This window comes from Kitasatospora sp. NPDC048722 (genome assembly GCF_040650235.1).
Lineage (GTDB): Bacteria > Actinomycetota > Actinomycetes > Streptomycetales > Streptomycetaceae > Kitasatospora.
Map to the genome: position 1 here is coordinate 1 of NZ_JBEZGX010000033.1, position 57671 is coordinate 57671.

38 protein-coding genes and 1 pseudogene (1 of these 39 running past the window's edge) are annotated in these 57671 nt (G+C 74.4%); 25 read left to right on the top strand and 14 right to left on the bottom strand.

What is annotated here, in order from left to right:
- The 5 genes from AB0C76_RS23595 to AB0C76_RS23615 all read left to right on the top strand — a co-directional run.
- Positions 1-2192, top strand: a 2192-nt coding sequence (locus tag AB0C76_RS23595) for an amino acid adenylation domain-containing protein (protein WP_359968772.1), incomplete at its 5' end; no start/stop codon positions are given.
- Between the two features lie 45 nt (positions 2193-2237).
- Complete coding sequence (locus AB0C76_RS23600) at positions 2238-2453, top strand: MbtH family NRPS accessory protein (RefSeq protein ID WP_329927692.1); 216 nt, start codon at positions 2238-2240, stop codon at positions 2451-2453.
- The gene (locus tag AB0C76_RS23605) at positions 2450-3535 is read left to right on the top strand and encodes a diiron oxygenase (RefSeq protein ID WP_359968776.1); all 1086 of its coding nucleotides are present in this window, start codon (positions 2450-2452) and stop codon (positions 3533-3535) included. Before AB0C76_RS23600 ends, AB0C76_RS23605 begins: the two co-directional genes overlap by 4 nt.
- A 98-nt stretch (positions 3536-3633) precedes the next feature.
- Positions 3634-4914, top strand: a complete 1281-nt coding sequence (locus tag AB0C76_RS23610; RefSeq protein ID WP_359968779.1) for an MFS transporter — start codon at positions 3634-3636, stop codon at positions 4912-4914.
- A gap of 112 nt (positions 4915-5026) precedes the next feature.
- A complete protein-coding gene (locus tag AB0C76_RS23615; RefSeq protein ID WP_359968782.1) occupies positions 5027-6361 on the top strand; it encodes a condensation domain-containing protein in 1335 nt (444 codons plus the stop codon).
- A gap of 71 nt (positions 6362-6432) precedes the next feature.
- On the opposite strand, the gene AB0C76_RS23620 is transcribed toward AB0C76_RS23615, so the two are convergent.
- Both AB0C76_RS23620 and AB0C76_RS23625 read right to left on the bottom strand, forming a co-directional pair.
- Positions 6433-7866, bottom strand: a complete 1434-nt coding sequence (locus tag AB0C76_RS23620; protein WP_359968785.1) for an aminobutyraldehyde dehydrogenase — start codon at positions 7864-7866, stop codon at positions 6433-6435.
- Positions 7867-7928: 62 nt separating this feature from the next.
- Positions 7929-9173 carry a cytochrome P450 gene (locus AB0C76_RS23625; protein ID WP_359968788.1) on the bottom strand — a complete coding sequence of 415 codons (1245 nt, stop codon included), beginning with the start codon at positions 9171-9173 and terminating at the stop codon, positions 7929-7931.
- Positions 9174-9411: 238 nt separating this feature from the next.
- On the opposite strand from AB0C76_RS23625, the gene AB0C76_RS23630 reads away from it, so the two are divergent.
- From AB0C76_RS23630 to AB0C76_RS23680, 11 genes are all read left to right on the top strand, one after another.
- Positions 9412-10773: a Rieske 2Fe-2S domain-containing protein gene (locus AB0C76_RS23630; protein ID WP_359968791.1), complete on the top strand. Its 1362-nt coding sequence runs from the start codon at positions 9412-9414 to the stop codon at positions 10771-10773.
- On the top strand, positions 10766-11335 hold the full coding sequence (locus tag AB0C76_RS23635; protein ID WP_359968794.1) for an aromatic-ring-hydroxylating dioxygenase subunit beta: 570 nt from the start codon (positions 10766-10768) through the stop codon (positions 11333-11335). Before AB0C76_RS23630 ends, AB0C76_RS23635 begins: the two co-directional genes overlap by 8 nt.
- Before the next feature lie 43 nt (positions 11336-11378).
- Positions 11379-11660: a hypothetical protein gene (locus tag AB0C76_RS23640; RefSeq protein ID WP_359968797.1), complete on the top strand. Its 282-nt coding sequence runs from the start codon at positions 11379-11381 to the stop codon at positions 11658-11660.
- Positions 11657-12526, top strand: a complete 870-nt coding sequence (locus tag AB0C76_RS23645) for an FAD binding domain-containing protein (RefSeq protein WP_359968800.1) — start codon at positions 11657-11659, stop codon at positions 12524-12526. The genes AB0C76_RS23640 and AB0C76_RS23645 overlap by 4 nt, the downstream gene beginning before the upstream one ends.
- A gap of 3 nt (positions 12527-12529) precedes the next feature.
- A complete protein-coding gene (locus tag AB0C76_RS23650) occupies positions 12530-13021 on the top strand; it encodes a (2Fe-2S)-binding protein (RefSeq protein ID WP_359968803.1) in 492 nt (163 codons plus the stop codon).
- Positions 13018-15426 carry a xanthine dehydrogenase family protein molybdopterin-binding subunit gene (locus AB0C76_RS23655; protein ID WP_359968806.1) on the top strand — a complete coding sequence of 803 codons (2409 nt, stop codon included), beginning with the start codon at positions 13018-13020 and terminating at the stop codon, positions 15424-15426. Before AB0C76_RS23650 ends, AB0C76_RS23655 begins: the two co-directional genes overlap by 4 nt.
- A gap of 102 nt (positions 15427-15528) precedes the next feature.
- Positions 15529-17124, top strand: coding sequence for a benzoylformate decarboxylase (mdlC, locus tag AB0C76_RS23660; protein WP_359968809.1), 1596 nt, complete (start codon positions 15529-15531; stop codon positions 17122-17124).
- A gap of 38 nt (positions 17125-17162) precedes the next feature.
- Complete coding sequence (locus AB0C76_RS23665; RefSeq protein ID WP_359968812.1) at positions 17163-17444, top strand: hypothetical protein; 282 nt, start codon at positions 17163-17165, stop codon at positions 17442-17444.
- Complete coding sequence (locus tag AB0C76_RS23670; RefSeq protein ID WP_359968815.1) at positions 17441-23734, top strand: condensation domain-containing protein; 6294 nt, start codon at positions 17441-17443, stop codon at positions 23732-23734. The genes AB0C76_RS23665 and AB0C76_RS23670 overlap by 4 nt, the downstream gene beginning before the upstream one ends.
- The gene (locus AB0C76_RS23675) at positions 23734-24036 is read left to right on the top strand and encodes a phosphopantetheine-binding protein (protein WP_359968818.1); all 303 of its coding nucleotides are present in this window, start codon (positions 23734-23736) and stop codon (positions 24034-24036) included. The genes AB0C76_RS23670 and AB0C76_RS23675 overlap by 1 nt, the downstream gene beginning before the upstream one ends.
- Complete coding sequence (locus tag AB0C76_RS23680) at positions 24033-26372, top strand: amino acid adenylation domain-containing protein (protein ID WP_359968821.1); 2340 nt, start codon at positions 24033-24035, stop codon at positions 26370-26372. Before AB0C76_RS23675 ends, AB0C76_RS23680 begins: the two co-directional genes overlap by 4 nt.
- 65 nt (positions 26373-26437) lie before the next feature.
- On the opposite strand, the gene AB0C76_RS23685 is transcribed toward AB0C76_RS23680, so the two are convergent.
- Positions 26438-28336: a KedN5 family methylcobalamin-dependent radical SAM C-methyltransferase gene (locus AB0C76_RS23685; protein WP_359968824.1), complete on the bottom strand. Its 1899-nt coding sequence runs from the start codon at positions 28334-28336 to the stop codon at positions 26438-26440.
- A gap of 124 nt (positions 28337-28460) precedes the next feature.
- Here AB0C76_RS23685 and AB0C76_RS23690 point away from each other — a divergent pair, with 124 nt between their 5' ends.
- Complete coding sequence (locus tag AB0C76_RS23690; protein ID WP_359968826.1) at positions 28461-29186, top strand: alpha/beta fold hydrolase; 726 nt, start codon at positions 28461-28463, stop codon at positions 29184-29186.
- Positions 29187-29216: 30 nt separating this feature from the next.
- On the opposite strand, the gene AB0C76_RS23695 is transcribed toward AB0C76_RS23690, so the two are convergent.
- From AB0C76_RS23695 to AB0C76_RS23705, 3 genes are read right to left on the bottom strand one after another with little or no spacing between them, the layout of a single operon-like run.
- Entirely contained in the window at positions 29217-30866 is a 1650-nt protein-coding gene (locus AB0C76_RS23695) for an AMP-binding protein (RefSeq protein ID WP_359968829.1), read from the bottom strand.
- Positions 30863-32101, bottom strand: coding sequence for an NAD(P)/FAD-dependent oxidoreductase (locus tag AB0C76_RS23700; RefSeq protein WP_359968832.1), 1239 nt, complete (start codon positions 32099-32101; stop codon positions 30863-30865). The genes AB0C76_RS23695 and AB0C76_RS23700 overlap by 4 nt, the downstream gene beginning before the upstream one ends.
- On the bottom strand, positions 32098-33153 hold the full coding sequence (locus AB0C76_RS23705) for a ParB/RepB/Spo0J family partition protein (RefSeq protein WP_359968835.1): 1056 nt from the start codon (positions 33151-33153) through the stop codon (positions 32098-32100). Before AB0C76_RS23705 ends, AB0C76_RS23700 begins: the two co-directional genes overlap by 4 nt.
- A gap of 836 nt (positions 33154-33989) precedes the next feature.
- Between AB0C76_RS23705 and AB0C76_RS23710 the strand changes: the two genes are divergently transcribed.
- On the top strand, positions 33990-34904 hold the full coding sequence (locus AB0C76_RS23710) for a VOC family protein (protein WP_359968838.1): 915 nt from the start codon (positions 33990-33992) through the stop codon (positions 34902-34904).
- Positions 34905-34968: 64 nt separating this feature from the next.
- Here the strand turns inward: AB0C76_RS23710 and AB0C76_RS23715 are convergent, their stop codons facing one another.
- The 4 genes from AB0C76_RS23715 to AB0C76_RS23730 form a co-directional block, all read right to left on the bottom strand.
- Entirely contained in the window at positions 34969-35742 is a 774-nt protein-coding gene (locus AB0C76_RS23715) for an SDR family oxidoreductase (RefSeq protein WP_359968841.1), read from the bottom strand.
- 340 nt (positions 35743-36082) lie between these two features.
- Complete coding sequence (locus AB0C76_RS23720; RefSeq protein WP_359968843.1) at positions 36083-36622, bottom strand: histidine phosphatase family protein; 540 nt, start codon at positions 36620-36622, stop codon at positions 36083-36085.
- 362 nt (positions 36623-36984) lie between these two features.
- Positions 36985-38691 carry a ricin-type beta-trefoil lectin domain protein gene (locus AB0C76_RS23725; RefSeq protein WP_359968845.1) on the bottom strand — a complete coding sequence of 569 codons (1707 nt, stop codon included), beginning with the start codon at positions 38689-38691 and terminating at the stop codon, positions 36985-36987.
- Between the two features lie 1076 nt (positions 38692-39767).
- Positions 39768-40544, bottom strand: coding sequence for an SDR family oxidoreductase (locus AB0C76_RS23730; protein ID WP_359968848.1), 777 nt, complete (start codon positions 40542-40544; stop codon positions 39768-39770).
- A gap of 181 nt (positions 40545-40725) precedes the next feature.
- On the opposite strand from AB0C76_RS23730, the gene AB0C76_RS23735 reads away from it, so the two are divergent.
- Positions 40726-41574 carry a helix-turn-helix transcriptional regulator gene (locus tag AB0C76_RS23735; protein ID WP_359968851.1) on the top strand — a complete coding sequence of 283 codons (849 nt, stop codon included), beginning with the start codon at positions 40726-40728 and terminating at the stop codon, positions 41572-41574.
- A 241-nt stretch (positions 41575-41815) separates the two neighbouring features.
- Here AB0C76_RS23735 and AB0C76_RS23740 read toward each other — a convergent pair whose 3' ends face one another.
- The gene (locus tag AB0C76_RS23740) at positions 41816-42688 is read right to left on the bottom strand and encodes a LysR family transcriptional regulator (protein WP_359968854.1); all 873 of its coding nucleotides are present in this window, start codon (positions 42686-42688) and stop codon (positions 41816-41818) included.
- A gap of 9 nt (positions 42689-42697) precedes the next feature.
- Between AB0C76_RS23740 and AB0C76_RS23745 the strand changes: the two genes are divergently transcribed.
- The 4 genes from AB0C76_RS23745 (at position 42698) to AB0C76_RS23760 (ending at position 50921) form a co-directional block, all read left to right on the top strand.
- Complete coding sequence (locus AB0C76_RS23745) at positions 42698-42880, top strand: hypothetical protein (protein WP_359968857.1); 183 nt, start codon at positions 42698-42700, stop codon at positions 42878-42880.
- A gap of 483 nt (positions 42881-43363) precedes the next feature.
- Positions 43364-45316, top strand: coding sequence for a trypsin-like serine protease (locus AB0C76_RS23750; protein WP_359968860.1), 1953 nt, complete (start codon positions 43364-43366; stop codon positions 45314-45316).
- 521 nt (positions 45317-45837) lie between these two features.
- The gene (locus AB0C76_RS23755; RefSeq protein WP_359968863.1) at positions 45838-50427 is read left to right on the top strand and encodes a polymorphic toxin-type HINT domain-containing protein; all 4590 of its coding nucleotides are present in this window, start codon (positions 45838-45840) and stop codon (positions 50425-50427) included.
- Positions 50427-50921 (top strand): Imm1 family immunity protein, encoded by a 495-nt coding sequence (locus tag AB0C76_RS23760; RefSeq protein ID WP_359968866.1) that lies wholly within the window; start codon positions 50427-50429, stop codon positions 50919-50921. The genes AB0C76_RS23755 and AB0C76_RS23760 overlap by 1 nt, the downstream gene beginning before the upstream one ends.
- Before the next feature lie 594 nt (positions 50922-51515).
- On the opposite strand, the gene AB0C76_RS23765 is transcribed toward AB0C76_RS23760, so the two are convergent.
- Positions 51516-52139, bottom strand: coding sequence for a hypothetical protein (locus tag AB0C76_RS23765; protein WP_359968869.1), 624 nt, complete (start codon positions 52137-52139; stop codon positions 51516-51518).
- Positions 52140-52315: 176 nt separating this feature from the next.
- Here AB0C76_RS23765 and AB0C76_RS23770 point away from each other — a divergent pair, with 176 nt between their 5' ends.
- Positions 52316-53716, top strand: coding sequence for an amidase family protein (locus AB0C76_RS23770; protein WP_359968871.1), 1401 nt, complete (start codon positions 52316-52318; stop codon positions 53714-53716).
- A pseudogene (locus tag AB0C76_RS23775) lies at positions 53713-53979 on the top strand (cytochrome P450); the annotation flags it as partial. The gene AB0C76_RS23770 and the pseudogene AB0C76_RS23775, both read left to right, overlap by 4 nt.
- 650 nt (positions 53980-54629) lie before the next feature.
- Here the strand turns inward: AB0C76_RS23775 and AB0C76_RS23780 are convergent.
- Together AB0C76_RS23780 and AB0C76_RS23785 are read right to left on the bottom strand one after the other, a co-directional pair.
- Positions 54630-57194, bottom strand: coding sequence for a hypothetical protein (locus AB0C76_RS23780; RefSeq protein WP_359968874.1), 2565 nt, complete (start codon positions 57192-57194; stop codon positions 54630-54632).
- A 273-nt stretch (positions 57195-57467) separates the two neighbouring features.
- Positions 57468-57671, bottom strand: the 3' portion of a protein-coding gene (locus tag AB0C76_RS23785) for a hypothetical protein (RefSeq protein WP_359968877.1). The gene runs 288 nt beyond the window's last position; 204 of the gene's 492 nt are visible here — the last part of the coding sequence; its start codon lies beyond the right edge, outside the window; it ends in the stop codon at positions 57468-57470.

The window sequence follows — 57671 nt, forward strand, 5'->3', positions numbered from 1 at the left end:
ATCCGGGGTATCCGCGTCGGCGGGTGGAGTTCATGCTGGCGGACGCGCGTCCGTCGCTGGTGCTCACGACGTCGGCGCTGGGGATCGACGGGCCGTGCCTGCTGCTGGACGATCCGGCGACGGCGGCGGCCGTGGCGGCGCACGGGAGCGAGGACCTGCCCTGCCGGGTCCACCCGCAGAACGCCGCCTACCTGATCTACACCTCCGGGTCCACCGGTACCCCCAAGGCCGTCCAGGTCCCGCACGCCGGCCTCGCCAACCTGGTGGCCGCGTCCGCGGCGAAGCTGCGCCTCGGTCCGGGGCGCTCGCTGCTCCAGCTGGCCTCGCCGGGCTTCGACGCGGCCGTCTACGAGTGGGCCAACGCGCTGCTGGCCGGAGCGGCGCTGGTGCTGCCGCCAGCCGACGCGCGGTCCGGCGAGCCGCTCGCGCGGGTGCTGGCGGAGCGCGGCGTCACCCACGCCGTGATCACGCCCGCCGTCCTCGCGACGCTGCCCGCGCGGTCGGCGGCGGAACTGGGCGCACTGGCCGTCCTGGTCGTCGCGGGCGAGGCCCTGCCCGGCGAGCTCGTGGCACGGTGGGCACCCGGTCGGGACCTGATCAACGCCTACGGGCCGACCGAGACCACCGTCTGCGCGACCGCCAGCGAGCCGCTGCGGCCGGACGGCGGGGTGCCGATCGGCCGCCCGCTCGACGGCACCCGGGTGTACGCGCTGGACGCCGGGCTGCGGCCGGTTCCGGTGGGCGTGGCCGGCGAACTGTACGTCGCCGGGGCGCAGGTGGCGCGCGGCTACCTCGGCCGCCCCGGGCTGACGGCGTCGCGCTTCCTGCCGGATCCCTTCGCGGGTGCGGGGGAGCGCATGTACCGCACGGGTGATGTGGTGCGGTGGCTGCCGGACGGCCGACTCGCCTTCGTGGGACGGGCGGACGACCAGGTCAAGGTCCGCGGAGTCCGGATCGAGCCGGGCGAGGTGTCGGCGGCGCTGGAGCGCTGCACGGAGGTCTCGGCCGCCGTCGCCGTGGTCCGGGAGGACCGCCCGGGGGACCGGAGGCTCGTCGGCTACGCGGTGGCGCGCGAGGGCGCGGCCGTCACGGGCGCCGACCTGCGCCGCCACCTGGGCACCGTCCTGCCGGAGTACGCCGTCCCGTCGGCCGTCGTCGTGCTGGACGCGCTGCCGCTGACCGGCAACGGCAAGGTGGACCGCCGGGCCCTGCCCGCCCCCGAGGCCGAGGTGCGCGTCACCCGCGCGCCCCGGGGTCCCCGCGAGGAGGCGCTCTGCCGGCTGTTCGCCGAGGCGCTCGGCCTGCCCGGGGTCGGGGTCGAGGACGACTTCTTCCACCTCGGCGGCCACTCCCTGCTGGCCACCCGCCTCGTCACCCGGATCCACGCCGAGCTCGGCGAACGCGCCGAGCTGACCGACCTGTTCCGCGCCCCGAGCCCGGCCGGTCTGGCCGCCCTGCTGGACGGCGGCCCGGCCGCGGACCCCGGGGTGCTGGTGCGGCTCGGCGGCGAGGGCGACCGGCCGCCGCTGTTCTGCGTCCACCCGGTGACCGGCCTCAGCCGCTGCTACACCGGCCTCGCCGACGGGCTGGCGGACCGCCCGGTCTACGGCCTCCAGGCCCGCGGCCTCGACCGCCGCGCCGAGCAGCCCGCGGACCTGGCGGAGATGGTCGGGGACTACGTGGACCGGATCCGCGAGGTGCAGCCGGCCGGCCCCTACCACCTGCTCGGCTGGTCGACCGGCGGGAACATCGCGCACGCCATGGCCTGCGCCCTGCGCGCCGCCGGTGAACAGGTGCGCCTGCTGGCCGTGTTGGACGCCTACCCGGTCGAGAGCGGACACTGGGGCGCGGAACCCGAGGACGTCGACGCGGCTCTCGTCGCCGACCTGCTCGGCCGCGAGGGCGGCGGGTTCGCCCCCGGCGCCACCGCGCTCGACCACCTCGCCGCGACGGCGACCGCCGTCGTCCGGGCGGTGGCGGACGCCCCGACCGGACGGTTCGACGGCCGCTTGCTGCACGTCACCGCGACGCTCGGCCGGCCCGGGGACGCGCCCGGCGCAGAGGCCTGGGCGCCGTACGCGGCCGGCGGGATCGACCGGCACGAGGTCGAGGCCGAGCACTTCGACCTGACCCGCCCCGAACCGCTGGCCGCGGTCGCCCGGTTCGTCGCCGAGGCCCTGGACGGACGCTGAGCCCGTCCCCGCACCCCCGTGATCACCCCACCGAAGGGAAACACCGTGTTCGACAACGACGCCGCCCGCTTCCACGTCGTCCTCAACCACGAGGAGCAGTACTCCGTCTGGCCCGAGGACCAGGAGATCCCGGCCGGCTGGACCGCCGAGGGCACCACCGGCACCCTCGACGAGTGCACCGCGCACATCGACCGGGTCTGGACCGACCTGCGCCCGCTCAGTCTGCGCCGGCTGATGGCGGAGCAGGCCGGGCGGGCGTGACGCCCCCGCCCCGGGACGACCGGCCGCCCCGCCCGGCGGCGCCCCGGCTCCCGACCGCCCTCGCCGGGCTGGCCGACCTCCGGGTCGACACCCCGGTGACCGCCGTCCTCAGCTGGGAGCGCTCCACGGCCGGCTCGGGGCTTGCCCAGCTGTACGAGGGCGCCAAGCTCGCCCAGTGGAACGCCGCGACCGACATCGACTGGTCGCTGGACGTCCCGTTCGGCGAGCCGCTGCCCGCGGGCTCGGCGTACGCGCTGGACTCGCTGCGCGCCTCGCCGATCGGCCGGCGCGGACCCCGCGCCTGGGACGACTTCCGCTGGCAGACGCAGGCCTGGACGGTCTGCCAGTTCCTGCACGGCGAGCAGGCGGCGATGCTCGCGGGCGCCCGGCTGGCCGAGGTGCTGCCGGACGTCGAGGCGAAGCTGTGCGCCGTCAGCCAGGCCGGGGACGAGGCCCGGCACGCGGAGGCGTTCGGGCGCTACGTCGGGGAGCACGTCCCCGAGCCGTACCCGGTGTCGGAGGGGCTGCGGCGGCTGTTCGCGGACGCGCTCGGGGCCACCGAGTGGGACCTCCTCGCACTGGCCGTCCAGTGCCTGGTCGAGCCGCTGGCGCTGGCCGGCTTCCGGCTGGCGGAGGCCACCTTCCACGACCCGCTGATCAAGCAGATCACCGCCCGGGTGGCCCGGGACGAGGCCCGCCACGTCTCCTTCGGGGTGCTGCTGCTGCGCGACGTCGTCCCCGGGCTGTCGGCGGCCGAACTGGCCCGGCGGGAGGAGTTCCTGCTGGCGGCCGTCGAACTCATGCGCCGCCGCTTCCTGCTGGGCGACCTGTGGGAGCGCTTCGAGGTCCCGGCGGCCGAGGGCGCGGCCTTCGCGCTGGCCGACCCCGGCCTGGCCGGCTACCGGCAGATGCTGTTCTCCCGGGTGGTGCCGATGCTCGCCCGGATCGGGCTGCTCACCCCGCGCGTGATGCGCGGCCTGGAGTCGATGGACCTGCTGAGCCGGCTGAGCGCGGACACCGTCGCCCGCGTCCGGCGCGAACGGGCCGCGCTCGGTGAGCCGACCGGTCGTGCGCACGCCTGATCACTTGTCGTCGACGATCCGCCCTGAGTACGGTCGCTGACCGTGTCCGGTCCACCACGGCCGTCGCACCGCGGCGGTCCCCGAACAAGAGGTCCCACATGGCCCAGTCCCCAGACACCGACCCTGCCGAGAAGCCCCAGGGGCTCTGGCGCAACCGCGACTTCGGACTGCTGATCAGTGGTCAGGTGGTCTCGTTCCTGGGGAGCCAGGTCCAGGTCTTCGCGCTGCCGCTGCTGGTGCTCGCCGTCTCCGGCTCGCCGACCCAGGCCGGGCTCGTGATGGGCCTCAGCTCGCTGTCCTGGCTGCTCTTCGGCCCCTTCGCCGGCGCGCTGGCGGACCGCTGGGACCGCAAGACCACGATGATCCTCTGCGACCTGGGCCGCGCCGTGGTGACGGTCAGCGTGCCGCTCGCGATGTGGCTGGACGGCCTCACGGTCGCCCAGCTGTGCGCGGTGGCCGTGCTCAACGGGGTGCTGGAGACGCTCTTCGAGTCGGCCAACTCGGCGGCCCTGCCGAACGTCGTCGGCGCCGGGCAACTGGGTTCGGCGCTCGGCCAGTTCGAGACCGCGACGAACACCGTGCGGATCGGCGGGGGGATGGTCGCCGGTGCGCTGTACTCGCTCGGGCGGGCGGTGCCCTTCGTGGTGGACGCGGTCTCCTTCGTGCTCTCCGCGATCTCGCTGCGCTTCACACGGGCGAAGTTCCAGGAAGAGCGCAGCGAGGAGACCCCCGCCGGCCTGCTGAAGGAGGTCCGGGCCGGCCTCGGCTGGCTGATGGGCCAGCCGCTGATCCGCTTCCTCGCGCTGATCTCGGCGGCGGACGCGATCCGCTACGGCGCCGGCTACCTGGTGATCATCACGCTGGCCGAGCGGATCGGCGCCTCGCCCACCGAGATCGGGTTCGTCTTCACGGGGGCGGCCGTCGGTGCGATGGTGGGGGCGCTGGTCTCCAGCCGGGTCAACGACCGTTTCCCGCTGGGCCGGATCGCCACCGTGACGCTGTGGGTCGAGGCGCTGATGTTCCCGCTCTACGCCGTCGCCCCGAACGCCTGGCTGCTCGGTGCGGTGGCCGCCGCGGAGTCGGTGCTGGCGCCGGTGTACATGGTCGCGCTGTCCAGTTACCGGCTCGCGGCGACCCCGGACCACCTGCGCGGGCGGGTCTCCAGTGCGGTGCAGACCCTCGGCATGAGCGCGATGTCCCTGGGCGCGCTGATCGGCGGAGTCATGATCGACGGCCTCGGCCCGCGCACCACCACGGTCGTCTTCGGCGGCTGGCTGATCCTGCTCGCGGTGCTGACCACCGTCAACCGCGCGGTGCGCCACTCCGCCGGGACCGCCCGGCCGGCCCCGGTCACGGAGGCCGCGCCGGCCCAGTCCTAGGGCCGGTCCTCGAACCCCCGTCCGCCGTGCGACGCCGGGGGGCCGAAGACGGGCCCCAGCCCGGACCCGAGGCGCGTCCGGGCCGCCCCGCCACCACCAGAAGGGCTCACACATGACCGTCCTCAGGACCGTCGACGCCACACCCGGGCAGCGGCTGCTCTGGATGATGGAGCACTACCGCGGCGCCGACACCCCGCTGAACGTCAACGCCTGCTACCGGCTGCGCGGCCCGCTCGACCGCCCCGCGCTGCGCACCGCGCTGGACCGGCTCGTCGAACGGCACGAGGCGCTGCGCACCACCTACGAGTCGGTGCGGCGCAGGCTCGTCCAGCACGTCCACGCCCCCCGGCCGGCCGCGCTGGTCGAGGAGGAGGTCGGGCCGGAACCCGAGGCGCTGGCCGAGGCGATGCTGCGGCACGCCCGGCACCGGCACGACCTGGCCGTCACCCCGCTGCACGCCGCGCTGCTGGCGGTCGGGCCCGAGGAGTCCGTGCTGGTGCTGAACATCCACCACCTGTCCACCGACGGCTGGTCGGGCGGGGTGCTCTCGCAGGAGCTCGGGCGGCTGTACCGGCCCGGCGGCGAGGCGGCGGCGGAACTCGGCAAGGGGGCCTGGCAGTTCGCCGACTTCAGCGAGTGGCAGCGGCAGCGCTACGAGGACGGCGTACTGGCCGGGAGCCAGAAGTACTGGCGCGACACGCTGGCCGGAGCCGAGCCGCCCCGGCTGCCCGGCACGTCGGCGATCCGCGACGGCGTCGGCCAACTGCCCGGTCTGGCCGCCTTCACCCTGGAACCGGAGCTGGTGGCGGGCCTGACGGCGCTGTGCCGCAAGCAGCGCTCGACGATCTTCGTCGCCGCCCTGGCCCTGTTCGCCGGCGTGCTCTACGGCCGGGACGGGCAGCGGGACGTCGCGCTCGCCTCGATGTTCGCCAACCGCACGCGGCCCGAACTGGCCGGCACCGTCGGGTTCCTGTGCAACCTGCTGGTGCTGCGCCTGGACCTGGAACCGCAGGCGGGCTTCCTGGAGGTGCTGCGCTCGACCCGGGACACCGTGCTGGACTCGCTGGCCCACCAGGAGGTCCCGTACCACCTCGTGCCGCAGGGCCGGGGGGAGCGGGGCGAGGGGCTGGAGAACATCCTGTTCCAGGTCGCGGTCGGGCCCGAGTACGCGCTGAAGCTGAGCGGTCTGGAGGTAACCCAGGTCCACCCGCCGGGCGGCATGGCGAGCCGGTTCGACCTGGAGTTCGTGCTGATGCCCACCGAGGACCGGATCGAGGGGCAGGTCTGGTTCGACCGCCGCCGCTTCGACCCGGCCTGGGTCGAGGGCCTGACCGGTGACTTCCGGCGCCTCGCGGCGGCGGCCGTCGCGGAGCCCGGACGGCCGCTGGCGGAGCTCGTCGCCGGGCTCGCCGAGGACGCTGTCCGAGTGCGCGGCGGCGGCAGTTGAACACAGGCGTGACACCGAAGGGGCCCGAGCGTCGAAACGCTCGGGCCCCTTCGGTGTTCCGGCCGGCCGGGCTACTCGCCCAGGTGGTGCATCACGTGCTTCACCCGGGTGTAGGCCTCGAACCCGTACACCGACAGGTCCTTGCCGTACCCGGAGTGCTTGAAGCCGCCGTGCGGCATCTCGCTCGGGAAGCCCAGGTGGGTGTTGACCCAGACGCAGCCGAAGTCCAGCCGCCGGGTGAACCGCATCGCGCGGGCGTGGTCGGTGGTCCACACCGCGGAGGCCAGGCCCTGCTCGACGCCGTTGGCGAGGGCGACCGCCTCGTCCTCGTCGGCGAAGGGCTGCACGGTGATGACCGGCCCGAAGACCTCCTGTTGCACGATCTCGTCGTCCTGGCGGACGTCGGCGACGACCGTCGGCGCGTAGAAGTACCCGGCCTCGCCGACCTGGTGGCCGCCGGTGACGACCCGCGCGTGGGCGGGCAGGCGCCGGACGAAGCCGTCCACCCGGGCCAGCTGGTCGGCGTTGTTGAGCGGCCCGTACAGCGCTCCGGCGTCGTCCGGCGGGCCGGGGCGGGCCGCCTGCGCGGCCTTGGTGAGCGCCACCAGCAGGTCCTCCTGGACCACCCGGTCGACCAGCACCCGGGTCGCGGCCGTGCAGTCCTGGCCGGCGTTGCCGTACGCCCCCTCGACGATCTTCGCGGCGGCGGCCGGGAGGTCGGCGTCGGCGCAGACCACGACCGGGGTCTTGCCGCCCAGCTCCAGGTGGACGCGCTTGAGCCCGGCCGCCGCGTCCCGCGCGACCTCCGTGCCGGCCGCCACCGACCCGGTCAGCGACACCAAGGCCGGGACGGGGTGGCGCACCATGAGCCGCCCGGTGTCCGGGCCGCCGCAGACCACGTTGAGCACCCCGGGCGGCAGCACCTCGGCGGCCAGCTCGGCGAGCAGCAGGGCCGTCTCCGGGGTGGTCTCGGCGGGCTTGAGCACCACGGTGTTGCCCGCGGCCAGGGCGGGTGCGCTCTTGAGCACGGCCATCAGCAGCGGGAAGTTCCACGGCGCGAGCTGCGCGCAGACGCCGACCGGCTCCCGGCGGGTGTAGGAGGTGTGGCCGGGGGAGTACTCGCCCGCGGCCAGGCCCTCCAGCACCCGGGCGGCGCCGGCGAAGAAGCGCAGCTGGTCGACCATCAGCGGGGTCTCGCCGGCCGCCGCCGCGCTGCCGGTGCTGCGGGCCTCGGCGGCGGCGAACTCGTCGAGCCGGCCCGCGAGGGCGTCGGCGATGCGCAGGAGGGCGTCCTGGCGCTCGGCCGGGCTGGTCCAGCGCCACTGCTCGAAGGCGGTGGCGGCGGCCCGCATGGCCCGGTCGACGTCCTGCTCGCCGCTCTCGGGCGCCAGCAGGTACGGGGCGCCGGTGCAGGGGTCGAGCAGCTCGGTGTACGTGCCGTCGGCGGGCCCGGCGGGCCGGCCGTCGACGAAGTTGCTGAGGCGGGGCAGGTGGGGAGGGGTCATCAGCGCTCCTGTGGGTCGGCGGTGGCGGCGGACTCGGCGGATCCGGGGACGGTCGTCGCCGCTCAGGCGCTCACCCGCAGAGACGTGAAGCCGTGGAAGCCGAGGTTGTTGTTCCAGTTGAAGCCGTCCTGCGAGACGCGCAGCGCGGGCCAGCGCCGGTACAGGGTGGCGAGGGCGATCCGGAGCGTCTGGCGCACCAGCGGGTCGCCGAAGCACAGGTGGCGGCCGGCGCCGAAGGTGAGGTGGCGGTTGGGCAGCGGGCGGTCGAGGACGAGCTCGTCGGCCCGGCCGAAGGCGGCGGCGTCGCGGTTGGCGGAGCCGACGTAGAGCATCATCGGGCGGCGGGCCGGCAGCACGATCTCCTGGCCGGCGGCGGTGGTGTAGGCGAAGTCCTCGCGGGCGACCCGGCCGACGAACTGGACCGGGGTGCAGAAGCGCAGCAGCTCCTCGACGGCCGGGCCGACGGTGTCGGCGTCCAGCAGCAGGTCGCGCTCGTGCAGCGGGCGTTCGTCCAGGGCCTGCACGCTGTTGCCGATGAGGTAGCGGATCGAGGCGACCCCGGCGAACAGCAGGAGAGCGGCCTGGGCCACGACGTCCTCGTCGCTGAAGCGGTGGCCGTGGACCTCGGTGGTGCGCAGCGTGTGCAGCAGGCCGTTCTGCTCCTCGGAGAGCTTGGCGCACTCGGGCGAGGCGAGGAACTCGGCGAGCTCGCGGGTGCTGGTGCGGGTGCGGTCGAGGTGCTCGACGGTGACCTTGGTGGAGCCGAAGAGGTAGGCGATGTCGTCGGTCCAGCGGGTCAGTTCGGGGTGCGCCTCGGTGGGCACCCCGAGGACGTCGGCGATGACCATGGCCGGCAGCGGGAAGGCGAAGTCGGTCATCAGGTCGAAGCCGGCCGGGTCGACGGCGTCGAGCAGCCCGTCCACCAGCCGCTGTATCCGGGGCTCCAGCGCCGCGTCCGTGAAGGGGACGTAACTGCGGTTGGCCTGGCGGCGGTTGCGGGTGTGCTCGGCGCCGTCGTGGAAGGCCAGCCAGCGTTCGTAGACGCCGAGCATGTCGGCGTAGTCGGTGCGCTGTTCCTCGGGCAGGAACCAGAGCGGCACGGCCGCCCGGGCGTTGGAGAGCCGCTCGTCCTTCATCAGGGCCAGGCAGTCGGCGTAGCTGAAGAAGAGCCAGGCCCCGCCGAAGATCTTCTCGGACCGGTACGCGGGGTGCTCGGCGCGCATTCGGTCGTAGAAGGAGAAAGGGTCGGGAATGTACTCGAAGTCGTTGTGCGAGAAATCTTCGGCGGCGAGCGCGTGGGTGGCCAAGGAAATTCCTCCGGGCGGGATTCGGGTCGTTGACGGCCTCAGTGGACCAAAGGCGCCGAACGCCTGACAAGGCGTCACCGGTGAACGGTGATCGGGTCATCGCCCGAGGTCAGCGGGGTGTTCGGGCGGCTGCGGTTGGACACTGGCCAGTGCCCGGCGGGACGGCCTAACCTGCGTTTTCGCGTCCCCGCTTTTCCCTGTTGTTTTCCCCGTCCGCCGACCGGCCCGTGGAGTACGGATGGCTGAAGCTCTGCCCTGGCAGGAAGTCCTGCCCGGATATCCGCTGGACCGTCGGGCGTTCTCCGACGACGCGGTCCTCGACCGGGAACTGCGCCGGGTGTTCCGGGAGTCCTGGCAGTTACTGGCGTTCGCGTCGGAACTGCCCGACGCCGGCGACTACCTGGTCCGAAGGCTCGGCAACGACAGCGTGATCGTGGCCCGCGACGAACAGGGCCGCTTCACCGTGCTGCTCAACTCGTGCAGCCACCGCGGCACCCAGCTGTGCCGGGCGACGTTCGGCAACGCCGCGCACTTCCGGTGCAGTTACCACGGCTGGACGTTCGCCAACGACGGCCGCCTGGTGGGCGTGCCCGCGCTGCGCACCAACTACCCGAAGGACTTCCGCAAGGACCGCTACGACCTGCCCCGGGCACGTGTGACCTGCTACCGCGGCTTCGTGTTCGCGACCTGGAGCGAGAGCGCCCCGCCGCTGGAGGAGTACCTGGGCGACGCCCGCTGGTACCTGGACGCGCTGCTCGACCTCGCGGGCGGCGAGTGGGAGGTCTACGGGCCGCCGCAGCGCTCGGTGACGACCGGCAACTGGAAGGTCGTCACCGACAACTTCGCCGGCGACGGCTACCACATGGGCACCACCCACCAGGCCGCGTTCGAGCAGGGCATCTACGGCTCCAGCCTGGCCGACGGCACGCTCGGCAAGGGCGAACTGGAGCTGATCGGGATCAACGTCCCGACACCGCAGGGGCACGCGGTGCGGGCCGGCTACGTCGTCGAGAAGGGCCGGCGCACCCTGCCGGCCAAGGTCGAGGACCCGGCCTACATCGGCTACCCGCGAGAGGTGTGGGAGGCGTTCACCGCCGGGCAGACGCCCGAGCAGGTGCGCTTCAACTCGCACTGCGAGGTCGTGCACGGCGTGCTGTTCCCGAACGCCGCCTTCCTGAGCGTCTCGCACGACCGGGCGATCGGGCGCGAGGACGACCCGCTGACCAAGTACTTCGTGTGGCGCGTGCACAACCCGATCGACGCCCGGCACACCGAGTGCCTCTACTGGACGCTCGTGCCCAAGCGGCACGTGGACGAGGAGTGGAAGCGCCGCTCGTACGCCTTCCAGGCCCGCTCCCAGTCGGCCGGCGGAATCCTCTTCGAGATGGACGACTTCGAGAACTTCGCCCGGATCGACGCGGCGATCGGCGGCACGGTGGCCGACGGCGCCCCGCTCGACCTCTCGCTCGGCCTCGGCCTCGGCGAGCCGGTGCCGGACTTCCCCGGCCCCGGCCGCGCCGAGTACCTGACCCTGTCCGAGCAGAACCAGCGGGCCTTCTACCGCCGCTGGGCCGAGCTGATGGAGGGCGACGATGAGTGAGCCCGCCCGCGCGGACCACCGACCGGCCTACGAGCTCCAGCCGTTCCCGCCGCGCGGGGCCCGCCAGGTCGAACTCGACGCCTCCGCCGGCGCGTTCCTCACCGAGGAGTCGGCCGCTTTGGACGAGGGCCGCCACCAGGACTGGCTGGACCTGCTCGACGAGCGCTTCCTCTACCAGGTGCCCGTCCCGCTGCTGCGCGAGGACCCGGCCCTGCCCCGGCACAGTGACCGGGCGCTGCTGTTCGAGGCGACCAAGCACATCCTCGCGATGAAGCTCGGCCGCACCGGCCTGCGGCACGCGTGGTCCGACCGTCCGGGCGGGGTGACGCGCCATTTCATCAGCGGCGTACGGGTGTTCGCCGCGCCCGAGGCCGACACCTGGCGGGTGGAGTGCAACGTGCTCGCCTCCTGGACCCGGGGCCGGGGCGAGGCCGCCCTCGCCACCGCCGCCCGGCACGACATCGTGCGCTGCCTGCCCGGCGCCGGCTACCGGCTGCTGCGGCGCCGGGTCCTGCTGGACACCGAGGTCGCCACGCACCAGCAACTCTCGATCATCTTCTAGCGCGGGCCGGCACGCGCCGGCACGCGGGAGGCGAGGCAGCGGCATGAACGGGCTGGCCTGGACGGCCGAGGAACGCCGGGAGACCGAACTGTGCCGGATCTGCTGCGAGTCGGCGGCGGTCACGGTGTCGAGCTACCCGACCGGGAACGGGACCCGGCTCAAACTCGTCTCGGAACGCTCCGGCGCGGCCGTCCTGCTGGACGCCACCGTGCTGGACGCCCTGTGCCACCTGACCCCGGAGCGCGCCGCCGACCTGGTCCGCGAGCGCACCGAGGGCGCCGGCCCGGCCGAGGGGGACACCACCGCCGAAGGAGCCGCCGAGTGAAACCCGCACCCTTCGAGTACCGGGCCGCCGGCACGCTCGACGAGGCCCTCGCCCTGCTCGACCCGCCCGGGCGCAGCATCGCCCCGCTGGCCGGCGGGCAGAGCCTCGTGCCGCTGCTCAACCTGCGCCGGGTGCGGCCCGCCGTGGTGCTCGACCTCAACCGGCTGACCGAGCTGGCCGGCGTCGAGGTGACCGACACGGCCGTCCTGGTCGGGGCGATGACCCGGCTGCACGACCTGGAACGGCACGAGGGGCTGCGAGCGGCGCTGCCCGTCGTGCCGCAGACCGCCGCCCGGGTGGCGCACCGGCAGATCCGCCACCGCGCGACCCTCGGCGGCTCGCTCTGCCACGCCGACCCCGCCGCGCAGCTCGCGGCCACCGCGGTCGCGCTCGGGGCGACGCTTCGGCTGCGCCGGGCGGGCGGCGAACGAACCGTGCCCGCCGCGGAGTTCTTCACCGGGCCGCACCGCACGGCTCGGCGCCCCGACGAACTCCTGACCGCCGTCTCCTTCCCCCGCAGGCCCGGCTTCCGCTACCGCTTCGAGGCCGTCACCCGGCGCGGCGGCGCAGGTTTCCCCCTGGTCGGCGTGTGCGTGGGCGTACGGCTGGAGGCCGGTGCGGTGGCGGAGGCCCGCATCGCCGCCTGCGGGGTGGCCGACCGCCCGCTGCGGCTCACCGGGGCCGAACGGGCCCTGGCCGGGTACGGCGCCGCCGCGGCGGACGGTGCACTGGGCGAGATCGCCGACGCGGCCGTCGCCGGGAGCCGCCCGCCCTCCGACCTCCACGGCAGCGCCGAGTTCCGGGGCGACCTGCTGCGCGCGGTCCTGCGCCGGGCCGCCGTCCACCTGCTCACCGAGGGGAGCTAGCCCGTGCCCATTGAACCGACGAGCAGCACACCGATCAGCCTGAGCGTCAACGGCGCCGCGCACACCGCCGAAGCCGAGGACCGCACCCTGCTCAGCGACTTCCTGCGCCACGGGCTCGGCCTCACCGGCACCCACGTGGCCTGCGAGCAGGGCGTGTGCGGCGCCTGCACCGTGCTGGTGGACGGCGAACCGGTGCGCTCCTGCCTGATGCTCGCCCGCCAGGCCGACGGCTGCCGGGTGGAAACGGTCGAGGGGCTCGCCGAGGACGGCCGGCCCGCGCCGCTGCAGCAGGCGATGACCGACGAGCACGGCCTGCAGTGCGGCTTCTGCACGCCCGGCGTGCTGATGGGCCTGACCTACGCTCACCGGGCCGGCCTGAGCGCCGACCAGGCGGTGACCGAGGTGCTGCGCGGGCACCTGTGCCGCTGCACCGGGTACGCGGGCATCCGCGCCGCCGTCGAACGGCACTGGCAGGGCGAGGAGGCGACGGCATGACCGCATCCGACGCCGGGCGTGGGGCCGGTCCCGACGCCGGCCGCATGATCGGGCGCGCCGTCCCGCGCGTGCACGCGCCCCGGCTGGTGCGCGGCCAGGGCCACTTCGTCGACGACATCGACGACGCCGGCGCCCTGCACGCCGTCGTGCTGCGCAGCCGGGTGGCGCACGGCCGGATCACCCGGTTCGACCCGGCGGCGGCGCTGGCCGGCGGCGAGGCGCTGCTGGTGCTCGGCCCGGACGAGATCGAGCGGTTCACCGACCCGATCCCCACCGCCTGGCGGATCCCCGGCCAGCTCACCGGCACCGTGGCGCTCGGCGACCGCACCGTCCGCTACGTCGGCCAGCCGATCGGCCTGGTGGTGGCGCGCAGCCGGGCGCTCGCGGAGGACGTCGCGGAACTGGTCGCCGTCGACATCGACCCGCTGCCCGCCGCGATCGGCCTGGCCGCCGCGCTCGCGCCGGACGCCCCGCGGCTCCACCCGGAGGCCCCCGACAACATCGGCGGGCGGATCCACTTCGGCGACGACCCGGCCGCGCTCGACGCCGTCCTCGCCGCCGCCCCGCACGTGGTGGAGCGCGAGTTCGCGGTGCAGCGGATCAACCACAGCCCGATGGAGCCGCGCGGCCTGCTCGCCGAGTGGATCCCCGCCACCGGGCGGCTCACGGTCCACAGCAGCACCCAGTCCCCGCACGCCGTCCGCCAGGAGCTCGCGACCGCGCTGCGGCTGCGGGTCGACCACGTGCGGGTGGTGACGCCGGACGTCGGCGGGTCCTTCGGCGGCAAGGTCACCCTCTACGTCGACGAGGCGCTGGTCTGCCTGGCCGCGGTCCGGCTCGGCCGCCGGGTCAAGTGGATCGAGGACCGCACCGAGAACCTGAGCTCCTCCTACCAGGGCCGCGGCCAGCGGGCCCGCGCCCGCCTGGCCCTCGACGCGGACGGGCGCTTCCTCGCGCTCGCCGCCGAGATCACCGGGGACCTCGGCGCCTTCGCGATCCAGGCCGGCAGCGGCCCGTTCCAGGTCACCGGGCTCGCCCTGGAGGGCCCGTACCGGTTCCCGCACGCCGGGGCCACCATCACCGCCGTCCACACCAACACCGTGCCGACCGGTGCCTACCGCGGCTACGGCATGCAGGAGGCGGCCTGGATCCGCGAACGGCTGATCGACGAGGCCGCCCGCGAACTCGGCCACGACCCCGTCCGGCTGCGGCTGCACAACCTGCTCGGGCCGGACGAACTCCCCTACACCACGCGCACCGGCCTGACCTACGACAGCGGCGACTACCCCGCCGCGCTGCGCCGCGCCGCCGAACTGGCCCGGGAGCGTGCCCGGGAGTCCACCGGGACGGTGCGCCGAGGGGTCGCGGTGACGGCCAGCGTGGAGATCACCGGCTTCGCCCCCTCCGCGCTGCTGGAACTGTTCCGGATCGACTGGGCCGGCTGGGAGAGCGCCCGGGTGCGGGTCAACCAGGACGGCACCGTCACCGTGTTCGCCGGGGTGATCCCGGTGGGCCAGGGCATCGAGACGACCCTCGCCCAGATCGTCGCGGACCGGCTCGGCGTGCCCCTGGACTGGGTCGCCGTGGAACTCGGCGACACCGCCACCGCTCCCTACTCGGACCTCACCTCGCAGGCCAGCCGCTCGGTCACGCTGGCCGGCGGGGCCCTGGTGCGGGCCGCCGGGCGGATGCGCGAGCGGATGCACGCCCTCGCCGCCGCGCACCTCGGCGCCCCGCCGGACGAAGTGGTGCTGGACGGAGCCCAGTTCCGCTGGCCGGCCGGGAACGCCACGACCGGGTGGTCCGAGGTCGCCGCCCGCGGCTGGCGCGGCTGGGGCCGGCCCGACCCGGACCGCATCCGGCTGGAGGAGAGCGTCGACTTCGACCCGCCCGCCATCACCTACTCCTACAGCGCGCACGGCGCCGCCGTCGCGGTCGACCTGGAGACCGCCGAGGTCACCGTCGAGGACTACTGGACCGTCAACGACAGCGGCGTGCTGGTGAACCCGGCCATCGCCGACGGGCAGATCGTGGGCGGCGTCGTCCAGGGCCTGGGCATCGCCCTGGTCGAGGAGGCCGTGCACGACCCGGCCACCGGACGGCCGCTCGCCACCGGCTTCACCGACTACGTGCTCCCGGTCTGCGCCGACGTCCCGCCGGTCACGGTGGAGCACCGGTGCACCCCGAGCACGGTCATCCCCGGCGGCTTCAAGGGCCTCGGGGAGGGCGGGGTCATCCCCGCCCCGGCCACCGTGGCCGGGGCCGTCGCCGCCGCCGTGCCGCACATCGCCCACCGGCTCACGGCCACGCCGCTCAAGCCGGAACGCATCTGGGCGGCGCTGTCGGAGGCCAAGGAGCTCTCGGAGGCCGGGGAGCTCCCCGGGGCCGGGGACGACCGGGGCTGAGCCCCGAGGACCGTACCGCCGACACCCGCGACGCCCGCGACATCCCCGACACCCGCGACGCCGCGACGCCGCGACATCCCCGACACCGAAGGGACCACCAGCGTGCCAGCCCGTCAGGACGAGCCGACCGGCCGCCCGCCCACCGTCCGCGAGGCCACCTTCGCGCTGCTGCGGAGCCTCGGCATGACCACGGTCTTCGGCAACCCCGGCTCCACCGAGCTGCCGATGTTCCGCGACTTCCCCGCCGACTTCCGCTACGTCCTCGGGCTCCAGGAGTCCGTGGTGCTGGCCATGGCCGACGGCTTCGCCCAGGCCGGCCACCGCCCCGCCGTGGTCAACCTGCACTCCGCCGCCGGCGTCGGCCACGCGATGGGCAGCCTCTTCACCGCCTGGCGCAACCGCACCCCGCTCGTGGTCGTGGCCGGCCAACAGGCCCGCTCGCTGCTCGGCGGGGAGCCGTACCTGCTCAACGACCAGGCGGCCGAACTGCCCAAGCCGTACGTCAAGTGGAGCCGCGAGCCGGCCCGCGCCGAGGACGTCCCGGCCGCCATCGCCCGTGCCTGCTACCTGGCCATGTCGCCGCCCCACGGCCCGACCCTGGTCTCGGTGCCCGCCGACGACTGGGACCGGCCCTGCGAACCCGTCGAACCCCGGACGGTCTCCACCACGCTGCGCGCCGACCCCGAGGCGCTGGAACGCGTCGGCCGCGCCCTGGCCGGCGCCGCCCGCCCCGCGTTCGTGGTGGGCGCCGCCGTCGACCAGGACCGGGCGTTCGCCGAGGTGGTGGAGCTGGCCGAGCGCCACCGCGCAGCCGTCTGGGCCGCGCCGATGTCCTCGCGCTGCGCCTTCCCCGAGACCCACCCGCTCTTCGCGGGCTTCCTGCCCCCGGTGCGCGAGGAGATCGCGGCCCGGCTCACCGGCCACGACCTCGTGCTGTCGCTCGGCGCACCGGTCTTCACCTACCACGTCGCGGGCGGCGGTCCGGTGCTGCCGCCCGGCACCGCGCTCCACCAGCTCACCGACGACCCGGCCACCGCCGCCTGGACCCCGGTCGGCGACGCGCTGCTCACCGGCATCCGCCTCGGCGTGCGCGACCTGCTCGCCTTCGACCCGGCCGTCCCCCGCGAACTCCCGCCCCCGCGGCCCGCACCGGCCCCCGTCCCGGACGGCGACGTCATCACCCAGCCGCTGCTGATGCGCACCCTCGCCGACCTGCGCCCGGCCCGCAGCGTCATCGTCGAGGAGGCCCCGAGCAGCCGCCCGGTGATGTGCGAGCACCTGCCCAACGAGCGGCCCGAAAGCTTCTACACGTGCGCCAGCGGCTCGCTCGGCCACTCGCTGCCGGCCGCCGTCGGCATGGCGCTCGGCCGGCCCGACGAGCGGGTGATCGCGGTGGTCGGCGACGGCTCCGCGATGTACTCGATCCAGGCCCTGTGGTCCGCCGCCGAACTCGGCCTGCCGCTGACCGTCCTGGTCGTGAACAACGGCCGCTACGCCACGGTGGACCGCTTCGCCGACCGCTTCGGGCTCGGCAAGGCCGTCGGCACGCGGATCGGCGGCCTCGACTTCGCCGCGCTCGCCCGCGCCCAGGGCTGCGCGGCCGGCCGGGTCGAGCACCCGGCCCGCCTGGCCCGAGCCCTGCGCACCGCCCTGGCCTCGCCGGGCCCGTACCTGCTCGACGTCCGCGTCGGCGACTGATCCCCGACCCCGTTTTCCTCCGAGAGGGAGAGCACCTCATGACCCAGCGCACCGCGGAAGAGATCCGGCAGGACATCCGCGACATCGTGATCGCCATGGCGCCCGACCAGGGCCTCGCCGACCGGCCCGACCCGGAGCTGGTCGAGGAACTCGGTTACCACTCCCTCGCGTTGCTCGAACTGGCCTTCGCGCTGGAGGACGAGTACGGCCTGCCGGCGATCGACCGCGAGCGCGCCCGGCTCATCCGCCGCCTCAGCGACGTCCAGGACTACGTGGTCGCCGAGCTGGCCCGGGCCGAGGCGAGCGGGGGCGCGGCGTGATCGACGGACGGCTGCGCGCCGTGGCGGACCGCGGGCCCGGACGGGCGGCGCTGGTCTGCGGCGAGCGCCGGATCTCCCACGGCGAACTCGCCGACCGGATCGCCCGGGTGCGCGGCGGACTGCACGCGCTCGGCCTCGGACCGGACGGCCTGCTGCTGCTCGCGCTGCCCAACTGCCCCGAGTTCGTGGTCGGTTACTTCGCCACGGCGGGCATCGGCGCGCGCGTGCTCGCGCTGGACCCGGGGCTGACGGGGGCGGAGTACCGCCGGGTGCTGGCCGAGGGCCGGCCCGACGTCGTGGTCACCACGGCGGCGCTCGCCCCCCGCTGGGCCGAACTCGCCCCGGGCGCCGCCCTGGTGGTCGTCGGCGGCCCGGCACCGGGCGGCCGTTCCTTCGAGGAGCTGATGCGCGCCGACGCGCTGCCCGCCCGTCCGGCCGACCCCGACCGGGCATGGGTGCTCACCTACTCCTCCGGCTCCACCGGCGAGCCCAAGCGGATCTGCCGCAGCCAGGACAACCAGCTGGCCGAGGCCGACCACATCATCGCCAGCGCCGCCGTCACCCCCGACGACGTCCTGCTCTGCCCCGTGCCGCTGTACCACGCGCTCGGCCAGTTCTGCTGCATGATCGTCGCGGTGCTCGCGGGCGCCACCCTCGTCCTGCCCGAACCCGACGGTGCAGCCGAACCGGGCGGGCCCGACCCCGCCGACCTGCTCGCGCTCGTCGCCCGCCACCGCGTCACCGTCCTCCCGTCCGTGCCCTACCTGCTCGGCGCCCTCGCCGACTGGCCCGAGGACCGCCCCGCCGACCTCTCCTCCGTGCGGCTCTGCCTCTCCGGCAGCAACTTCCTGCCGCCCGCCGTCCGGGAGCGCTTCCTCGCCCGGTTCGGCGTCCCCGTCCGCCAGACCTACGGCAGCTCCGAGGCCGGCAGCGTCAGCTGGGACTGCGACCCCGACGGCTTCGTCCCCGAATCGGTCGGCCGCCCCCTGCACGGCGTGCGGGTCGAGGTGCTGGACGAGCACGGCCGCGTCCTGCCGACCGGCAGCACCGGCGAGATCGCCGTCACCAGCCGCTCCGTCATGCTCGGCGAACTCGCCCCCGGCGGCACGCTGCTGCGCCCCGGCCCCGAGCGCTACCTCACCGGCGACCTGGGCCGGCTCGACGAGGACGGCCGCCTCCACCTCACCGGCCGCAAACGGATCCTGGTCGACACGGGCGGGCACAAGGTCAACCCCGTCGAGGTCGAGGAGGTCCTGGAGGCGCACCCGGCGGTGCGCGCGGCGGCCGTGGTGGGCGTCCCCCTGGCCGGCGGCGGCGACCTGCTCGTCGCCGCCGTCGTGCCGGGCGACGACGGCCCGGTCCCCGCCGAGGAGTTGCGCGCGCACTGCCGCGCCCGCCTCGCCGGGCACAAGGTCCCCGCGCGCTTCGAGACCGTCGACGGCCTGCCGCGCACCGAACTCGGCAAGCTCCGCCGGAGCCGCCTGGCCGCCGAGCTCACCGCCCTCGTGGACGCCGGCGCGGACCGCCCGGCCTCCGGGATCTGGCACGAACCCGACCCGGGGCGGCGCGCCCGGCTCATCACCGAACACCTCCGCCGGCGTGTCGCCGACCTGCTGGCCGTCCCGCCCGAGCGGATCGACCCGGCCGCGCCGCTGCACGCCCAGGGCCTCGACTCGCTGGCCGCGCTGCGCCTCAAGATGGCCGTCCAGGACGACCTCCGCCGCACCGTCGGCCTGCCCGAACTCCTCGGCGGCGCCGGCCTCGACACCCTCGCCCACCGCCTCGCCGAGGACACCGCCGGTCCCACCGAAGCACTCGTCGCCCGCGGCCCGGTCGTCGGCGAGTTCCCGCTCTCCCACAACCAGTCCGCGATCTGGCACGCCGACCAGCTCGTCCCGGAGGCCGCCGCCTACAACCAGAGCTTCGCGGCCCGGATCACCTCGCACTGCGACCCCGCGGCCCTGCGCCGCGCCTTCCAGAGCCTCGTCGACCGCCACCCCGCCCTGCGCACCACCTTCGTGCTGCGCGACGGCCGCCCGGTCCAGCGCGTCGCCGAGCACGCGGACGTCGACTTCGCGGTGGTCACCGTCCCCGCCGACTGGCCCGGCCGGACGGAGCAGCTGAGCGCGACGGCGTTCCGCCCCTTCGAGCTCGACCACGAGACGCCGCTGCGCGTCCGGCTCCACCTCGGCGCCGCCGACGGCCCGGTCCTGCTCGTGACGGTGCACCACATCGCCACCGACTTCTGGTCCACCGTCGCCCTCCTGCGCGACCTCGCCGCCGCCCACGCCGCCGACGGCGAGCTGTACCGGCCCGCGCCCCGGCACGGCTACACCGACTACGTCCGCTGGCAGGCCGAGACCCTCGCCGGCCCGGCGGCCGAACGCGACTGGGCGTACTGGCGCGACCTCCTCGCCGACCCGCCGCCGGCCCTCGAACTCCCCGCCGACCGGCCCCGCCCGGTCGTCCAGAGCCAGCGCGGCGCCCTCCACGTCCACGAACTCGACCAGCCGCGCGTCAAGGCCCTGCAGGACTTCGCCCGCCGCCACGGCAGCACGGTCTACACCGTCCTCCTCGCCGCCTTCCAGGGCTACCTCCACGCCTGGACCGGCGAGCGCGACATCGCCGTCGCGACCATCACCACCAACCGGCAGCGCTCCGAATTCGCCGACGTGCTCGGCTACTTCGTCAACCCCGTGGTGTGCCGCACGCAGGTGGATCCGCAGCGCCCGTTCACCGACCTGCTCGCCTCGACGGGCCGTGGGCTGCTGGCGGGCCTGGAACACCAGCAGCTGCCCTTCGCGACGGTCGTGGAACGGCTGGCCGCCGAACACCCCGGCCGCCGACGCGACCGCAGCCGGGCGCCGCTGGTGGAGATCGGCTTCGGCCAGAACAAGGCCCAGGACGGCGGGATGCTCGCCGTGAGCCGCTTCCTCTCCGGGGCCGGCCAGGAACTGCGGCTGGGCTCGCTCGTGCTGGAGTCGCTCCCGCTGCGGCGGCGCGGCGTGGTCTACGACTTCTCCGGCGCGGTCCACGAGTCGGCGGACTCGGTGGCGATCGCCTGGGAGTACAACACCGATCTCTACGAGACGGCCACGGTCGAGCGGTTCGCCGCCCAGTTCGAGGAGTGGGTGGCGCGGCTGCTGGAGCGGCCGGAGCGGCCGCTGGCGGAGCTGGACGCGGGCGGCGGAGCGGTGGCACCGCTCGCCGACCCGGCCGACCCGGCCGACCCGCCGCCCGCGCTGCCGCGGGCGATCGGCGACCTGGCGCGCGCCCACCCCGGGCGGGCCGCTCTGGTGGCGGGCGCCGACACGCTGACGTACGCGCAGGTGTCCGCCCGGGCCGGGGAGCTGGCCGCCCGGATCGCCGCGCTGGGCCTGGCCCCGGGCGCGCGCGTCCTGCTCCGGCTCCCCGGGCGGCCTGCGGACCTGCTGGCCGCCGGGCTGGCGGTGCTGTGGTGCGGCGCGGTCGCCGAGCCGCTCGACACGGCCGCCGAGGTCCGTGGGGCGTGCGCGGACGCGGAGCTGCTGATCACCACGGCGGAGGGCGGCGTCGAACTCGGCGCGCTGCCGCTGCCGGTGCTCTGCCCGGAGGGGCCGGGCGAGGCCGGGCAGGCCGAGCCGCTCCCCGTCGGGCCGGGCGATCCCGCGCTGGTGCTCCGCACGTCCGGCGTGACCGGCGAGCCCAGGGCCGTGGTGCAGCCGCACGGCGCGCTGGCCGCCTGGGCACGGTGGCTCGCCGGGCAGTGCGGGCCGGGTGGCCGCGTCCTGGTGCACGGCGGGCCGGGCGCCGACCAGGTGCTGGCCAGGGCGCTCGCGGCGCTCGCCGCGGGCAGCACCGTGGTGGTCGCCGGTGAGCTGCCCCAGCTCCTCGACGGCGGCGATCGGTTCGACCTCGCCACCGTCACCCCGTCCGAGCTCTCCACGCTCCTCCCCGAGCTCGCCGCGTCCGGCCGCGAGCCGGCCGTGCGTACGCTCCTCGTCACCGGGGAGGCGCTCACCCCTGCGGTTGCCGCGCGGTGGCGGGCGGTGAGCCCCGACTCGCGGCTGCTGCACGGCTACGGCGGCGCGGAGACCGCGCCCGTCGTCTGTGCCCGCGAGGTCGTCGCCGACGACCTGCCCGCCACCGACCCCTTCCGGCCGCTGCCGGTCGGGCGGCCTCTGGACGGGATGACCACCCGGGTGCTCGACGACGTCGGCCGCCCGACCCCGGCCGGGGTGCCAGGGGAGTTGTGGGTGACGCGCTTCCCGGGCGACGAGCCCGTCCGTACCGGCGACCTCGCCTGCCGGCTGCCCGACGGCGGGACCGTCGTGCTGGGGCGCGCCGCCGATCCCACCCGGCGCAACGGCTACCCGGTGCCGCCCGGCCGGGTGGAGGCCGCGCTGCTGGGGCTGCCCGGGGTGCTGGGCGCCGTCGCCGTGACGGAGGACGCCCACCTCGTCGCGCGCGTGGCCGTGGACCGCTCCGCCGGGCGGCCGGCACCACGCCTGCGGGAGGCGCTGCGCGAGCTCCTGCCCGAGTACCTGCTGCCCTCCGAGGTGCTGCTGACCGACCGCCTGCCCGCCGTCCGGAACGGCAAGACCGCCCGCAGCGGCCCGGCACCGGCCGCGCAGCCCCGGACCGAGGAGCCCCGGACCGAGCAGCCGGACCGGCCGGCCGGCCCGACGGACCCGGTGGAGGCCGTGCTCGCCGCGATCTGGGCCGAGGTGCTGGGCGTTGCCGAAGTCGGCCCCGAGGACGACTACTTCGACCTCGACGGCGACTCGATCACCAGCATGAGCATCGTCTCCCGGGCCGCCGAGGCCGGTTTGCGGCTCACTCCCCGGCAGATCTTCACCCACCCCACCGTGCGCGAACTCGCCACCGTGGCCGAGCGGACGGCAGCACCCGAGCCCGGCACCCCCGCGTCGCAGGACGGCACCCCCGCGTCGCCGGACGGCCCCGTCGACGTGCCGCTCGCGCCCGTCCAGCAGTGGTTCCTCGACCTGCCGCTCGTCCGGCCGCAGCACTGGAACCAGACGCTGCTGCTGCGCGCCGCCCCGGGCCTGGACGCGGACCTGCTGCGCCGCGCCCTGCTCGCCGTCGCCGCGCACCACCCGGCCCTGCGCTTCCGCTACCACCGCGACGAGGACGGCTGGCACCAGACCGCCCGGCCCGACGCCGAGCCGGTCCGCGTGATCGACGCCACCGGCACGGGCCCTGATGCGGAGAGCGCCGCCGTCCGCGCGCAGGCCGGACTGGACCTGACCGACGGCCCGTTGTTCGCCGCCGTCCTCCTGCCCGGGAGCGAGGAGCCCGGCCTGCGCCTCCTCCTGACCGCCCACCACCTCGTCGTCGACCTCGTCTCCTGGCAGATCCTGCTGGACGACCTCGGGCGCGCCTGCGAGCAGCTGCTCGCAGGCGAGGAGGTGCACCTGCCCCCGGTCACCACCCCCTTCGCCGAGTGGACGACCCGGCTGCACACCCACGCCGACACGCCCGCCGTCCGGGCCGAACTGGAGCGCTGGAGCGGCCCGGTCGCCCAGCCGGCCGCCCGCCCCGACGCGGGCACGGAGGGCCAAGCCGCGCTCGCCGAGGCCGCGTTGCCCGCCGAGGCGACGGCCGCGCTGCTGGCCGCGAGCGGCGGCCGCGGGCGCGACCGCGCGCAGGACGTGCTGCTCGCCGCCGTCGCCCAGGCGGTCGCCGAGTGGACGGGGGAGCGCGAGGTGGTGCTGGACGTCGAGACGCACGGCCGGGCCGACCTGTTCCCGGACGTCGACCTCAGCCGCACCGTCGGCTGGTTCACCGCCGTCCACCCGGTGACGGTCGCGCCGGACCGGTCGGCCGGGGAGGCCGGCCCCGCCGCCACCTACCGCACCGTCCGCGCACTGCTGGACGGGCTGCCCGCCGAAGGCCTCGGCCACGGCCTGCTCCGCCACGCCGCGAGCGATCCGGCGGTGCGAGACCGGCTGGCCGCGGGCCCGCCCGCGACCGTCAACGTCAACTACCTGGGCCGCGCGGGCCGCCTGGTCGGCGGCGGGCCGACCGAGGGCCGGGCTCTGACCCCGCTGCCGCTCGCCGGCACCGGCGACCGCGGCCCGGACAACGCGCGCCCGTACCCGCTGGAGGTCAGCGCCCTGCTGATCGACGACCGGCTGCTGGTGCGGGTGCGCCACAACGCGGTGGTGCATCCCCCGACGGAGGTCCAGCGGCTGCTCGACCGCGTCCTGACCGGCCTGACGGCCATCGTGTCCACGCTCGCGACGGTCCCCGCCGCGGACCGCGCGCACCAACTCGCAGGAGGCCAGTAGTGTCAACAACTCCTTCCGCCCCCGCAGGTCCCCTTCCCCCCGCCACCGCCCTGGTCCGGGCCGGCTGGGCGGCCGCGCTGGGGCGCGACGACTTCGGTGACGAGGACGACTTCTTCGCGGTGGGCGGCCACTCGCTGCTGGTCGCCCGGATCATGGCCGGCATCGGCCGGCAGGTCGGCACCCGGCTGCCGCTGCGGATGTTCTTCGACCACCCGACCGTCGCGGACCTCGCCGGGGCGCTCACCGCCAGGGGGCTCGTCCCCGGCGAGGGCCGCGAGGAGAAGGGAGCCGGCGCGTCATGACCGGACCGGACCGCCTCCTGCCCCCGCCGCAGTGGTTCGCCACCGCCCGGCCGTTCCCCGACACCGCGACCGTCCCCGACCTGCTGCGGGCCGCCGCCCGGGCCCACCCCGACCGGCCGGCCCTGGTGGCGAGCGACGGCACCGCCCTGACCCACGGCGAACTCGACGCCTGGACGGACCGGCTGGCCCGCCTGCTGGCCGAGCGCGGCATCGGCCGCGGCTCGTACGTGGCGCTGTACGCCGACCGCACCCCGCTGGCCGCCGCCTCGCTCGTGGCGGTGCTCAAGGCCGGCGCCGCGTACGTGCCGATCGACCCGGCCTGGCCCCGGGCCCGCGCCCTCGAACTCCTCACCGACCTCGGCGTGAGCTGCGTCGTCGCCGGCCGCGCCCGGCTCAAGGCCGTCCAGGAACTGCGCTGGGACGCACCCTCCGTGCGCGAGGTCGTCTGCCCCGAGATCACCGCGAAGGACACCTGGGCCGAGGTGCTGGACCGCGAGATGGTCGAGGAGTTCTTCGACTTCCTCTCCGGCGAGCCCGACCCTCTGGAGGCGGCCGGCTTCAACCTGCGCCGCTCCGAACGCCCCTACCGGCCGGGCGACGTGACCGGCTACCGCGACCACGTCGGCCGGCTGGGCCGCGAGGCGGCCGGCGAGGGCGCCCGGATCCTGGAGGTCGGCTGCGGCTCCGGCCTGATCACGGAGGCGCTGGCACCCACCGCCGCCCGCTACGTGGCGGTCGACCCGTCCTCGGTGGCGGTCAACCGCAACCTGGCCGCGGCGGCCGCGGGCGGCTACGCCGCGGAGGGGGCGGTCTGCTACGCCCACGAGGTGCCGCAGACCGTGTCCGGAACCTTCGACCTGGCGATCATGGCGAGCACCGTCCAGTTCCTCCCGGACCTGGACTACTTCCTGGAGACCCTCCGGGGCCTGCTGCCGATGCTGCGCCCCGGCGGCACCCTGCTGCTGGCCGACCTCATCGACCCGGGCCTGGAGGCCCACGCGGGCCTGCGGATCCCGCCCGCCCTGCTGGAGCGGCTCCCGCAGCTGCTCCCGGTCGTCGCCGGGGTCGAGGTGCGCCGCCGCCGCGCGGAGGACTTCGCCGGCGAACTCTCCCACCGCTACGACGCGTTCATCACCGTGGGAGAGGGGGCGGTACCGGCGGTGCGGCCCGGCCGGGTGTGGACCGGCGCCGACATCGAGGCCAGGCCCGCCGGAGCGCTGCCGTCCGGCACCGTCACCGCGGACGACCTCGGGTACGCCGTGTTCACGTCCGGCTCCACCGGCAAGCCCAAGGGTGTCATGGTCCAGCACCGTCCGGTCGTCAACCTGATCGACTGGCTGAACCGGACCTGGGCGGTCGGGCCGGGGGACCGCATCCTCGCGGTCGCCTCGTTCTGCTTCGACCTGTCCGTCTACGACCTCTTCGGGGTGCTGGCCGCGGGCGGCTCGGTGCACCTGGCGACCCAGCCGGAGATCGCCGAACCGGAGGTGCTGATCGACCTCCTGGAGGCCGAGCCGATCACGCTGTGGGACTCGGCACCGGCCGCGCTCGCGATGCTCACCCCCTTCCTCGACGGACGGCCCGCCGACGGCCTCCCCGCCGAAGGGCGCGGCTCGCTGCGCCTGGTGCTGCTGAGCGGCGACTGGGTGCCGCTCACGCTCCCCGACGAGATCCGCACGGCCTTCCCCCGGGCCGAGGTCGTGGCCCTCGGCGGTGCCACCGAGTGCACGGTCTGGTCCAACGCCTTCCCGGTGGGCGAGGTCGACCCGGCCTGGCCGAGCATCCCGTACGGCCGTCCGATGGCCAACGCCCGCTACCACGTCCTGGACGCCGCCCTGCGGCCCCTGCCCGTGGGGGAGCCGGGCGACCTCTACATCGCCGGGGCGTGCGTCGCGGCGGGTTACGCGGGCCGGGCCGCGCTGACCGCCGCCTCCTTCCGCCCCGAACCCGGCTCGCCGGAACCCGGCGGGCGGATGTACCGCACCGGCGACCGCGCCCGCTGGCTGGCGGACGGGAACCTGGAGTTCCTCGGTCGGCTGGACGAGCAGGTGAAGGTGCGCGGCCACCGGATCGAACTCGGCGAGGTGCAGCACGCCCTGCACCAGTGCCCGGCGGTGCGCGCCGCGCTCGTCACCACGGTGGACCAGCCCGGCGGCCGGGACCTGGTCGCCTTCTACGTGCCGGCGGCCGACGGGCCGTCCCCCGAGGAGGCCAGGGCGTTCCTCCTCGCCCGGCTGCCCGCGCACCTGGTGCCCGCGCGGGTGCTGGCGGTGGACGCGTTCCCGGTGCGCGACACCGGCAAGGTGGACCGGGTGGCGCTGCTGCGGCTGCTCTAGGCGAGAACGCCGGAACGGGCGGTGGCGGGAACCTCCCGCCACCGCCCGTCGTCGTGTCGGGCCCCTCAGAACGCCGCCCCGGCCGGCCGGGGCTCGCCCATGAAGTGGACGATCTCCTCGTGGTTCGTGGAGCGCACCGCGTTCAGCGCGCCGCTGCGGTAGTAGAGGTCCAGGCAGGTCGGGTCCGGGCCGAGGTCCGGCTCCTGCCCGGCCCGCATCAGGGCCAGGGCCGCCGGGACGTTGTGGCTGAACGTCACCCCGGCCCGCCGGAAGTAGCCGCGGCCCGCCACCTCCTCGACCAGCGCCTCCTGGTCCGCCACGACCGGCTGGGTCAGCAGGTCGTAGCGGAACACCTCGTCCAGGAAGGCCCGGTGCTCCGCGTCCAGCCGGGGGCTCACGGCCTCGCCCCACCAGCGTTCCAGCGCCGTGCGGCCCGCCTGCTCGGTGAACAGGTAGCCGATCGCCGCCGCGTAGGCGGGGGCACCGCCGCCGTGGGCCCGCGCGGCCGCCTCGCGCAGCGGCGCGGCCTCGGGGGCCGGGGTGGTGTCGATCCAGTCGGCCAGGCTGTCGAGGACCTCGGACTGGGTCCACCCGGCCAGCCGCCGCAGCGGCAGCCAGCAGTGCCGCAGCACGGCGTTCTCGGCCACCACCCGGGCCCAGAACAGGAACCGCTGCATCCGGGCGTTGTCCTCGAACGTCATGGTGCGGTGCGCCAGCACGTACTCGAAGTCGTCGTGGTCGCCGCGCAGCGCGACGATCCCGTGGACCTCCTTCTGCTCGGAGTACTCCGTGTTGGGCAGCAGCATGATCGGGTAGACGGCGATCCGCGAGACGTGCTCGGCCAGTTCGTCGTAGCCGCGCAGGAAGGACTCGACGGTCTCGCCCGGCGCGCCCCAGATCAGCTCGGCGTAGCAGTCCAGGCCCTCGCGCCCGAGCCACTCGACGAGCTCCCGCCAGTCGTTGACCTTCATGTTCCGCCGGCGCATCGAGTCCAGGGCGTCCGTGCTGAGCGACTGCAGGGCGAGGGTGAACGAACTGCGCAGGCCGGCCTCCTTCATCCGCCGCACGATCTCGTAGAACACCTTCGACTTGTTCTTCGCCCAGGAGGTCTCGAAGGCCCGGGGAAAACCCAGCCGGCGATTGACGGAAATGAGGTCCTCGACCAGTTCGAGGTCGATCGGCAGCATCCCGAAGTTCGCGTCGCAGGCCACCACGGTGTGCACGCCGAGTTTGCCGAAGAGTTCGAGTTCGGCGCGCAGCCGCTCGCGCGAGAAGGCCCGCACGCGCTGGCCGACGGCACCGCCCCAGTAGCAGAAGGCGCATTTGTACGGGCAGCCCCGGTTGGTCTCGATCAGGGCGACGTCGTAACGGAAGTTCCCGGCCTCGTCGAGCAGGTCGATCGCGCCGGTCAGGAACGGCGAGGGAATGATGTCGAGGTTCTCGATCCGGGGCCGGTCCCCGGTGGTCACGACGGTGCCGTCGGGGCGCCGGAAGGATATCCCGGCGATGTCGTCGAGCTCGTGCCGGGAACGGCCGTCGCGGCGGGCCCTGACCAGTTCGGGGAAGGTCAGCTCGCCCTCGCCGTTGACGATCACGTCGACCTCCGGGTGGAGCCGGAACACCCGCTCCGCCTGGCCGCTGACGTGCGTGCCGCCGAACACCACCCAGCCGTCGGGCTGCAGTTGGCGGTAGGTGGCGGCGAGCGCCCCGAAGGCCCGCACGTTCCAGCCCAGGACGGAGAAGCCGACGAGGTCGGGGAGCTCCTCCCGGAACAGCCGGTGGGCCATCTCCCCGTGCGTCACGCGGCCCCGGAAGTTGCAGATCTCGACCGCCGTCCCGGACCGGAGCTCGGGATCCTCCAGAATCATCGCCTTCAGGTATCCGGAGGCCAGCGGCATGGATTCCAGAGGCATGTCCCAGACGCCCTGCTGAACGAGTGCCACCCTGAGCTGAGGACCATGCATTCAGCGCTCCAATTCTCCACGTCGAATGGTTCGGGAGAAAGTCTGACGGTCCACGGAGGAAGGGTAAAGCGGCGTTTGACCGGAACGCAGACAGCGGGCGACGGAAATGCCTATCATGCCGCCCATGGCAAAATATCGATGGCTGGTGGAGATATCCGGGCAGGACTCCGCCGCGACGGTGCTCTACGCGTTTCCGCACGCCGGTGCGGGCGCCGCCGCGGTCAAGCCGCTGTGCCGGGGGCTGGGCGACTCCTGCCGGGCGGTGGCGGTGCGGCTGCCCGGGCGCGAGTCGCGGATGGACGAGGAGCCCTACACGGAGCTCGGTCCCCTGTGCGACGGCCTCGCCGAGCAGGTCGCCGCGCACGCCGACGGGCGCCGGGTGGTGTTCTACGGTCACTGCGGCGGCGCGGTGTTCGCCTACGAGACGGCCCGCCGGCTGCCCCCGGGCCGACTGGCGGGGCTGGTCCTCTCGGCCCAGCAGGCGCCGGACCGGATCCCCCCGGTGCACACCTGGCGGCTGCCCGACGACGAGTTCCTGGCCCAGGTGGCGCGGGACGGCTACCTGCCCGAGGCGGTCCTCGCCCAGCCCGAGCTGCGGGAGCTGGTCCTGCCCGCACTGCGGGCCGACTACGAGGCCATCGAGCGGCACGAGTTCGCGGTCGACCCGATCGGAGCGCCCGTGCTCGCGCTGCTCGGCGAGGCGGACCACTCGGTGGCGGAGGAGGACGTGGCGGCCTGGTCGCGCTTCACCACCGGCGGGTTCCGGCTCGGCCTGCTGCCCGGCGGGCACAACCTGCTGCTGGAGGACCCGGCCGCGGTGGCGGCCGTGCTGCGGGCCGAACTCGCCTGAGGGGTGCGGGTGGTGGGCCGGTCATGCGCGTCAGGTGCCCGCGGTGCCGCCCACCACCCGCCCGCCCAGCGTGCCCGCCGCGAAGGCCTCCCACATCGGCCGCCTCCGGGGCTTGCCGCTGGACGTGCGGCGGATCAGCCCGGACGGACCGGCCACCACCACGACCTCGGCCCCGTCCAGCCCGCGCCGCAGCCGCTCGACGGCCGTCGCCACCCAGGCCCCCTCCCGGCCCTCGACCACCGCCACGGCGGTGTCGACGCCGTCGCGGGCGCCCAGCAGCACGGCCGGGCGCCGGTGCCGCAGCTCCGCGATGCCCGCCAGCACCGCCTCCAGGTCCTCGGCGAAGACGGTGCGGGCCCGCTGCTTGAGGCTGTCCCCGAGGCGGCCGAGGACGAAGAGCCGGCCTCCGTGCAGGAAACCGCTGTCCCCGGTGCGGAGCCCGGTGGGGTCGAAGGCGGGGCCGGCGCCGAGGTAGCCGTCGGCGATCGAGGACCCGGCGCAGACGATCTCGCCGACCCGGCCCGGCGGCAGCTCCTCGCCCCGGTGGCCGACGATGCGTATCCGGCCGTCGGGCAGCAGCGGCCTTCCGCAGCCCACGAGTTCGAGGCGTCGTTCCGGCGGGGTGGTCCGGCCGGCCGGCCGGATCGGGTCCCCCGTCCGCAGCGCGCTCCGGTCCACCCGCAGGGTGGTCGGCTCCTCGGCCAGCGGCACGCCGGTGACGGCCAGGGTGGCCTCCGCGAGGCCGTAGGCCGGCAGCATCGACGCGGCGCGGAACCCGTGCGGCGCGAGTAGCTCCACGAAGCCGGACAGGATGGCCGGATCGATCCGCTCGGCACCGGTGATGACCGCCCGCCACCGCCCGAAGTCCAGCCCCGCCAGCGCCTCCGGCCGGACCCTGCGCAGCACGTGGGCCAGCCCGAACGCGGGCGCCGCCGTGAGCCGCGCGCCGTGCTCGCCGAAGCAGCGCAGCCAGGCGAGCGGTGAGCGGACGAAGTCCTCCGGGCGCAGCACCCACAGGTCGGCGCCGGTGGTCACCGGGGTGAGCAGGCAGCCGACGAGCCCCATGTCGTGGTGGAAGGGGAGCCAGGTGGCGGTGGGGTCGTCCGGCCCCATGCGCAGCCACCGCCGGACGGCGGCCAGGTTGGCTTCCAGCGCCCGCGCGGAGACCACGACCGCGCGGGCCGGCCCGCTGGAGCCGGAGGTGAACTGGACCAGCGCGGTCGCGGGCGCCCCGACGGGGGCGGTGTCGGCGGCGCACCCGTCGGGCCACGCGGCCGCGAGGTCGAGCACGGGGGCGGCCGCGCCGGGCGGACCGAGGCCCGTCGACGCGGCGCCGAGCAGGATCGCCGCCGGCTGCAGGACCGCGAGTCGGGCCGTCAGCCGGTCGCGGTAGGCCGTGTCGTCCTGGAAGGTCGCCGGCGGCGCCAGCGGAGCGGGCACCGCCCCGCACAGCAGCGCGCCGAAGAAGGCCGCGACGAACTCCGGCCCGGAGCCCAGCACCAGGGCCACCGCCCGGCCGGGCCGCACGCCGGCCGCCCGCAGCCGCCGGGCCACCGCGTGGGCGGCGGCGGCCAGTTCGGGGTACGGGTGCCGCGTCCAGGTGCCGTCCGGGCGGAGGAAGCGGATGCCGCGGTCCGGGTCCGGTGCGTCCAGCCAGTCGAGCAGCCCGCGCGCCGTCACCGGGCGCCCGGGGCGGTGCGGGGGAGGAGCTCGTCCAGGCGGCGGGCCCCGGCGAAGACGCCGAGCAGCCGGCCCGCCGCGACCGGGTCCTCCCTCGCCTGCCGCACGGCGGTGGTCAGGTGCTCGTCCGCCCCGGTCAGCGCGGCCTGCCGGCAGGCGAATTCGAACATCGCGGCGGAACCGGCGTCGCGCCGGGCCTGGTGGCGGGCGAGGGCGCGGTCCGGCGGCAGCTTCCCGGTGAGGGCGTCGTGCAGGGCGGCGGCGAGGTTCTCGGCGTCGGTGAAGGCGTCGGAGATGCCGCGGGCCGCGATCGGGTCCTTGTGGTGGCCGGCGTCGCCGGCCAGGGCCCAGCCGGGACCGTGGGACTGGCGGTAGTAGTTGCGCAGGCCGGCGGCGCCGTGCACCGGCCCGGCGAGCCGGGCCGCGGCGATCCGTTCGGCGGCGCCGGGGAAGCCGGCGAGCGCGTCGAGGTAGCCGCGCCGCCGGTCGCGCCCCCAGGCGCGGAACGCCTCGCGGCGCAGGCTGAGCGCGACGACGGTGCGGCCCTCGTGGGTGGGCCACATGGACAGGCCGCTGCCCGGCCGGAAGTGCGCCTCGACGCCGTCCACCGGAAGCCCGGTCCAGTAGGCGTAGGCGGTGGCGGCGAGCGGGCCGCGGTCGACGAGCACGGGGGCGTCGACGGCGCGGGCGACGGTCGAGTTGCGTCCGTCGGCCCCGACCACGACCCTCGCCCGGACGGTGAACCGGTCGCCGTCCGCGGTCGCGGCGAGCACGCCGGTGACGGGGCCGCCGTCCGTCCCGCGCAGCACGTCCAGCACGGTGACGCCCTCGCGCAGTTCGGCCCCGGCGGCCCGGGCCGCGTCGGCGAGCAGCCGGTCCAGGACGGTGCGGCGCGGCGCGTAGGTGACGGCCGGGGCGGTGGCCGCGTCGTCGGAGGTCGGCGCGCCGCTCAGGGCGAGGCCGCCGAAGTCCAGGCCGATCCGCTCCAACGGCGGGCAGCCGGTGTCGACGAGGGCGTCCAACAGGCCCCATCGGGCGAGGAGTTCGACGCCGGGCCGCTGCACCCAGTGGGTGGACATGGTGTCGCTGGGGAAGCGGTCGCGCTCCAGCACCAGGACCCGGTGGCCCTGCCGGGCGAGCAGCATGGCCAGCGGGGAGCCCGTGCAGCGGGCGCCGACCACGACCACGTCGACCTCGGTTCCGGGGGACGGCGTCTGCGCCGCGGCGGTGTTCAACTGACGCTCGTCCGCGCTTGAACCGGTCCGGCGGCCCGCGGTGCGTCGCCCCGCTGCAGGCTGTCGGCCAGCGACTGGAGGATCCCGGCGCAGCCGTGGCTCAGCTCGACGACCGACACCAGGCAGTGCGCGGGCAGGCGTTGGGCGATCTCCTGCTGCTCGCGGACCACCGCGTGGCAGGCGTCGAACATCCGCAGCAGCGTGCGGCCCGTCTCGTTGAAGCGCAGGGACGGGTCCTTGCGCAGCCGGTCGAACAGACCGGCCAACTCGGCCGGGGACTTGGGCTCCTGGCGCGGCGCCGCGGGCTCTCGTGGTGGTGCGTTCCGCTCGCTGCCGCCGCCGCGGCGCCGGGCCGGCACCGGGTCCTCGCCGCGGCGCAGCCGGTCGCGCACGTCGGCCGCGGTGGCCGGGGAGATGCCGGCCTCCCTGGCTATCTGGCGCAGCGAGGCCTGGGGATTGCTGGCGATCAGTTCGACGGCGCGTTCCCGCCCCTGGGAGCAGTCCAGCGGCCGGGAACGACCGTCGCGGCCGATCCGGCTGGTGAGCTTGGGCAGGTGGGAGACCTGCTCCTGGCGCAGCTCGGCGACCTTCTTGGCGGACAGCCCGGCGACGGAGGCGACCATCCGGTCCGACCAGGCGGGGTGGGTGGCGAAGATCCGCCGGGCCGCCGAACTGCGGTCGGCCAGCGAGAGCGGCAGCCCGTGCTTGATGTTGGCGGCCACCGAGAGCAGGAAGACGTCCGCCTCGCTGCCCTGGAAGAAGCGGACCTCGATCTCCTGCTGGCCACGCAGTTCCGCGGCCCGCAGCCGGTGCATGCCGTCGACCACCCGCATCGACGGCTGGTGCACCAGGATCGGCGGATGGGTGGCGTCGGAGGCGGCGAGCAGCCGCACGTGCTCGCCGTCCTCGCCCTCCAGTCTGGGCGAGTCGGCGTCGAGGAGCGCCCGGATCGGCACGACGGTGACGGCGGAGCGCTGCAGCTTGTCGTGCCGGAGCGACAGCAGCAGCGAAGTGGGATCGCCGACGTGACAGAAAGGCTGAGTCGTGCTCATCTCGACGCTACTCCCCGTGTGTGACGGAACCGTTGTCCGGGAACGCGCGCCTGGGTCGGCTCAGGCGGTAACGTTCCCGAAGTCGTTGAGGTTCAGCGGATTTTCCAATTTCTGGGGCGACCCGTGGATCGGCGCCCGCCGAGCGTCCGCATCCCGTTGTCGCCCCCCGGTCAATGTTCCTGACAATGCGTGATTTAGCTGCGAACAGTCAAGGGCCACGGCGGCCCCGGGACAATTCCCGGCCCCGGGTGTGAGGCCGGCCGCGGCCGGGTAGGCAATCCTCTTCCCGGGCGGCGGTGGCACCGGTGGCGGGCGAATCCACGGAAAGCTTCGGTCAATTCCAAAGCGATGTCGGCGTGGTTCGCGCGAATCGGGTGCGCGGTGTGCTCGCGGCCGAGGGGCGCCGCCCGGGCGGCGGGGCGCGGCCCGGCCCGTCGCGCCCGGGGTGGGCCTCAAGCGCCCTGCGGGACGTCAAGATGCAGGTGTGACGGGTCTGGTGGCGGAATCCCGCCACTGGCGTCGATCCGCCGCCGAGGCGTCGGGATCCGGCCGGGGCGGCCCGGTGCCCGTGCGTCGCCGGCTGCGAATGTGCGTGCGAATCCTCATGGGAATGCGCGCACGGCGGAGTGCGGCGGTGTGCAGGCCGCGCGCATCCACGGCCGGGTGTACGTGCGGATGCGTGTGCGAACGGCGGGCGTCCGGCCACCGTCGACTTCCCCGGGAAATCCGCCTAGGGTGCGAAGCGGGTCGAACTCCGGCCGTTCCGTTCGAGTTCGGCCGTTGATTTCTCGCGCTATTCCACGGCGTGAATCCTCGCAATGTCCTCAGGGAGCAGCATGGTTCTGCACGTGCGGCATGTCGGTCTGGGCGTACCGGATCTCCGGAGCGCCGCGGAATTCTACGAGAATCGCTGGCAACTGGAGGTCGTCGAACGCGACGGCGACCGGATCTATTTCGGTGCGGGCTGCCCCGAGAGCCACGTGCTGCGGCTGCGCGCCACCGAGGAGCCGAGGGTCGACCTGATCGCGCTCGCGGCCGAGTCGGCGGCCGAGGTGGACGGCGTCGCCGCGCGGGTGGCCGCCCACCCGCGCGGGCGGCTGCTCGGCGAGCCCGGGCCGCGCCAGGACCTCGGCGGGGGCCATGCGGTGCGGTTCCTGGACTGCGACGGCCGGACGGTCGAGGTCTCCGCCGACGTGACGGGGCGGGTGTTCACACCCGTGTCCGCGAGCGAGACCCGCCCGAAGGGCATCGGCCACGTCGTGCTCAACACGCCCGATATCCAGGTGGCGCGCGAGTTCTACGAGACGGTCATGGGATTCCGGGTGACCGACTGGGTCGAGGACGTGATGTGCTTTCTGCGCACCGGCCCGGTGCACCACACCATCGCGTTCACCCGAGCCCCGCACACCTCGCTCAACCACGTGGCTTTCGAGGTCCGCGGACTCGACGAGTTCATGCGGGCCACCGGCGCCCTGATGCGCTCGGGCATTGCCCCGGTCTGGGGGCCCGGACGGCACGGCGTCGGGCAGAACACCTTCTCCTATTTCCAGGAGCCGTCCTCCGGTTTCGTGCTGGAGTACACCACCGCCGCCCAGGTGATCGACGAGGAGCACGGCTGGACCCCGAAGGTCTATCCGGCCAACGCCCAGACCACCGACGTCTGGGGCACCGCCAACGCGCGCGACGAACTCGTCTCCGCGACCCTGATCGGCCGCCCCGACCCCGGCACCTGGACGCCCCCGCCGGTGTGACGGCACGCTCGTGGGGCCGGGCGCGCCTGCGGCGCCCGGCCCCACGGTGGTCCTTCCGTCCTCGTCAGCGGACGTCCAGGCCGCCGTCCGGGCGGAGCACCTCGCCCGTCATCCCGTGCGCGTCGTCCGAGGCCAGGAAGCGGTACAGCGGCGCCAGTTGCGCCGGCGTCAGGACCACGCGCAGCGGATTGAAGTCCCGGATCACCGCGCTGATCCCGTCCGGATCGCCGAAGACGTCCGCCGACCCCTCCGCCCCCACCGCCGCGCGCAGCCCCGTCACCACGCCGCCCGGGGCCACCGCGTTCACCCGTACCCGGGGCGCGAGGTCCGCCGCCAGGTGCCGGACCAGCCCGACCGCGGCGTGCTTGGCCATCGCGTAGGCGACCCCCGAGCCGTTGCCGCGCACCACGTACGAGGCGTCGGACAGCGTGAACACCATCGCGCCGCGCCGCTCCAGCAGCGGCTCCGCCGCCGCCCGGGCCGCCAGCAGGTAGCCCACCGCGTCCACGTCCAGCACCCGCCGCGCCAGCTCGGCCAGTTCGGCCGCCGGCCGGTCGCGCAGCCCGACCCCGCCGTCGTGGATCCCGGCGTTGCCCACCAGCACGTCCAGTCCGCCGTGCGCCTCCACCGCGGTGCGCACCGCCCGCTCGTTGTCCGCCGCGCTGCGGACGTCCCCGAGCACCAGGGCGGCGCCGTCGGGCAGCGGCTCCCGGGGCTCCTCCCGGTCCAGCACCACCACGCGGTGCCCGTGTCGCACCAGGTCCTCCACCACCGCCCGCCCGATCCCCGACACCCCACCGGTCACCAGGGCCACCCGGACCCCACTCTGCTGTCCCACCACGGAGAACTCCCCAGGTCCGCACCGATCCGACCCGGCAACGAGTACACCGCCCCCGCACCCGCCCACCACCCCCGCCCCCGAACGCCCCACCCACGTTCAACCGCCCCCCGTCAGCACTCGAACACCCCGACCACCCCGAGCCGTTGAACCACCCCTGGCCGGCCCGCTAACCTCGCCGAACGGGGCCCGCCGCAACCCGCAGGAGCTCCCCGCCGCCCCGTCGAGCGGGGCACCCGTCGTGCCCAGCTGTGACCAGCACGTTCGCAACGGACCCTTGGCCCGTCGGGGATCTCGTCGTCCGTCCGTCCGTCCGTCCGTCGGCGTGGGTGGGGGCGGGTCAGGTGCGCGCCCCGCGGGGGACGACGAAGTCGCGGAGGCGGGCCGGGGACGAGCCCAGTTCGGCCCACGTGCCCGGGACGTCCAGTACCGCGAGGCCGCTGGTCGGGAACTTCGCCCGGAGGCGGTCGAGGGCCTCGCCGCCCGCGTCGGCGGCGAGGTCGATGATCAGATCCTCCAGGGCCGGGTTGTGGCCGATCAGGAGGACGGTCGCCGCGTGGCCGGGCTGTGCGTGCAGGACACGGACGAGGTCGTCGGCGTCGGCGGTGTACACCCGGGGGTCGAACGTCGCGGAGGGTGCCTGCGGCAGCTCGGCGCCCGCCAGCTCCCACGTTTCGCGCGCCCGCCGCGCCGGCGAGCACACCACCGCGTCCGGCAGCAGCCCCCGGTCGCGCAGCCACCGGCCGGCCTCGGGCGCGTCGCGCCGCCCGCGCGGGCCCAGCGGCCGCTTCTCGTCCGGCACGCCCGCCGGCCACGCGGACTTCGCGTGGCGCAGCACGATCAGCGTGCGGTGCGGCGGGGACGTGGACGTGTCGCTCATGCCTCCACGCTGCCACAGACCGGGGTGTTCGGCGCCCGCACCGGCCACCGACGGTAGTCGGTGGCCGGTGTGAGGATCCCCGTGACGGATACCGCGAGGAGACCACCGTGGAGCCCCGGGACATCGGTCCGTTCGACAACGACACGGCTGCGGACTTCGCCGGTGCCCTGGACGAAGCGGCGTTCGACGAGCGAGAGGCCCTCGTCCGCGGCGTGCTGATGCGCGTCGGCGGGACGTGGGAGCATCTCGACGGCTCGGCCGGATCCGGGACGTCCTCGCACCGCCGCCCGCGCCCCAGGCGGAGGTGCAGTTCGAGTCCTGGGGCAGGGGCCGAGGCCCCTGCCCGTCGAGCCCCGTTCCGGTCAGACCGGGAGCGACCAGTACTGGTTGGCCTGGTGGCTGCCGCAGGTCCAGAGCTCCAGCGCCGTGCCGGAGGCGGTGGCGCCGCCCGTCACGTCGAGGCAGAGGCCGGAGTCGGTGAGGGTGCCGTCCGGGGTCGGCGCCCACTGCTGGAGGGTGCCGCCGGTGCAGGTGGCGAGCACGATCCGGCTGCCGGCCGACGTGCCGGTGGCGGTGAGGCACTTGCCGAGGGTGCGGACGGTGCCGTCGGCGGTCCTGGTCCAGCGCTGGTTGGGGTTGCCGGTGCAGTCGTAGAGGATCACGGGGGTGCCGTCGGCCGTGCCGCTCGCGGTGTCGTCCATGCACTTGGCGCCGTTTCCGGTGACCTGGCCGGTGGGGACGGCGGGGCCGCAGCCGGTGCCGGGGGTGAGCCGCCAGACGGCGGTGCCGTGGGCCGGGACGGTCTGGCTCAGGGCGCCGGAGACGGCCGAAGTCTGCCCGGTCCAGAGGTCCTTGGCCGTCGCCGTGCAGCCGGGCAGACCGATGGTCGCCAGCGGGATGGTGAGGGTCTGCGCGCCGTTCGAGCGGTTCAGCACCGCGACCGCGCGGTCCCCGCCGGCCAGCGGCCGGGCCAGCACGTCGGCGGCGGAGGTACTGGACACCACGCCCGCCTGCCGGCCGAGCGGGTCCTGGTCGACGGCGATCAGGTCGGTGTCGCCGAGCGCGCCCAGCCCCGCGGGGGTGAGCCGGGAGACGTCCGAGGAGAGGATCAGCGGGGCGGCCGTCATCGACCAGAGGGCGACCTGGCTGCGCGCCTCGTCGTCGGTCAGGCCGCCGTCGCCGGCGATGAGGAAGTCGGGGTCGTTCCAGTTGCCGGGGGAGGCGAAGGAGCCGATCCAGCGGTCGTAACCGTAGTTGCCGAGCACGCTGGACCAGCGGCTCGCGGCGGGGTGGGCGGCGTCGTAGGTCGCGATGTCGTAGCCCTCGCGCCAGAGCTGGCCGTCCTGGCCGACCCAGGAGAGCACGTCGTACCAGTCCCGGGCGCCCCACTCGCCGTTCTGGAAGTAGGCCGGCGCGGATTCGGAGAAGACGATGTCGCGGCCGGCGGACCGGAGCGCGGCGGACTGGGCGTCGTACGCCTGGCGGTAGGCCTGTTCCTGGCTCTGGCCGGTTGCGGTGTGGACGTTGCAGCCGTCCAGCTTGAGGTAGTCGACGCCCCACGAGGCGAAGGTGGCGGCGTCCTGCGCGAAGTGGTCGGGCTCGCCGTTCGCGCCGGTGCCGCTGCCGGGGTAGCCGCCGCAGGTGCTGGAGCCGGCGTCCTCGTAGATGCCGAACTTCAGGCCACGGGTGTGGAGGTAGGAACCGAGCCAGGCCATGCCGTGCGGGAACTTGGCCGGATCGGCGGTGAGGTTGCCGCCCGCGTCCCGGGCGGCGGACATCCAGCAGTCGTCCACGGTGACGGTGGTGTAGCCCTTGGCGGCGAGGCCGGTGGAGACCAGGGCGTCCGCGTTGGCGGTGACGGTCCGTTCGTCGATGCCGCACTGGTAGTGGGCCCAGTCGTTCCAGCCCATCGGCGGCGTGACGGCGAGCGCCCGGCCGTCGCCGGAGGTGGCGGTGGGGGAGGCGTGGGCGGTGGTGGGGGTCAACGGCAGGGCGAGCAGCGCGGCCGACAGTGCGCCGGCCGCGAGTCTGCGCCGGGACGTGCGGAAGGACGTGCGCAAGGGTTGCATGGCGGACTCCTGGCATCGGGGACTGTGGAGGAGTGCGCAACCAGTGCACTGTGCTTGCTCATTGGCGTCAATAAAAGCGACAGAATTTGCAACTCTGAGCATTGGCGCTGCAAGTGGCGACAGATCGTCCCGGTCGGAGCCCTGCTGCACGCCGTCGAGTTCACGGCGGCGAGCCTCGGCTCACCGCTCTCCCCGCGCTCCTGGCGATGCTGCTCGTCACCCCGTGATCGCGTGGGCGATCGCCCCGACACGATGGTGCTGATCCCGGGGCGGGGTCGATCTCCGATCCGGTCGGCGGCCTGCCCGGCACGGCGGCGGGGCCCCTCGGCCTGGTGCTGGCCGCGTACGCGGGCGGGCCGCTCGCCGGGGCGCAGGTCAAGGCAGCCCAGCCGTCGGTTCCCCGGAGGTGGGAACCGACCTGGGGAACCAGCGCCCGGCCATGCCACCGAGCCGGAGCCCGGCGGTCAGGACGGCCAGATGGAGACCCGACGGTCGGGTTCTCCCCGCCGCACGTCCCCGCCTCGGTCCGTCGCCGCCCTCCGGGGCGGCACCCTCAAAGACCTGTGTGCACGTCAACACGCTCCGTACACTGGGACGTTGCCGAGGAGCCTCGGCCGTGTCCCACCCGGAGGTGACGTGTGGTCGGCGGGCAGGCGGTGCCGGATCCGGACGAGGCGTACGACCTCGCGGAGTTCATCGACGCCCTCGGGCGGCTCCGGTCGTGGGCGGGCGCGCCGTCGTACCGGGAGCTGGCGAGGTCGGTGGGCCGGCTGCTCCCCGTGCCGCAGCCGGTGGCCGCGTCCACGGTGGTCGACGCCTTCAGGCCGAACCGCCGCCGCCTGGACTTCGACCTGGTGGTCGCGATCGTGCGCGCGCTCGGCCTGCCCGACGACGAGGCCGACCGGTGGCGCCGTGCGTGCGTGCGCGTGCACGGGGAGACCGGGGCGGGCGGACCGGAGGCGGTCCTGGGCCACCTGCCCGCGGACCGCGGTGCGGGAACGCCTCGGGGGCGCCTGAACGCCGGGGCCGGGGCACGGACGCGCTGGTGTCCCGAGCCCCGGCGCCCGCCGGCGGGCTCAGCTGGGCTGGCCGGTCGGCATGATGGTGACCTGCTGCAGGTTGGCCCGCGGCGGGAGGGCGGCCAGGAAGCCGATCGTCTCGGCGACGTCCTGCGGCGTCAGCCACTCCATCGTCTCCTGGGAGTCCGCCAGCCACTGCTGCACGCCCGCGTCGGTGACGTGGTCCTGCAGCTCGGTGCCGACGATGCCCGGCTCGATCGCCGACACCCGCACGTGCTTCGCGCCCAGTTCGGCCCGCAGGTGGCGGGAGAGGTGGGAGACGTAGGCCTTGGAGGCGGAGTAGACGGCGAAGGTCGGGAAGATGTTCTGCGCGGCGATCGAGGACGTGTTGATCAGGTCGGCGACGCCGCGCTCGGCGGCGGCCGCGACCAGCTGCGTCGTGAAAGCGCCGATCACGTTCATCAGGCCGCCGATGTTCAGGTCGATCTGCTGCTGCCACTGGTCGGTGGCCAGGCCCTCGACCGGCGCCGGGAGCATCACCCCGGCGTTGTTGAACAGCAGGTCGGCGGTGCCGAGTTCGGCCTCGACCCGCTCGGCGGCGGCCCGCACCGCGGCGGCGTCGGTGACGTCCACGACGATCGCCAGGGCGGTGCCGCCGTCCTTGCGGATCCGGGTGACCAGATCGTCCAACCGGTCCGCGCGCCGGGCCAGCACGGCCACCTTCGCGCCGAGCGCGGCCAGCTTCTCGGCGGTCGCCTCGCCGATCCCGCTGGAGGCGCCGGTGACGACCGCGACCCGGCCGGCGAGGGACTGGACAGGGGTGTGAGAAGACATGCGAATGCACCTCGGGGGTGAGGGGGTTGGGTTCCTGCTCGGCCGAGCTCCGTCGGCCGCACAACCATCAGACCACCGCCGGGCCCCCTCGGAAGCGCCGTAGCCGGCCCGCCCGAAACAGGTACTGGCAGGGCCACCTTCCGCCCGCCCGGGGCCGCCGCCGGTGTCCGACAATGGGGTCATGGACCGCAGCAGCGAGCTCGCCGACTTCCTCCGGACCCGCCGGGCCCGGATCACCCCCGAGCAGGCGGGACTCCCCGCCGGAGGCCGGGCGCGGCGGGTGCCCGGCCTGCGCCGGGACGAGGTCGCCCGGCTGGCCGGGATGAGCACCGAGTACTACACCCGCCTCGAACAGGGCCGCTCCGGCCGCCCGTCCGTCGAAGTGGTCGACGCCCTCTCCCGCGCGCTCCAGCTCGACCCCGTCGAGCGCGAACACCTCGACGACCTGCTCGCCCGCCCCGGCACGCCCCGCCAGGCCGGGGCGGCGCCCCAACGTGTGCGCCCGGGGCTGCACTTGATGCTGCAAACCCTGGAACACGTGCCCGCCTTCGTGATCGGCCGGCGCACCGACGTGCTCGCCGCCAACCGGCTGGCCCGAGAGGTGCTGACCGACTTCGACGCGCTCCCGGCCACCCAGCGCAACCTCGCCCGGTACTACCTCCTCGACCCCGGCGCGCGCGACAGGGTCGGCGACTGGCCGCGGATCGCCGCCGAGACCGTCGCGATCCTGCGCCTGGAGGCCGGCCGCCATCCCACCGATCGCCGCCTCGCCGACCTGGTCGGCGAACTCACCCTGCGCTGCCCCGAGTTCACCACCTGGTGGAACGACCACAAGGTGCTGCGCCGCACGCACGGCAGCAAGTCCTACGTGCACCCCGAGGTCGGCGAACTCCACTTCGCCTACGAGTCCCTCCAGCCGCCGGGCGACCCCGACCAGACCCTGTGCGTCTACAACGTCGAACCGGGATCGCCCACCGCCGACGCCCTGCGCCTCCTCGCGAGCTGGACCGCCGACCCGGCCACGCGCTGACCCGTGCCCTCCGCCGGGTGCGCGGCCCGGGTGGTCAGGCCGGGTGGTGGTCTGGGACGTTGATGTGCGCCGGCCGGCGGTCCCGGTCGGCGGCGAGCGAGGCCATCCACCGTGCGTCGCGTCCAGCGCCGCGGGGCCGCACGGCGTAGCGCACCTCGCGCCCGACGCGGCCGCCGGTCACCAGCCCGGCGGTGTCCAGGACGGCGAGGGCTGCGAGGACGGTGCCGACCGCCTCGACGGCTCAGCGCCCCCGACCCGCGAGGACGCGGAACGTGCGGGCGTGCGGCGGCAGCGGGCGGCCGCGCCGCCACGCCAGGCCGACGGTGCGGCAGGCGTCGGCGGCGGTGAGCGGGACCGCTTCGACCCCCGGGTGGCCGGTCGCGGCCCTGACCGGGACGAGGGCCGTCCCGTGGCCGGCCGCGACCAGGTCCAGGATCCCGGCCACGGTGTCCGCCTCCGCTGCGACGGGCGCCGTCAGACCGGACCGGTGGAAGAGGGCGCAGGTGATCTCGCGCAGCCCGACGTCCTGGCGCATGATCACGAACTGCCCGTCGGTCAGCTCGGACAGGTCGACCCCGGCGCGCCCGGCCAGCGGGTGTCCGGCCGGGGCGGCGAGCACCAGCCGCTCCTCGCCGAGCGGCAGCCAGCCGTAGCCGGGCAGGGACGGCTGCGGACTCGTGACCGCGAGGTCGACCACGCCGCCGGCCAGCAGGTCGAGCACGCCGGCCGCCGAGCCCTCGCGCACGTCGACGGCGTGGCCGGGCGCGTGCTCCCGGTAGGCCGTGAGGAGCTCCGGCAGCAGCCAGGTGCCCAGCGAGTGCGCACAGGCCAGGCGCAGCGGGTCGGCCGGTGCCGGGAGCAGCGCCGCGATCCGGTCCTGCGCCGACTCCAGCTCGTCGAGCGCGCGTCGGGCGTGCCGCCGGTACACCCGGCCCGCCTGGTTGAGCCGCAGCCGGTTGCGGTCGCGGTCGAACAGCGGTGTGCCGAGGCGCCGTTCGAGCCGGACGATCGCGCGGGAGAGCGTCGGCTGGGTGGTGCCGACGAGCGCGGCCGCATCGGTGACGTGCTCGGTCTCGGCGACGGCCAGGAACCAGCGCAGTTCTTCCGCGATCATCCCGCCATTATGCGCGCGGCGCATGGTCCGTCGTCGCGGACGGCATTTCCGTTCGCCGCGGCCCTCGACGAGGCTCGGCATCGACGACCCGCCCCACGAAGGAGGTTCACCACCATGTCCGACCCGACCGCCCTCGGCGCCATCGAGACCTACGTCTCGGACGTGCCGAGCATGAACGCGTTCTTCGTCTGACGGTGCGCTTCCGTACTACACGTCGCCGTTCGCGCCTGGGGCGCACGGACCGGGCGGCAGGGTGCACGCGGAGATGCGTCGAACCCAGGCCGGGCGACCGTGCATGCAACGTGCGGGCCATGAGGTGCCGTCAACTGTGCGTCCTGGCACAGTGGTCCCGGCGCGCAGGGGCATGGATCCCGACGCCGAGGCCGGATCGGGGCCGCGTCGTCACATCGGGGGGGAAACGTCATCGAATCGTAATGGTCGAAAGGTGGGCTCACGCCCTCTCATAAATCCTTAATGTCCGCATTCCGAGCAGAGGGATTCGGATGCTCCAAACGCGTTTTCCCGTACTGCGTCTGGTCGCCGGTCAGCTGGCGGCACGGGGCGGCCGGATACGTTGACGTGCCGGATTTCTCCTCGATAGCGTCCGCTTGATTCTTTCTTAGCCAGCTCGGGGGTGCTGGTTTCCCCCGGGCGCATCTCTCTTCTGGAGTACCTGTGCGTACCGTTCGCAGACTGGCCTGGCCTCTCGGCGCGGCCCTTGCGATCCCCGTCGTCGCCGCCCCGATGCCCGCCGTGGCCGCCGATGCCGCGCCGCCGAGCGCGGTGGAGGGCTTCTCCTACCCGGACGCGGCGAAGATCCTCGCCGACCGCAACATCACCCTGAAGACCGGCGACGGCCACATCGTCCTCGCCGACTGCGCCTCGGGCCCCGGCCTGGTCCAGCTCTTCAGCCGCGCCGCCAACCCCAGCGAGGTCTGCTTCAGGATCACCGGGCCCACCGGCTACCTCGCCCTGGAGATCCCCAAGATCTACAACATCAAGGGCGACGACCACACCATCAAGGCCACCGTCAGCACCGACGGCAGTCCCACCGCCTCCTTCGACGTCGCCAAGAACACCTGGACCCCCATCGGCGAAGGCGGCACCACCGGCACCAGCACCACCCTGCTCGAACTCACCGCCACCGACGGGCCCGCCGCCCCGGCCGGCACCGACTTCCCGGCCGTCGGCACGGTGACGGCCGGACAGCCCGGCCGGGCCGGCGCCCGCTCCTGCACGGCGACCCTGATCGACCGCTACTGGGTCCTGACCGCCGCCTCCTGCTTCGGCGACCACCCCGCCGCCGGCACGCCGGCCGCGCCCAGCACCGCCACGATCGCCGGCCGCACCGTCGCCATCGCCGAACTCGCCCCGCGCGGCGAACGCGATCTGGTCATGGCCCGCCTGACCTCCCCCGTCGACGGCATCACCCCCATCGCCCCGGCCTCCGCCGCGCCCGCGGCCGGCGAGAGCCTGCGCATCCCCGGCTACGGCCGCACCGCCACCGACTGGGCACCGCTCACGGTCCACACCACCGCCCACACCACCGGCACGGTGAACGCCACCAGCATCGACACCGCGCCGGCTGCGGGCGCGGCGCCGCTCTGCCAGGGCGACACCGGGGCCCCGCTGCTGCGCGACCGCAACGGCACCCCCGAGATCGCCGCCGTCGCCTCCCTCTCCTGGCAGGGCGGCTGCCTCGGCACCCCCGCCACCGAGACCCGCACCGGCGCCACCTCCACCCGCGTCGACGACCTCAACGCCTGGATCCAGCAGGTGAAGGCCTCCCGCCCGGGCAGCCGGCTGTTCGCCATCGGCGGCGACAACCGGATCTGGGCCAACGAGGGCTCCTACTCCACGAACGTGTGGGGCACCTTCGAGGCCGTCCCCCAGAACAGCGGCATCCGCCAGGTCAGCGCCGTCACCATGGGCAGCACCGTGCGCCTGTTCGCCATCGGCAGCGACCAGCACATCTGGAGCGCCAGCAAGGACGGCGCGAACGGCACCTGGAGCGCGTTCCAGATGGTGCCGGGCAACAGCGCCATCCAGCAGGTCACCGCCGTCGCCATGGGCGACAAGGTCCGCCTGTTCGCCATCGGCGGCGACGGCCAGATCTGGACCTCCACCGGCGACTACACGGCCGGCACCTGGACCACCTTCCAGGCCATCCCCAGCAGCGCCATCAAGAACATCACCGCCGTCGCCATGGGCGACAAGGTCCGCCTGTTCGCCATCGGCGGCGACGGCCAGATCTGGACCACCACCGGCGACTACACGGCCGGCACCTGGACCACCTTCCAGGCCATCCCCAGCAGCGCCATCAAGAACATCACCGCCACCACCGCCGGCAACACCGTGCACCTGTTCGCCGTCGGCGGCGACGACCGCATCTGGACCACCACCGGCGACTACACGGCCGGCACCTGGACCACCTTCGACGCCGTGCCCAACGCCGCCGGCGTCAAGCAGGTGGCCGCCACCACCATCGGCGACACGGCCCGCCTGTTCGCCATCGGCGCCGACGACCGCATCTGGACCGCCGACCAGAAGGCCGACAACACCTGGACCACCTTCTACGCCGTAGCCAGCAGCGCCATCCAGGGCATCACCGCCACCCCGGCCGGCTGACACCCCGCACACCCATCGTGCGCCCGGCAGGGGCCGGGCGCCCGATGCGATCCACCCGGGAGTTCCGGCCCGGCCGAACCGGAACTCCCCGCTGCCGAGGCCCCCGGACCCACGGGCCCCGCCCACATGTGCACTCCTGCACCCCTTCCCTGGCTCCGTACGCCTGGTCGCCCCTTCCCGTCCGGCACTTGACCACCCATCGGCGGGCTGCCGGCGAACTCCCGCACGCTTCGACGCGCGGGACTGACCACCTTGCTCACGGCCGACGTCGGCACGAACCCGCGGGCATCACCTCTGACGCCGCGTCGCAAGGTGGCTGCACCCCAACTCCCTTACCCGGCTGCCCTGTCAGCCCCCTCGGGCCCGCTGGACGAACGCAGGGCCACCCCGCTCACCCGAGCCGCCGCTTCCCGGCGCCCGGCGCGCACCCCGAAGGACCTTCCCCGCACCCGCCGGCACGCCCGTCGGCGGTCATCACGGCACGTCGGTGCCCGAAACAGGAATGAGACGACGAAGCTCCCATGAAGATGCCCCTGACATCACGGGCCCGATCACGGCTGGCAGCCGGATTCGTGGCCGGCAGCCTGCTGACCGGGCTGCTGACGACTCCCGCGGTGGCGGCCGACACGGCGCCCGCCACCGCAGCCAACCCGGACCGGGTCAAGGCCGTCGCGGCCTGGCAGGCCGGCGGCCCGGCGGTGCGCCACGCCGCCGAGACGGCGCTGACCGGTTCGGCCGACGACCTGACGGCGTTCCTGGCGAGCGGTCAGGCAGCGGCGGCCGAGCAGGACCTGCGCACGCAGATCGAGAACCTGGTCGCGACCTCCGGCCCCGGTGTGCGCGATGCGGGAACGGCCGCGCTGAAGGGCTCGGCCGCCGATCTGCAGGCCTTCCTGGACAAGGGCTCCAAGAAGGCCTTCGAGGACGACCAGCGGGTGCGGCTGTCGCAGATCATGGCGGCCGGCGGGCCCGGTGTGAAGGCCGCTGCCGGCAAAGCCATGGACGGCAGCCTGGACGACGTCAACCAGTTCCTGAGCGATGGCCAGTTCAAGGCCAGGAACGACGACGACCGCGTGCACCTCTCCCAGCTGATGGCCTCCGGCGGGCCGGAGGTGAAGAAGGCCGCCGGCGCCGCGCTGGACGGTTCGATGGACGACGTCCGGCTGTTCCTGCAGTACGGCTACCAGACCGCGGCCGCCCATGACCAGGAGACCCTGACGGTCGCCCAGCTGGCCGACCTGACGAAGAACGCCTCCGATCAGGCCGGCCAACAGGCGCAGACCGCCGTGGACGCGGCTGGCAAGGCGCTCGACGCGACCAGGCTGGCCAAGGAGGCCTCCGAGCGGGCCGCCGCCGAGACCAAGGCCGCGCAGGGCTCCGCCGGGCAGGCGTCGAACGCGGCGAGCCGTGCCGCGGACGCTGCCACCCGCGCCGCCGCCGCGGCCCAGACCGCCTCGAAGGCGGCGAGGGCCGCCAACGAGGCCTCCCGCCAGGCCGCCAATGCCGCCGCCGACGCCGCGTCGGCCGCCACCAAGGCCGGCAATGCCGCCGCGCGGGCCCTGGCCGCCGCGGCCGGTGCCGCCGGTGACGCCGGGCAGGCCGACGTGGCCCGCGCGGCCGCGGTCGCTGCCCGCAACGCCGCCGCCGACGCCCGCACCGCCGGCGAGGCGAGCGCCTGGGCCGGCCGTGCCGTGGCACAGGCCAATGCCGCCGCCCAGGCCGCCGCTTCGTCGGGGGCCAACGCGGATGCCGCCGCCCAGGCCGCCCTTGAGGCCGCCGACTACTCCGGCGTGTCCGCCGAGGACGCGGCCCGGGCCCGCGACGCCGCCGCACGCGCCAAGGCCGCCGCGGCAGAGGCCACCCGCGCCGCCAAGGCCACCGCCGCCATCGCCACCCAGGCCGCAGCCGCGGCCGGTGACGCCCAGCGCGCCGCCAACGAAGCCGCGGCCCACGCCGATGCCGCGGCCGCCGCAGCCGAGGAGGCCGCACGGCACGCCGGCGACGCGAACACCGCGGCCAACGTCGCGCAGGCAGCCGCCAGCGCGGCCGACGCGGACGCCAACTCCGCGGCGAACTCGGCCGCCCAGGCCCACAAGGTCGCCGACGTCGCCCGCGCCAGCGACGCCGAGCGCCTCGCCGGCCAGCAGGCTGACGAGATGGCCGCCGCGGACGAGGCATCCCGCGAAGCGGACCAGAAGGCGAAGACCGCCGCGTGGGAGTCCGGCAAGGCGACGCAGTTCGCCGCCGACACCGACCAGCTCATCAAGGACGCCACCGCAGCCGGGGTCGACCTGAAAGCGGCCGTGCTGAAGGGCCGTCAGGCCGCGTTCCGGCTCCTGGCCTCCGCCGGCCCGTGGACCAAGGCCGCCGCGCAGACCGCGCTGGAGGGCGACGACACCGATGTCCAGGCGTTCCTGAGCACCGACCTGGCCGTCGCCCGCGAGCGTGACGACCGCACCAGCGTCATGGCCATCGCCCAGAGCTCCGGAAAGCTGGAGCAGCGCCTCGCCGCGGAGACCGCCTCGGTCGGCACCCCCGACCAGGTGCGGGCGTTCCTGGCCACCGGCCAGTACCCGGGCAAGGACGACGACGACCGCGTCGCCCTGTCCCAGATCATGGCCAACGGCGGACCCGGCGTGAAGGCCGCCGCCGGCAAGGCCCTGGACGGCACCATCGACGACGTCCGCGCCTTCCTCGCGGTCGGCCAGTACAAGGCCCGGGACGACGACAACCGCGTCCTGGTCACTCAACTGCTGACGACCGGTGGACCGGAGGTCCAGGCCGCCGCCCAGGCCATCCTGTCCGGCCCCGCCGACCGCCTGGTGCCGTTCCTGCAGACCGGCCTGCCCAAGGCGCGGCAGCGGGACGCGATGACCGCCACCCACGTGGCCACCATCGCGTCCTACCTCGCCACCATCGACGGCTCGGTCGCCCAGGCCCGCCAGTACGCAGCCCAGGCCGCTCAGGCCTCCGCCACCGCCCGCGGCGCCGCCAACGAGGCCGCCGGCTACGCCAACCAGGCCGGCCAGTCCGCCCAGCAGGCCCAGGGCTTCGCCAACCAGGCCGCCCAGTCCGCCCAGGCCGCCCAGGCCAGCGCCCAGCAGGCCGCCCAGTATGCCCAGCAGGCCCAGGCGTCGGCGGCCTCCGCCACCGACGCCGCCACCCGGGCCAGCTTCTCGGCAGCGGCAGCCACGAGCTACGCCGCCCAGGCGAGTCAGTACGCGGCCGACGCCAAGAACGCCGCCGACCAGGCGAAGGCCTCGGCCGCTGCCGCTGCCAAGAGCAGGGACGAGGCGTACGCGGCCGCCCGGGAAGCCGCGCAGCTGATCATGTCGAAGCAGCAGACCGACGCGGTCGGCGCCGGCCAGCTGCAGAGCGAGACCGCCGCCGTCGACGACAACGCCCGCGTCTCCTACATCGACGTCGTACCCCACGGTGATCTCAGCCAGAAGGCCCAGACCTGGGACGACTCCAGGTGTTTCAGCTGGGCAATGCGGAACGACAAGTACTGGCACAGGAATCCGGGAGGGAAGGACGTCTGCACGGTACCCGCGAAGATAAAGATCACCGGTCAGGTCGACTACTACCTGAAGACCTGCCCGGAACCGAATCTTTCCATTGCGGCGTGCCAGGGGAAGTACAGCTCCTGGGACACGCTCCTCGTGGCCACGAAGCCGATCGACATGGTCGCCGACGGCACCGTCGATCTCGATGAGGCGTACTTCCAGTACAACTCCTGCTACGGCGGGGACAGCTCGGGGGCGGGATGCGTTCCCGGCGCCATGGCAGTCGCCCTCGTGCAGGATTTCTGGAACTGCGCGAAGAACCCCGGACTGAACGCCTCCTGCGCCTGGGCGGCGTCCAACTTCATCCCCTTCGGCACCCTCGGCAAGGCCGCCAAGGCGATCATCGCCTTCCGGTTCGCCCTCGAGGCGGGGACCGACCTGGTACAGGCCAAGCTCGCCCTCCAGGCGTCCCTCGACGGCATGAAGGACGCGACCTACGGCAAACTGCTGGCCACGGCCGATTCCGTCGCCGCGTTCCGCCTCACGCTCAAGGACGGCGTCGGCACCCAGGACGCCCTGAACGCACTGCGCAACGACCGGAACGTCGACCGTGCACTGGTCGACCAGATGGAAGGTGAAGCGGCCTTCGCGTCGGCCAAGCGCACGAGCTGCCCGACCAAGCCGGGGACCACCAACAGCTTCCCGGCCGGCACGGGCGTTCTCATGGGCGATGGCACGGTCAAGGCCATCGAGACCGTCCGGATCGGCGACGTCGTGGTTGCCGCGGACCCCGTCACCGGTACCTCCGGGCCCCGCGCGGTGACGAACACCATCGACACCCCCGACGACCGCGACTTCACCGAGCTGACCGTCCAGCAGAACGACGGCACCCCGAGCGCCGTGACCGCGACCGACCACCACCCGTTCTGGGTGGAGTCGACCCGCGCCTGGACCGACGCGTCGGCGGTCCATGCCGGCGACACCCTGCGCACCGACACCGGCGCCACCGCCCAGGTCGCCTCGGTCCGGCACTGGACCGGCCTCCAACACGCGTACAACCTCACCGTCGACGGCCTCCACACCTACTTCGTGTTGGCCGGCGGCACCCCCGTCCTCGTTCACAACGCCGACATCTTCGAGATATGCCGGGTGATCATCCCGGCTCTCGAAGGCCTCGGGGAGCGCCCCGGAGACCAGGGCGCCACGACCGGACAGGGGCTGGTCCGGGACGCGAGCGGGAATCTGGTTCCGGCGACTCTGCCGGTCGTGAGCGGCACCGGTGGAGTTTTCACCGACCTCAACAAATTCCTCCTGGGCCCCGACTCACCGACCCGTCCGCCGAGGAACGCCACGGTGTTCCCGGGGGCCGACCATGCGGAGCCGAAAATCGCGTGGGAGCTCGCGGACAAGCCCGAGATGAAGAACGCCACGATAGAGGTGGTCATCAACAATCGAGACGGTGTGTGCGTCGGCGACATGGCCTGCTCAATGGCCGTGGCCTCCATCCTCTATACTGACCAGAAGATGCTGGTTCGATGGGTCGACAGGAAGACCGGACTTCTCACGGAGACCGGCACGCTTCAAGGGATAAGGGTTCGCCAGTAATGATCCTCAGGATTTCCTTTGCCGGGAAGCACGTGTTCCCCACGAGCCAGGAGGAGGTCGATGGGCTGATCTCCGAGGCCATTCGGTACATCACCCCCGGGGAAGGGGGCGACGGCAATGGCCCCTGGCACGACGCGGGGTTCAGCTTCCTCGAACCGGACGCCCCTTTCCCGAGCGCTTTCCTCCGCCTTGCGGCCAACGAGGCGACCGGATTCGGGGCCCTCGTGTGGTGCGTCTTCGGCAGGGAGGGCGGAATCTACGATGACGCCTGGATCTCCGATAACCCCACCCCGTCCGAGATCGACTCCCGCCTCGTGTGCGACGCTTACTACCCGAGGTTCCACGACCCCGCCAGCGCGGTGCCGCTGCCGCAGGTCCGGGAGGCGATCAAGGAGTTCTGCCGATCCGGCACGGGGGAACGCCCCGAATCCATCGCGTGGGTGACCGGAGAGATCAACGGCCCACGAAACGACAGGCCTCCATTCGAGGACTAATCGGCGCATGAGGCGATGGCCTTCACCGGGCGGTGAAGGCCATCGCCTTCTTGCTTTTCGTATGGACGATCGCCAGTGCTTCTCAATGTTCATGTCGGTGGTCAGCGGCGCCACGGCGAGACCCCGGAGGAGAGGTCCCGGCTGATCCCGGAGGTTTTCGGGATTCTTGCGGAGAAGGGCGGCGGGGGCCCGGGCCGGAGGCCCGGAGAGATCGCCTGGTTCTCCTTCTCCGAGCAGTAGTACGGTGATGACAGCTGGCCCGACAGCTGCTTGTCGCTATCCGTCAACGCATCCTCCGGATACGGCGGCCCGGTGTGGTTCTCCAACGGCGGAAAGAAGGGAGGCGTGTATGACAGGACGTGGGCTTCCGACAATTCCGAGCCGCCCGAGGTCGATCCCCGGGGCGCGTCGGATCCCGGTCATCCGCTCTTCCATGACCCGGTCGGCACCCTTCCGATCGCGCAGGTGCGCCAGGCCGTCGAGGAATACGGTCGGATGGTCACCTGCGCCGTCGGCGGACGCGACGAGGCCGAGGTGCGCGCGGCTCGACTTCATCCGGCGGCGGACCGGGATCCGGACGCACACCTCGATCGCCTACGCCGACACCTGCGCCGACAGCGGCTGTGCCGAAGAGGGCGCCCGCCACTGGTCGAACCCGGCCACCGTGCGCACCCCGTCGTCCAACACCGATCGGTAGACGTCCCAACTGCGCACGCTCCGGCCGTACTCGGGGCTCTCCGCCCACGCGTGCTTGATCAGCAGGATCGCCTCCCGGGCCTCGGTGGTGAGCCGCGGCGGCAGCGTCCGCAGGTGCGTCAGATCCGGCTGGCGGTCGGGCTCGTCGACGAACCAGATGTCCAGGGACCACGTGCGGCCCTGCGGCGACCGGTAGTCCACCCCGAGGTACAGCCCGTCCGGGTAGCCGGGATCGGTGTTCCACACGCCGGTGTCGTTGCGGAACCGCACCTGCCGCACCCGCTCGTGCACCGCCAGCCCCGCCCCGATCCCGGCCACCGCCTCGTGCGCCCCCGTGTCGAGCCGGGGGCACACCACCGTGACGTCCAGGTCCCTGCGCACCATCAACCCCAGCGCCGCACTCCCCACCCGCACCGGATCCCCGACCCGCCCGAGCGCCGCGTCCAGCCCCAGGTCCTTGTTCACCTCGTCCGCCTCGATCTGGAGGGCGTCCTGCTGTCGCGTCAGTTGATCGATCGTCATGCCCACATTCTCACAAGGTCTCAACCACTTCGGGCCGAGAACACCTGGCGGACCAGGCGCTCCCCGCGTGCACCGGAGCGGTTCGCGGTACTGCATACGGCGTGGTCCCGGAATGACCACGGCTCGAGTGGGTAGCACGGGCCTTCGACGCGTGCGAGTGCGAAGGAGACGACCCCATGGCCGAGCCGGGATCCGCGGGCCGGGGCCTCGCGCGCGAGGTCGTGTCCGGCGCGCTCGGCCGGGCCGCCGCCGTCGGGCACCTCAACGCGTTCATCACCCTGGACGCCGGGAAGGTGCTCGCAGAGGCGGCCCGCCATGACGCGCGCGGGAGCCGGGAGCCCTGGTGTCTGGTCGTCAAGGACAACATCCACGTCGCCGGCCTGCCCAACACCGCGGGCACACCCGCACTCGCCGGCTTCGTCCCCGGTGCCGACGCGCCAATCGTCGCGGCGCTGCGTGCCGCGGGGGCGATCGTCCTGGGCAAGACGAACATGCACGAGCTCTCCCTGGGGGCCACCTCGTGCAACCACACCTTCGGCGCCGTCGGCAACGCCACCGACCCGGCCCTGTTCGCGGGCGGCAGCAGCGGAGGGACGGCGGCCGCGGTGGCCGCGGGGATCGCCGAGGCCGGGCTCGGCACGGACACCGGCGGTTCCGTCACCATCCCGGCCGCACTCAACGGCATCTACGGCCTGCGCCCCAGCGCCGGACGCTACCCATCAGCGGGCGTCACACCGCTGTCCACCACCCGGGACACCCCCGGGCTGATGGCCCGCACCCTGGACCGGCTCGTCGCGCTGGACACCCTCGTCACCGGGGAGGACGGAGTCCCGCTCGACCCGGGCCGCCCGCTCCGGTTCGGCCTCCCGAGGCACGTGTTCACCGAGGACCTGGAGGGCCCGGTCCGGACCGCCTGGGAGACGGCCGTCGACCGCCTCACGGCGGCAGGGGCGGAGTGGATCCCGGTGGACACGGAACACCTGGTCGCGTACGACTCCCGGGTCGGGTTCCCGCTGGTGTTCGGCGAGTTCGGCGCCGCGCTCGGCCGATACCTCGACGCGCACCGCACCGGGCTCACACCCGCCGGCGTGCTCGACGCGGTCGCCGACCCGGTCATCGCGGAGACGCTCAAGGCCACCGCCCTGCCCACCGCCCCCGGGTACCCGGGGCCCGCCGTCCTGCGCGGCGCGCTTGCGCAGCGGCAGGCGATGCAGACCGCGTACGACGAACTCGTCACCGCCCACGGCCTGGACGCGATCCTGAGCCCGACCGTCCCGGTGTGCGCCCGGCCGCTGTACCGGTACGAGGAGTCCCTCCCCCTCAACGGCCGGGACGTGCCGACGTTCCCCACCCTGATCCGCAACACCTCGCCGGCGGCCGCCGCGGGCCTGCCGTCGCTGACGGTCCCGCTCCCGGTCACCGGCTCCGCCCCCGTCGGCGTCCAGCTCATCGGGCGGCGGAGGGCCGACCGGGACCTGCTCGCAGTGGCGGCGCGGATCGACGGTCTCCTGCGGCCCGAAGCGGCGCACCCGGTGACCGGCCACGATCCGACCGGTCGGCACGAGGAGGCCCGATGAACGCCATCCCCGGCCCCGACCCCCGCCCGGACGGCGGGGTGGGCGCGATCGCGCAGGCCGGCGGGCTGCACGCCTACCAGCTGAGGCTGCACGCCGAGTACGGGCCGGTGGTGCGGTTCCAACTGCCCGGTGCCGAGACGGCCGTGTCGATCGCCGACCCGGTGCTGCTGGAGGCCACGGCTCACCTGAACGAGCGGCCGGAGCGGCTGTTCTCCTTCCTGGACCCGCTGTTCGAGGCGGGCAACCTCCAGGTCCTGCCCGCCGATCTGGCCACGTTCACCGGTCGAGGGCGCGAACTCGCCGTCCTCGTAGGCGAATTCGGCAGAGGTGCCGCCGTGGTGTCGACGATCGAGGGCCCGGCCGGGATCGGGAAGACCCGACTCGCCCTGCACGCCGCACACCGGCTCGTCCGTGACGGCCGGTGCGCCGACGTCCAGTTGTACGTCAACCTGCGCGGCTGCGACCCCGAGCACCCGCCGGCCGATCCGGTCGCCGTACTCGGCATGTTCCTCAGGCAGTTGGAGGTGCCCGCGAAACACGTACCGACCGGAGCTGCCGAGCGCGCCGCGCTGTTCCGCGGGCGGATGCACGGCAAGCAGGCCGTCGCCGCGCTGGACGACGCCGCCTGCGACGACCCCCGTCCGGGGAACACCCGCCGGGCGAGCACCGCGAGGTGACGCTCGCCCACCGGGCCGCCGGTCGGTCCTGGACCAGCTGAAGCCGCCGGAATCCGGCGTACTGGCCCCGCACCGTCCGGACGGGACACCGACGTTCCCGTTCCCATGCTCCGGGCATCATCCCTGCCGGGGCCGGCACCTCTGATCAGAGGCGCCGTCAAGGCGGATCGAGCCCATGGGAGCCGATGCGCTGGCGTGGCCTTCAGCCGGTCGGCAGGGGCGCCGCGTCGCGGTGGTCAGGCTTCCATCAGAGGGGGCTCCCAGCGCGGCCCGCCGAATGCGGCCAGCACGGCCGAGAGTTCGGGTGTCAGCGGGTGCAGGCGGTCGAGCGGGACCAGCACCACCCATCCGTCGTGCCCTATCCGGCTGCGCGGGGGCAGGGCCTCGTGATCGTGGACGAGTGCCGCTACGGCTGCGAAGCGGGTCGTCCGACCGAGCGAGTTCTTGATCGGCCGCACGGTGATCCGGGCGATCTGCTCCGGGGTCAGCAGGATCCGGCGGCCGTCGACCGTCGCGTCGAGCAGCTCCGGGCTGATCGAGACCCGGACGTCATAGCCGAGCCGTCGGCAGCGCAGGCAGAGCCGGACGGCCTGCCAGAGCATCACGTAGAACGCCTGAACCGCCGAGGCGGCGGCCAGTGTCAGCACGATCCGCGCGGGGAAGGCAGGGAGGACGTCGGCAAGGAGGAGCAGGAGGGCCGCCTTCGCCACGATGATCACCCACATCAGCACCGACCGCTTCAGTGGCCACTGCCAGGGCAGGCCGCGCTGCCAGCCGACGCTGCCGGGCGCGCTCGGCCGGAGGTCCGCGGCATCGGTGTGCCCGGCCCAGGGCGGCTGGGCGTGCCCGGCGAGCCGCTGTTGGAGGCTGCTGTGCCGGAACTGCGGGGCGCCGTCGACCATCCGCAAGGCGCCCAGCGTCCGGGCGTCCTGAAGGAATCCGGACGTACGCCAGGGCAATTGCCGCACGAGCGCGAGCATGAAGCGCCCGCACTGCCAGCGTCCCCACGGTGTCATCAGGAGTACGGTCGCGGGGAAGCCGACCACAGCCTCCGTCGCGTAGGAGAGGGCTTCACGGTCCAGGCCCGCCCGGAACACGGAGTAGCGGGCGGCCACGACGGCGGAGATCCAGGCCGCACACGCAAGGCTGTAGTACCTCTCGCGCTCCAACTGCGCCCGTGCGGTGCCGGCACGGGCCGGATGGATGGCGACCCGGAGGACCCGGAACCCGGCCACCAGCAGGCCCCAGAAGGCTGTGACGCCTGTCGTCGCGGTGTCGTGCCGCGCACCCGCCACCGCGAGGAAGCCGGCCGCAACCGCCACAACGGCGGCCAGGGCGTACGGGCGCCTCCACCGGTCGTCCGCCGTGGCGAACAGCGAGGCCAGCACGTAGTCGAGCGGGAACAAGATGACCGGGGCCATCAAGGCCCAGACCGCTGCGACCCCGGCCCATCGCGTCAGCCACAGCGGGTCACCGGGCGGGCCGTCGCCGACCGCCGAGAGCCCCGGACCGACGACCGAGCCCAGGGCCGGGGCCAGGAGGAGGAGCAGCGCGGCTCCGGCAGCAACCGCCCACCCCGGTGCTGCGTGCCGCCAGTCCAGTTCGCGGGAACCGAGCCGGGTGAAGCGGCGGGCCAGGAAGCGCAGGTACGCATCGGCTTGCTCCGGGTGCCAGCGACGCCGCATGGCGGAGCTCGACGCGGGAGGCTCGCCGAAGAGGGCCGGGACCAGGGCGTCGAGCAGGTGGTGCTGCAGGGCCGCCTCGTCGGGCAGCCGCGTCCGGTCGGCGAGCTGCGCGGGGTGGCCGGCCGGTCCGCCGTGGACGCGGTGGGCCAGCCAGATGTTCAGCGGGCTCGACAGGATCCGGGCGAGCGGTCCGGACGGTTCCTGACGAAGCCGCTCGGCGACCGGGCTCCAGCGCCCGGGTGCGTGTGAGGCCGTGTCCAGGTGGTGCAGGGCGGCCTGCGGTTCGATCGGGCGGGCGCGCAGCACCAGGTCGGGGATCCACCGTGCGCTCAGAACCGCTTCCTGGTACTCGGGGACGCGGCTGGTGATGATGACGGCGTCCCGCGGCTCCAGGCCCTGGGTGAGCGCGACGAGCATGCGGATCCGGGCCGCACTCGGCAGTTCATCCAGGCCGTCGAAGATCGGGAACACTCGCCTGGAATCGACCAGGATTCTCATCGTGCCCGCGCCGTACCGCCGCTCTATCTCCGGGTAGCGCTGTTCGAGCCTGTGGACGAACCAGTCCCGGAGGCGTTCCCGGCGCGGGTCCCAGGTGTCCGGTGTGGCCGGTACGGGCAGTGGTTCCCGGGCGGTGCGGCTCAGCAGATGCAGTGTCAGTAGCAGGACGAGCGTGGTCTTTCCCGCACCGGGATCGCCGAGCAGCACCAGTCGGCGCTGCGGCAACCGGAGGAAGAGCTCGGCGACCTGTCCGGCGCGATGGCTCTCGGGCGGCTCGCCCGTAGCGGCCGCTGCCCGCTCGGCGCCTGCCGGGGTCTCGGCGGGCGTGTGGAGCGGGTCGTGCGGCCGGATCGGGCCGGTACCGCCGGACTGCGCGGGACCGTCCGCACGTTCCCACTCCACGGCCAGCTCCGCCTCGAACACCCCGCGCGTGGCAGCCTCGTCGGCGACCTGGGACCTGATCAGTTCTCGCAGCCTCGTGACGGCCGAGTCGAGCCGAATCCGATCCGGTTCGAGTGCGTCGGGGAGGACGTAGACGTGCGAGCCCTGAACCAACTGGCCTACGTGACCGGATATTTCGGCCGTGTTGTGGACGTTGCTGACACTGCCGGCTTCCAAACTCGTTCTCCCCCATACCCCTTGGCAGGACAGTACGTCGTCCTGCGCGGGGCCAAGGCTACGATGCCGGGCGGTTGCCCGCAGCCGAACGTCGCAACGGCCCGGTCCGGGGCAGCAGCACCACGCCCGACGCGGACGAGCCGGCAGGGCGGGCCGGGTGGCCCGCCCTGCCTCCGTCCCGCCACCACCCAGGTGGTTGCCGTAGTTCCGGTCCTGCGTGGGGATCGCCGCTCCGCCTCGGCCTGTCGGCGGTCGCCCGGCTGTCGGTGATCCTTATGCGGACGGGGTGCGGAAGATCTTGGTGAAGCTGTCCAGGGTGCCTCCGTTGGCGGTGAAGCCGAGGTAGGCGGCGCCGGTGGCGGCGAGGCCGAGGAGGGCGCCGAGGTAGGTGCCGACGTCGGCGCCGGCATCGATGAAGGCGGACTGGCCGACGGGGACCGACGGGTAGGTGAGCCAGCGGAGCAGGACGATCACGGT

Bases quoted from the DNA above. Each gene is read 5' to 3' on its own strand.
- AB0C76_RS23610 (WP_359968779.1), top strand. From the start codon at position 3,634: ATGGCCCAGTCCCCAGACACCGACCCTGCCGAGAAGCCCCAGGGGCTC.
- AB0C76_RS23615 (WP_359968782.1), top strand. From the start codon at position 5,027: ATGACCGTCCTCAGGACCGTCGACGCCACACCCGGGCAGCGGCTGCTC.
- AB0C76_RS23620 (WP_359968785.1), bottom strand. From the start codon at position 7,866: ATGACCCCTCCCCACCTGCCCCGCCTCAGCAACTTCGTCGACGGCCGG.
- AB0C76_RS23630 (WP_359968791.1), top strand. From the start codon at position 9,412: ATGGCTGAAGCTCTGCCCTGGCAGGAAGTCCTGCCCGGATATCCGCTG.
- AB0C76_RS23635 (WP_359968794.1), top strand. From the start codon at position 10,766: ATGAGTGAGCCCGCCCGCGCGGACCACCGACCGGCCTACGAGCTCCAG.
- AB0C76_RS23640 (WP_359968797.1), top strand. From the start codon at position 11,379: ATGAACGGGCTGGCCTGGACGGCCGAGGAACGCCGGGAGACCGAACTG.
- AB0C76_RS23655 (WP_359968806.1), top strand. From the start codon at position 13,018: ATGACCGCATCCGACGCCGGGCGTGGGGCCGGTCCCGACGCCGGCCGC.
- AB0C76_RS23665 (WP_359968812.1), top strand. From the start codon at position 17,163: ATGACCCAGCGCACCGCGGAAGAGATCCGGCAGGACATCCGCGACATC.
- AB0C76_RS23680 (WP_359968821.1), top strand. From the start codon at position 24,033: ATGACCGGACCGGACCGCCTCCTGCCCCCGCCGCAGTGGTTCGCCACC.
- AB0C76_RS23685 (WP_359968824.1), bottom strand. From the start codon at position 28,336: ATGCATGGTCCTCAGCTCAGGGTGGCACTCGTTCAGCAGGGCGTCTGG.
- AB0C76_RS23690 (WP_359968826.1), top strand. From the start codon at position 28,461: ATGGCAAAATATCGATGGCTGGTGGAGATATCCGGGCAGGACTCCGCC.
- AB0C76_RS23705 (WP_359968835.1), bottom strand. From the start codon at position 33,153: ATGAGCACGACTCAGCCTTTCTGTCACGTCGGCGATCCCACTTCGCTG.
- AB0C76_RS23710 (WP_359968838.1), top strand. From the start codon at position 33,990: ATGGTTCTGCACGTGCGGCATGTCGGTCTGGGCGTACCGGATCTCCGG.
- AB0C76_RS23720 (WP_359968843.1), bottom strand. From the start codon at position 36,622: ATGAGCGACACGTCCACGTCCCCGCCGCACCGCACGCTGATCGTGCTG.
- AB0C76_RS23725 (WP_359968845.1), bottom strand. From the start codon at position 38,691: ATGCAACCCTTGCGCACGTCCTTCCGCACGTCCCGGCGCAGACTCGCG.
- AB0C76_RS23730 (WP_359968848.1), bottom strand. From the start codon at position 40,544: ATGTCTTCTCACACCCCTGTCCAGTCCCTCGCCGGCCGGGTCGCGGTC.
- AB0C76_RS23735 (WP_359968851.1), top strand. From the start codon at position 40,726: ATGGACCGCAGCAGCGAGCTCGCCGACTTCCTCCGGACCCGCCGGGCC.
- AB0C76_RS23740 (WP_359968854.1), bottom strand. From the start codon at position 42,688: ATGATCGCGGAAGAACTGCGCTGGTTCCTGGCCGTCGCCGAGACCGAG.
- AB0C76_RS23745 (WP_359968857.1), top strand. From the start codon at position 42,698: ATGCGCGCGGCGCATGGTCCGTCGTCGCGGACGGCATTTCCGTTCGCC.
- AB0C76_RS23755 (WP_359968863.1), top strand. From the start codon at position 45,838: ATGAAGATGCCCCTGACATCACGGGCCCGATCACGGCTGGCAGCCGGA.
- AB0C76_RS23760 (WP_359968866.1), top strand. From the start codon at position 50,427: ATGATCCTCAGGATTTCCTTTGCCGGGAAGCACGTGTTCCCCACGAGC.
- AB0C76_RS23765 (WP_359968869.1), bottom strand. From the start codon at position 52,139: ATGACGATCGATCAACTGACGCGACAGCAGGACGCCCTCCAGATCGAG.
- AB0C76_RS23770 (WP_359968871.1), top strand. From the start codon at position 52,316: ATGGCCGAGCCGGGATCCGCGGGCCGGGGCCTCGCGCGCGAGGTCGTG.